43 protein-coding genes are annotated in these 44,134 nt (G+C 68.5%); 16 read left to right on the forward strand and 27 right to left on the reverse strand.

Features of this window, described 5'->3' with window-relative positions; translation table 11 throughout:
• A partial coding sequence (locus ABD301_RS30905; RefSeq protein WP_344313806.1) for a GntR family transcriptional regulator occupies positions 1 to 364 on the reverse strand: 364 nt, incomplete at its 3' end.
• 46 nt (positions 365 to 410) lie between these two features.
• On the opposite strand from ABD301_RS30905, the gene ABD301_RS30910 reads away from it, so the two are divergent.
• The gene (locus ABD301_RS30910) at positions 411 to 872 is read left to right on the forward strand and encodes a carboxymuconolactone decarboxylase family protein (protein WP_344313807.1); all 462 of its coding nucleotides are present in this window, start codon (positions 411 to 413) and stop codon (positions 870 to 872) included.
• Positions 869 to 1,603 (forward strand): isocitrate lyase/PEP mutase family protein, encoded by a 735-nt coding sequence (locus ABD301_RS30915; RefSeq protein WP_344313808.1) that lies wholly within the window; start codon positions 869 to 871, stop codon positions 1,601 to 1,603. The genes ABD301_RS30910 and ABD301_RS30915 overlap by 4 nt, the downstream gene beginning before the upstream one ends.
• A 93-nt stretch (positions 1,604 to 1,696) precedes the next feature.
• Here the strand turns inward: ABD301_RS30915 and ABD301_RS30920 are convergent, their stop codons facing one another.
• From ABD301_RS30920 to ispF, 4 genes are all read right to left on the reverse strand, one after another.
• The gene (locus ABD301_RS30920) at positions 1,697 to 1,891 is read right to left on the reverse strand and encodes a hypothetical protein (protein WP_163567004.1); all 195 of its coding nucleotides are present in this window, start codon (positions 1,889 to 1,891) and stop codon (positions 1,697 to 1,699) included.
• Between the two features lie 485 nt (positions 1,892 to 2,376).
• Positions 2,377 to 3,384: a tetratricopeptide repeat protein gene (locus ABD301_RS30925; RefSeq protein ID WP_344313810.1), complete on the reverse strand. Its 1,008-nt coding sequence runs from the start codon at positions 3,382 to 3,384 to the stop codon at positions 2,377 to 2,379.
• A gap of 55 nt (positions 3,385 to 3,439) precedes the next feature.
• On the reverse strand, positions 3,440 to 4,777 hold the full coding sequence (locus ABD301_RS30930; protein ID WP_344313811.1) for an ATP-binding protein: 1,338 nt from the start codon (positions 4,775 to 4,777) through the stop codon (positions 3,440 to 3,442).
• 183 nt (positions 4,778 to 4,960) lie between these two features.
• Positions 4,961 to 5,440, reverse strand: coding sequence for a 2-C-methyl-D-erythritol 2,4-cyclodiphosphate synthase (ispF, locus tag ABD301_RS30935; protein ID WP_344313812.1), 480 nt, complete (start codon positions 5,438 to 5,440; stop codon positions 4,961 to 4,963).
• A gap of 34 nt (positions 5,441 to 5,474) precedes the next feature.
• Between ispF and ABD301_RS30940 the strand changes: the two genes are divergently transcribed.
• Positions 5,475 to 6,167: an IspD/TarI family cytidylyltransferase gene (locus ABD301_RS30940; RefSeq protein ID WP_344313813.1), complete on the forward strand. Its 693-nt coding sequence runs from the start codon at positions 5,475 to 5,477 to the stop codon at positions 6,165 to 6,167.
• Here the strand turns inward: ABD301_RS30940 and ABD301_RS30945 are convergent.
• Both ABD301_RS30945 and ABD301_RS30950 read right to left on the reverse strand, forming a co-directional pair.
• Complete coding sequence (locus ABD301_RS30945) at positions 6,158 to 6,667, reverse strand: hypothetical protein (protein WP_344313814.1); 510 nt, start codon at positions 6,665 to 6,667, stop codon at positions 6,158 to 6,160. The two genes, ABD301_RS30940 and ABD301_RS30945, sit on opposite strands and share 10 nt — an antisense overlap.
• 92 nt (positions 6,668 to 6,759) lie before the next feature.
• On the reverse strand, positions 6,760 to 7,242 hold the full coding sequence (locus tag ABD301_RS30950; RefSeq protein WP_344313815.1) for a CarD family transcriptional regulator: 483 nt from the start codon (positions 7,240 to 7,242) through the stop codon (positions 6,760 to 6,762).
• 257 nt (positions 7,243 to 7,499) lie between these two features.
• Here ABD301_RS30950 and ABD301_RS30955 point away from each other — a divergent pair, with 257 nt between their 5' ends.
• On the forward strand, positions 7,500 to 8,294 hold the full coding sequence (locus ABD301_RS30955) for a TlpA family protein disulfide reductase (RefSeq protein ID WP_344313817.1): 795 nt from the start codon (positions 7,500 to 7,502) through the stop codon (positions 8,292 to 8,294).
• Positions 8,295 to 8,316: 22 nt separating this feature from the next.
• Here ABD301_RS30955 and ABD301_RS30960 read toward each other — a convergent pair whose 3' ends face one another.
• A complete protein-coding gene (locus ABD301_RS30960; protein WP_344313818.1) occupies positions 8,317 to 9,102 on the reverse strand; it encodes a GntR family transcriptional regulator in 786 nt (261 codons plus the stop codon).
• Between the two features lie 194 nt (positions 9,103 to 9,296).
• Between ABD301_RS30960 and ABD301_RS30965 the strand changes: the two genes are divergently transcribed.
• The 3 genes from ABD301_RS30965 to disA all read left to right on the forward strand — a co-directional run bounded on the left by ABD301_RS30965 (position 9,297) and on the right by disA (position 13,593).
• Positions 9,297 to 10,070 carry a copper chaperone PCu(A)C domain-containing protein gene (locus ABD301_RS30965; protein WP_344313820.1) on the forward strand — a complete coding sequence of 258 codons (774 nt, stop codon included), beginning with the start codon at positions 9,297 to 9,299 and terminating at the stop codon, positions 10,068 to 10,070.
• 617 nt (positions 10,071 to 10,687) lie between these two features.
• Positions 10,688 to 12,079 carry a DNA repair protein RadA gene (radA, locus tag ABD301_RS30970; protein WP_344313822.1) on the forward strand — a complete coding sequence of 464 codons (1,392 nt, stop codon included), beginning with the start codon at positions 10,688 to 10,690 and terminating at the stop codon, positions 12,077 to 12,079.
• A 437-nt stretch (positions 12,080 to 12,516) separates the two neighbouring features.
• Complete coding sequence (gene disA / locus ABD301_RS30975; RefSeq protein ID WP_344313824.1) at positions 12,517 to 13,593, forward strand: DNA integrity scanning diadenylate cyclase DisA; 1,077 nt, start codon at positions 12,517 to 12,519, stop codon at positions 13,591 to 13,593.
• 161 nt (positions 13,594 to 13,754) lie between these two features.
• Here disA and ABD301_RS30980 read toward each other — a convergent pair whose 3' ends face one another.
• Entirely contained in the window at positions 13,755 to 14,444 is a 690-nt protein-coding gene (locus tag ABD301_RS30980; RefSeq protein ID WP_344313826.1) for a hypothetical protein, read from the reverse strand.
• Positions 14,445 to 14,513: 69 nt separating this feature from the next.
• Here ABD301_RS30980 and ABD301_RS30985 point away from each other — a divergent pair, with 69 nt between their 5' ends.
• The 4 genes from ABD301_RS30985 to ABD301_RS31000 all read left to right on the forward strand — a co-directional run bounded on the left by ABD301_RS30985 (position 14,514) and on the right by ABD301_RS31000 (position 18,810).
• Complete coding sequence (locus ABD301_RS30985; RefSeq protein ID WP_344313827.1) at positions 14,514 to 15,422, forward strand: HhH-GPD family protein; 909 nt, start codon at positions 14,514 to 14,516, stop codon at positions 15,420 to 15,422.
• Entirely contained in the window at positions 15,419 to 16,672 is a 1,254-nt protein-coding gene (locus ABD301_RS30990; protein ID WP_344313828.1) for a polysaccharide deacetylase family protein, read from the forward strand. Before ABD301_RS30985 ends, ABD301_RS30990 begins: the two co-directional genes overlap by 4 nt.
• A 173-nt stretch (positions 16,673 to 16,845) precedes the next feature.
• Positions 16,846 to 17,682, forward strand: a complete 837-nt coding sequence (locus ABD301_RS30995; protein WP_163566992.1) for a polysaccharide deacetylase family protein — start codon at positions 16,846 to 16,848, stop codon at positions 17,680 to 17,682.
• A gap of 105 nt (positions 17,683 to 17,787) precedes the next feature.
• Positions 17,788 to 18,810, forward strand: coding sequence for a polysaccharide deacetylase family protein (locus tag ABD301_RS31000; protein ID WP_344313829.1), 1,023 nt, complete (start codon positions 17,788 to 17,790; stop codon positions 18,808 to 18,810).
• Between the two features lie 123 nt (positions 18,811 to 18,933).
• On the opposite strand, the gene ABD301_RS31005 is transcribed toward ABD301_RS31000, so the two are convergent.
• The 4 genes from ABD301_RS31005 to lysS all read right to left on the reverse strand — a co-directional run bounded on the left by ABD301_RS31005 (position 18,934) and on the right by lysS (position 24,725).
• Entirely contained in the window at positions 18,934 to 21,468 is a 2,535-nt protein-coding gene (locus tag ABD301_RS31005; protein WP_344313830.1) for an ATP-dependent Clp protease ATP-binding subunit, read from the reverse strand.
• A gap of 347 nt (positions 21,469 to 21,815) precedes the next feature.
• Positions 21,816 to 22,160 (reverse strand): histone-like nucleoid-structuring protein Lsr2, encoded by a 345-nt coding sequence (locus ABD301_RS31010; RefSeq protein ID WP_344313923.1) that lies wholly within the window; start codon positions 22,158 to 22,160, stop codon positions 21,816 to 21,818.
• A gap of 304 nt (positions 22,161 to 22,464) precedes the next feature.
• The gene (locus ABD301_RS31015; protein ID WP_344313831.1) at positions 22,465 to 23,028 is read right to left on the reverse strand and encodes a hypothetical protein; all 564 of its coding nucleotides are present in this window, start codon (positions 23,026 to 23,028) and stop codon (positions 22,465 to 22,467) included.
• A gap of 197 nt (positions 23,029 to 23,225) precedes the next feature.
• Positions 23,226 to 24,725, reverse strand: a complete 1,500-nt coding sequence (gene lysS / locus ABD301_RS31020; protein WP_344313832.1) for a lysine--tRNA ligase — start codon at positions 24,723 to 24,725, stop codon at positions 23,226 to 23,228.
• Between the two features lie 69 nt (positions 24,726 to 24,794).
• On the opposite strand from lysS, the gene ABD301_RS31025 reads away from it, so the two are divergent.
• On the forward strand, positions 24,795 to 25,568 hold the full coding sequence (locus ABD301_RS31025; protein ID WP_344313834.1) for a class I SAM-dependent methyltransferase: 774 nt from the start codon (positions 24,795 to 24,797) through the stop codon (positions 25,566 to 25,568).
• Positions 25,569 to 25,676: 108 nt separating this feature from the next.
• Here the strand turns inward: ABD301_RS31025 and ABD301_RS31030 are convergent, their stop codons facing one another.
• From ABD301_RS31030 to ABD301_RS31050, 5 genes are all read right to left on the reverse strand, one after another.
• Positions 25,677 to 26,441, reverse strand: a complete 765-nt coding sequence (locus ABD301_RS31030; RefSeq protein ID WP_163566988.1) for a type III pantothenate kinase — start codon at positions 26,439 to 26,441, stop codon at positions 25,677 to 25,679.
• The gene (panC, locus tag ABD301_RS31035) at positions 26,442 to 27,314 is read right to left on the reverse strand and encodes a pantoate--beta-alanine ligase (protein ID WP_344313835.1); all 873 of its coding nucleotides are present in this window, start codon (positions 27,312 to 27,314) and stop codon (positions 26,442 to 26,444) included.
• Positions 27,311 to 28,207 carry a Rossmann-like and DUF2520 domain-containing protein gene (locus tag ABD301_RS31040; RefSeq protein ID WP_344313836.1) on the reverse strand — a complete coding sequence of 299 codons (897 nt, stop codon included), beginning with the start codon at positions 28,205 to 28,207 and terminating at the stop codon, positions 27,311 to 27,313. Before ABD301_RS31040 ends, panC begins: the two co-directional genes overlap by 4 nt.
• 281 nt (positions 28,208 to 28,488) lie before the next feature.
• Entirely contained in the window at positions 28,489 to 29,913 is a 1,425-nt protein-coding gene (locus ABD301_RS31045; RefSeq protein ID WP_344313837.1) for a sensor histidine kinase, read from the reverse strand.
• Complete coding sequence (locus ABD301_RS31050; protein WP_344313924.1) at positions 29,910 to 30,602, reverse strand: response regulator; 693 nt, start codon at positions 30,600 to 30,602, stop codon at positions 29,910 to 29,912. The genes ABD301_RS31045 and ABD301_RS31050 overlap by 4 nt, the downstream gene beginning before the upstream one ends.
• A gap of 92 nt (positions 30,603 to 30,694) precedes the next feature.
• On the opposite strand from ABD301_RS31050, the gene ABD301_RS31055 reads away from it, so the two are divergent.
• Genes ABD301_RS31055 through ABD301_RS31065 form a run of 3 tightly spaced genes read left to right on the forward strand, consistent with a single transcriptional unit; the run spans position 30,695 to position 33,727 of the window.
• On the forward strand, positions 30,695 to 31,894 hold the full coding sequence (locus tag ABD301_RS31055; protein WP_344313838.1) for a LolA family protein: 1,200 nt from the start codon (positions 30,695 to 30,697) through the stop codon (positions 31,892 to 31,894).
• Positions 31,891 to 32,880, forward strand: coding sequence for an ABC transporter ATP-binding protein (locus tag ABD301_RS31060; protein WP_344313839.1), 990 nt, complete (start codon positions 31,891 to 31,893; stop codon positions 32,878 to 32,880). Before ABD301_RS31055 ends, ABD301_RS31060 begins: the two co-directional genes overlap by 4 nt.
• Entirely contained in the window at positions 32,867 to 33,727 is an 861-nt protein-coding gene (locus ABD301_RS31065; protein ID WP_344313840.1) for an ABC transporter permease, read from the forward strand. The genes ABD301_RS31060 and ABD301_RS31065 overlap by 14 nt, the downstream gene beginning before the upstream one ends.
• A 342-nt stretch (positions 33,728 to 34,069) precedes the next feature.
• Here the strand turns inward: ABD301_RS31065 and ABD301_RS31070 are convergent, their stop codons facing one another.
• From ABD301_RS31070 to hutH, 4 genes are read right to left on the reverse strand one after another with little or no spacing between them, the layout of a single operon-like run.
• Complete coding sequence (locus tag ABD301_RS31070; protein ID WP_344313841.1) at positions 34,070 to 35,974, reverse strand: hypothetical protein; 1,905 nt, start codon at positions 35,972 to 35,974, stop codon at positions 34,070 to 34,072.
• A 50-nt stretch (positions 35,975 to 36,024) separates the two neighbouring features.
• Positions 36,025 to 37,215 (reverse strand): imidazolonepropionase, encoded by a 1,191-nt coding sequence (gene hutI / locus ABD301_RS31075; RefSeq protein ID WP_344313842.1) that lies wholly within the window; start codon positions 37,213 to 37,215, stop codon positions 36,025 to 36,027.
• Positions 37,212 to 38,852, reverse strand: a complete 1,641-nt coding sequence (gene hutU, locus ABD301_RS31080; protein ID WP_344313844.1) for a urocanate hydratase — start codon at positions 38,850 to 38,852, stop codon at positions 37,212 to 37,214. The genes hutI and hutU overlap by 4 nt, the downstream gene beginning before the upstream one ends.
• Positions 38,853 to 38,862: 10 nt before the next feature.
• On the reverse strand, positions 38,863 to 40,407 hold the full coding sequence (gene hutH / locus ABD301_RS31085; RefSeq protein WP_425552000.1) for a histidine ammonia-lyase: 1,545 nt from the start codon (positions 40,405 to 40,407) through the stop codon (positions 38,863 to 38,865).
• Positions 40,408 to 40,524: 117 nt separating this feature from the next.
• Between hutH and ABD301_RS31090 the strand changes: the two genes are divergently transcribed.
• Positions 40,525 to 41,292: an IclR family transcriptional regulator gene (locus ABD301_RS31090; protein ID WP_344313847.1), complete on the forward strand. Its 768-nt coding sequence runs from the start codon at positions 40,525 to 40,527 to the stop codon at positions 41,290 to 41,292.
• Between the two features lie 139 nt (positions 41,293 to 41,431).
• On the opposite strand, the gene lysA is transcribed toward ABD301_RS31090, so the two are convergent.
• The 5 genes from lysA to ABD301_RS31115 all read right to left on the reverse strand — a co-directional run.
• Positions 41,432 to 42,772 carry a diaminopimelate decarboxylase gene (gene lysA, locus ABD301_RS31095; protein ID WP_344313848.1) on the reverse strand — a complete coding sequence of 447 codons (1,341 nt, stop codon included), beginning with the start codon at positions 42,770 to 42,772 and terminating at the stop codon, positions 41,432 to 41,434.
• The gene (locus tag ABD301_RS31100; protein ID WP_163566984.1) at positions 42,769 to 43,098 is read right to left on the reverse strand and encodes an Lrp/AsnC ligand binding domain-containing protein; all 330 of its coding nucleotides are present in this window, start codon (positions 43,096 to 43,098) and stop codon (positions 42,769 to 42,771) included. The genes lysA and ABD301_RS31100 overlap by 4 nt, the downstream gene beginning before the upstream one ends.
• Positions 43,099 to 43,314: 216 nt before the next feature.
• Entirely contained in the window at positions 43,315 to 43,509 is a 195-nt protein-coding gene (locus ABD301_RS31105; protein ID WP_163566983.1) for a helix-turn-helix transcriptional regulator, read from the reverse strand.
• The gene (locus tag ABD301_RS31110) at positions 43,506 to 43,886 is read right to left on the reverse strand and encodes a hypothetical protein (RefSeq protein WP_163566982.1); all 381 of its coding nucleotides are present in this window, start codon (positions 43,884 to 43,886) and stop codon (positions 43,506 to 43,508) included. The genes ABD301_RS31105 and ABD301_RS31110 overlap by 4 nt, the downstream gene beginning before the upstream one ends.
• Positions 43,887 to 43,896: 10 nt before the next feature.
• A partial coding sequence (locus tag ABD301_RS31115; RefSeq protein ID WP_344313849.1) for a hypothetical protein occupies positions 43,897 to 44,134 on the reverse strand: 238 nt, incomplete at its 5' end.

Raw genomic sequence — 44,134 nt, forward strand, 5'->3', positions numbered from 1 at the left:
GCGGGAAGGCGCTCACGTCCGAAGTCCACGGCCGCAGGTCGAAGACCGGCCCGGTGGCCCGCACCGGATCAACCGGCGCCGGCTCGGCGGAACCAGCTCGTACGGCCGCCGCTACCCGGGTCCCCGCACGGGGATGGGTAACCAGATAACCCTCGGCCATGAGCTGCGCGTACGCCTCGACCACGGTGCCCCGACCGACCCCCACATCGGCAGCCAGCAGCCGAGAGGACGGCAACGACGTACCGGCCGCCAGCTGACCCGTACTGATGGCCTTGCGCAACGCGCGCTCCAGCGCCGCTCGGCGGCCGCCGGACAGGTCGACATCCAGGTGCAACGTGGGTGATCTGGTCCATCTTTCTGCCATAAAGCTGGATCGTACGACCGGACCAGCCGGTGCGTAGAGTCGAGGCATGAGTGAATACGTGATTCCCACCTCGCGACTGAACGCGCGCGAGGAGGCACCGCACGCGTACAAGGCCATGCTCGGCTTCGCCCAGGCGGCCGGTGAGGGACTCGACCCGACCATCGGCGACCTGCTCCGGATCCGGGCCTCCCAGCTGAACGGCTGTGCTTATTGCGTCGATATGCACACCCGGGACGCGGTCGAACACGGCGACACCCAGCGCCGCGTCAACAACGTGCCGACCTGGGCCGAGTCACCGCTGTTCACCGCCAAGGAACGAGCTGCGCTGCGGCTGACCGAGGCGATCACCCTGCTCACCGAGGGGCATGTGCCGGACGAGGTCTGGCAGGAGGCCGAGAAGCACTTCGACCCGGCCGAGCTGTCCCGGCTGGTGCTCAGCATCGCCGCGATCAACGCGCTCAACCGGATCGGCGTCTCGACCCGGATGGTCCCAGCGGTGGCCGTATGAGTGCCCAGGCCCTGCGGGCGCTACACCAGCCCGGCCAGCCGCTCGTGTTGCCCAACGCCTGGGACGCCGAGTCAGCCCGCTTGGTGGCCGACGCCGGCTTCCCGGTGGTCGCCACGTCCAGCACCGCGGTCGCCGCGAGCCTCGGCTACCCGGACGGCAACCAGACCCCGCCAGACGAGGTTTTCGCCGCGCTGGCACGAATAACCCGACGGGTGGACGTGCCGGTGACCGCTGACCTGGAAGGCGGCTACGGCCTGTCCGCGACCGAACTGGTCGACCGGATGGCGACCGCCGGCGTGGTCGGACTGAATTTCGAGGACACCAACTACGACGGCGAACCGGGCCTGACTGACATCAGCCGCCAAGCGGACCGGATCGCCGCTATCAAAGCCGCCGGCCCCGACGTCGTGCTGAACGCCCGTATCGACGTTTTCCTGCCCAGAATCGGAATTCCCGAACAGGACCAAGTTGCCGAGTCTCTTCGCCGAGCCCGCGCCTATGTCGCTGCTGGCGCCGACTGTGTCTACCCCATCTTCATGGCCGAACCGGCCGCGATTTCCGCCTATGTAAAGGAAATCAGCGCACCGCTAAACGTCCTGCTCCGCCCGGGCGCGCCTTCGGTTGCCGAACTTGCCACCCTCGGGGTTGGGCGCATCAGCTTGGGTGGCGGGTTGATGTCCGTCGTACGGGACACTATTTCCGCGGAGCTCAAGAGGCTTGCTGGCTCTTGAAAAACGCACCCCGCAGGCCATGCCGTCGCTGGACTCGTACCAATGCGTGCGCGGGCTGGCAGAACTCCGCCAGCCCGCATCGCTATGTGGTGCTCAGATGAGGTCGGTGCCGATTTCGTGCTTGGAGAGCGCGTGGAAGGCGGCGTCGGAGCCACCGACCTGCGCGGACAGGTGACGGAACGCTCCACGCTCGCCGTGGACATCAACCATGCGACCCCAGGCCGACTGGGCGCGACGCTTGGAACGGGTATGGGACAGGGTAACGGCCTCGCCGCTAGCCAGGTTCACGACTAACTCCTCTTTGAGTGTTTCTCGTCCTTTGTTTCGTCTTCTACGGTACCGGTTCAGAAGCAGATTGCTTAATGGATTCAGACGTGATCGTCCGCACGTTACGGCCGTCACAAAGCCCCCCGGAAAGTGTTGCTGGACAAGACATTCCGCGTTAACCAAGGGTTTCCCACCGGGCCGTCCGGCCCCTGGACCTTGCCCAACCGCGCAACCCCGGTGCGGCGCGAAATTGTCGTAGGTGTCTGTTTTTCTTTCCCCCTCCCTTTGAACGGGCGGGGGGTGGGTCGAGAGGTGGACCTTGATTTTTAGTTGAACGTTGGTCCTCGAACCCGCCCCCCACCCGTCACTGGGTGGGGGCAAATCTGCCGGAGGGGTACGACAGTTTCGCGCCGCACCCGACGCGACCGCCACCGAAATCGCGTCGCTCGGCAAGCACGTAGGGGGTTCATGCGGACAACAACGCGGCTACCGAGCGCCAGGGGCGATCAGAACTTGCGGCGTAGGGCGATCAGCGTGATGCGGAACCAGACCATGCCCGCGCACGCCGCGGCCGCCCCCACCTCCAGCAGCCCGACGGCACCGCTAACGGAGTAGCTGACGGTCAGCAGCGCCCCGAGGAAGATCAGGCCGGTGGCGCCGGCCAGCCACCGGTGCCGACGGGCCAGCAGCGGCAGGGCCCGCCGGAGGCGGCGGGGCATGCGTACGAGGAACGCGCCCACCACGACCGCGACCAGCACGTTCACCACCCCAGCGAACAGCCGGGACGGCACCCCGCCGGCCTCCACGAGTTGCGTCGAGAACAACGCGCAAAGCAACTCCATCGAGCCGAGCACCCCCACGCACCACGCGAGGACACCGACAATGTTCTTGGCGGCGACCGTCTCGTCTGGAGCCGCCGCGGCCGCATCCAACAGGCCGCCGAGCGCCCGCAGCACTCGCCGGCGACGAAAGTCCAGGATCGCGAGGTCGTGCCGGGCCGCCACGTGGTTGGGCTTGAGCCGCAGCGTCTCCTCGTACGCCAGCCGCGCGGTCTCCCGGTCGCCGCGGTCGGACGCGATGTCACCGACCCGGAAATGCGCGTCCGGGTCGAGCGGGTTCAGCTGGACGGCCCGCCCGGCCATCTCCTGCGCGAGCCCGGACTGGCCGGCCGTGTGCAACACGATCGCGTAGCAGCGCAGCACGATGGATGAGTACGGGTCGAGGCTGACCGCCCGAGCCGCCGCCTCCACCGCGGGCTCGTGCCGGCCGAGCCCGGACAGCGCGAGCGCTCGCAGCCGGTAGGCCCGCTCCGCGAACGGGCCGGCCGCCACCGCCGAGTCGGCGGCCGCGAGGGCCTCGGCGAAGCGGCGGTCCATCAACTGCAGATGCGCGAGCATCATCAGCGCTTCCGCGTCCGCCGGCTCACCGGCCAGCAGCCGGCGCAGTTCCGCCTCGGCGTCCGCGATCCGGCCAAGCTCGACCAGCGCCTGCGCGCGGCGCAACCCTGTGTCCATCAGCCGCGATTCGACCCGTACCCAGGCGCGCCCCCAGCGCCGCTGGCTCGGCGCATCAGACCATGCGCCGTTTTTTCATATACGCCAGCAAATCGTCGTACTCACCGTCGGAGTTCGCGAAGGTGGCCACGTTCCGGGCGGCCGCGAACCACGGGCCGGTGCTGGGTTTGATCTGCCGCAAAGCGGTCTTGAAGTCGTCCATGGTGACCGGCCGGATCGTGCCCGTACGCACCGAGTCAGCCAGCGCGAGCTCAGCGGCGGACTCGCAGCTGTGTGCGATGTCCGCGCCGGAGAAGTCCTCGGTCGCCTTCACCAGCTTCTCGATGTCGATGCCGGCAACCGGCCGGCCAGCGAGGTGGTAGCGCAGGATCGACGCCCGGGCGACCGCGTCCGGTGGCAGCACGAGCAGCATCCGGTCGAACCGGCCGGGCCGGCGCAGCGCGGTGTCCACGTCCCACGGGTGGTTGGTGGCGGCCAGTACGAAGACGCCCTCGTTCTTGCCGGCCACCGAGTCCATCTCGACCAGCAGGGTGTTGACCAGCGTCCGGAGCCAGCTGTTGTTGCGCAGATGTGACCGCTTCTGGCCAAGCGCGTCCAGCTCGTCGAAGAACAGCACGCAGGGCGCGTTTCGGCGGGCCACGTCGAAGAGTTCCTTGACGGCCCGCTCACTGTTCCCGACGTACATGTCCAGCACCTCGGCGATGCCGACCGGGTAGAACTTCGCGCCCATCTCGCCGGCCACCGCGCGGGCGATGAACGTCTTCCCACAGCCGGGCGGGCCATAGAGCACCAAACCACCGGACAGGCTCTTGCGGAATGTCTTGGCCAGCTCGGGGTGGCGCATCGGCCCGAGGAAGGCGATCTCCAGCCGCTGCTTCACCTCTTCCATGCCGCCCACATCGGCCAGCCTTACGCCGGCGACCTGCACCTCTTCGTCCAGCGCGACCGGCTCGCCGTCGTTCACGAAGGCGGGCTGGACGATGTCGCTGACCTCCTGCTCAGCCGCCGACCAGTCGAATTCGGTGCCACCAGGAGGGCGCCCGTCTCCCGGCCGCTGGGCATCGGGTCGCTGAGCGTCCGACGGCTGGGCATCCGGTTGCTGAGCTGCCGACGCGTCTGGCGGCGTGGTGGACTCGGGCTCCGGCGGCCGCACCGGCTCAGGCGTGACCGGGGTCGGCTGGGTCGTACCCGACAGCGCCACGCTCACCCGCCCCAGCAGCGCGATCGCCTCGGCGTTGCCGGGTTCCCGCTGCAGCACCTGCGAACACTCGGCCAGCGCCGCGGCCGGTTCGCGGTCAGCCAGCAGGCCGGCCAGGTGCAGGCGCAACGGCACGTCGTCCGGCGCCGCGGCGACGGCGGCGCGAAGACTGGTCAGCAGTGGATCGTCGGTCATCAATTCCTCCGAACATCCACCCTATCCGCCCGCCGCACTCTCCCACCGTCGCTTCACCCGTCCCGCTGCTTTGTCCGCAACGCCGCCGCGCGGAAGGGGCGGGAAACTGTCGGCCACCCGGAGGAGCCTCGAATTCGGGGGCGGCATTTTTCCGTCGACCGCCATGGGCGTACGCGGGCCGGCTCAGCGGGGGAAAATGAGGGCGGTTGCGATCGCCGCCAGGCCTTCGCCGCGGCCGAGAAAGCCGAGCGTATCGGTGGTGGTGCCGCTCAGGGTCACCGGGCCGCCGGCGGCCGCGGACATCGCCCGCTGGGCCTCGGCCCGGCGCGGTCCGATGCGGGGGGCGTTGCCAATCACCTGTACAGCGATGTTGCCGACCTCGAAGCCGGCCTCCCGTACCAGCCGGGCCGCCTCGGTAAGCAGCACGAACCCGCTGGCGCCGTGCCACTCCGGCCGGCCGGTGCCGAAGATGGCGCCGAGGTCGCCCACCCCGGCCGCGGACAGCAACGCGTCGCAGCTCGCGTGCGCGACCACGTCGCCGTCCGAGTGGCCGGCGAGGCCAGGCACGTCCTCCCAGAGCAGGCCTGCGACCCAACACGGCCGGGTGACGTCGAAGGTGTGTACGTCGGTGCCGACACCTACTCGCGAAATCGGTGCGCTCATGCCGCCGATCAAAGCACGCGCTACCGTACGCCCGGTGAAGGCAGGGGTGCTGGTGTTGGCCGGCGGCAGCGGTACGCGGCTCGGCGCGGCGACCAACAAGGTCTACCTGCCGCTGGCCGGCCGCAGCGTGATCGCGCATTCGCTGCTGAGGTTCGCGGCGACCCCCGGTGTCGAGCGGCTCGTCCTGGTGGCGCGGCCGTCCGACCACGAGCTGGTACGGGCCGTTCTCGACGAACTTCCGCCCGATCGGGTAGAAGTGGTGGCCGGTGGCAGCAACCGGCACCTCAGCGAGTTGGCTGGTCTGCGGCATCTCGCGGCAGCGATCACCGCCGGCGACCTGGACGTGGTGGCCATTCACGACGGCGCCCGGCCACTGGTCACGCGGGAGTTGATCAGCAAGGTGCTGGCGACGGCGGCCGAACAGGGCGGCGCGATTCCCGGCATCCCGGTCACCGACCTGGTGGCGAAGGACGACTTGCACACCGACCTCACCGAAGCCGGCGGCACGCTCGTACGGGTGCAGACCCCGCAGGCCTTCCGCGCCGCTGAGCTGCTCGATGCGTACGAACGCTCGGCCGCCGAGGATTTCGCCGGCACCGACACCAGCGCCTGCGTGGAGAAATTCACTGATCTGACGGTCGTCTGCGTGCCCGGCGACCCAGGGAATCTCAAGGTGACCTACGCAGCCGATCTGCCGCTCGCCGAGGAACTACTTTCTCAACGGTAAGGCGCCTTACCCGGCACCCGTACCACCGAAATGCCGAGCCGCTCGGCATAAAAAGGCAGTGCGTTCAAAGGAAAATTCGCCGGTACGGTCGGCAGGACTGCTTCCAGTGCCGCCCGGGTGGCCGCCTGCGGACATCGCATCCGCAGCACAGTCTCGCGGTCGAGGGTCCCGACGATCCGTTGCCGCTGGTCAACGATCTTCACCGTTTCGGGCATCTCCACGACCGGCACGCTCCAACCGAGCGGCCCGGCTGGCAACCCGGCCAACACCGCGTCCGCGACCTCCGGGGTGACCCGGTCGACCTCGTAGAGCAGCACGGTCGAAATGTCCGCCGGCAGCGACTCGACGACGGCCGTCCACGCCCGCACCGCCGGCGCACTCATCGAAAAGGGGACAATAGTCACAGCGTGATCGCTCGCGGTTTTTGGCTCGTACGAGCCGTCGGCGACCGCCAGCACGACGTGGTCGACCGGCCCGGGATGCCGCAGGAACCGCGTCACATTGTCGCCGATTGGAGCGCGAAAACGCCCAGAAGACAAGGAAAAGGTGGCAGCCATCCCGACGGCTGCCACCTTTTGAGACGTTACGGAGTTCAGGACTCGAGAACCTCGTCCAGCAGCACCCCGGCCTTGTCCTTGTCAGTGCCCTCGGCCAGCGCCAGTTCGCCGACCAGGATTTCCCGCGCCTTGGACAACATGCGCTTTTCGCCAGCGGAGAGCCCGCGTTCCTTGTCCCGGCGCCACAAATCCCGAACAACCTCGGCGACCTTGTTCACGTCGCCACTGGCGAGCTTTTCTAGATTGGCCTTGTATCGGCGAGACCAGTTGGTTGGCTCCTCGGTGTGCGGGGCCCGGAGCACCTGGAAAACGTGCTCGAGTCCCTCTTCGCCAACCACCTCACGAACGCCGACATACTCGGCGTTGTCGGCGGGGACGCGGACGGTTAGATCTCCTTGAGCAACTTTTAGTACGAGGTATTGACGCTCTTCGCCTTTGATGACGCGAGTTTCAATGGCCTCGATGAGAGCTGCCCCGTGGTGCGGGTAGACGACGGTCTCACCAACAGTGAAAGTCATTGGCCTAAGAACCCCTTTCGCTTCACTAAGGATACCACGCCCGCGGTCAGGGACGAGCGTCAAGGTGACGGCATCACCGCAGGTCAGAGGCCATAAGTTGGGTGCCGTAGGGGTTGACAAACCGAGTTGGAGGCTACTCAGCAGGAAAAAACACCGCCCGGCGGACCAGGATCGGTCGGTCCACCCTATGGCGTTGTGGACGCGCTCGGCGCACAGTTAACGGGTCACCCCACCTCACCCCGCCGGGAGTCGTACCGATGGATTCTGCGCGGCCGGACGACGAATCCGGCCCGGCCGCCGGCAAAGACCGGTCCGGCCGCGACAAGCACCGTCAGGACCACTCCAGCGACCGGCACGACGAGCTGCCGGACCTGCCGCCGGAATGGGCCGACCTGGTCATCCCGGACGACGCCAGCGCGCTCGCCGACGAGGCCGCCGAAGTACGGGCGGAGCTGCGTTCGCAGCGGCGCCGGCGGCGCTGGGAGCGGCTGCTGCGTACCAGGCGTTGGGAAAGGTACGGCCTGTCTGGTCCGCTGCTTGTCCTGGTGCTGGTCGTCGTCGCATCCTTCGCCAGCCTGCTGATCACCGTGCTGCCGAGCCCGCCGAAGGTCCCCAAAGCCGTGGCGCTGACCCATCCAGCGGTCGCCAACGGCCGGCCCGGCGGGCTGCTGCCGGACGTGGTGCTGGCCCGTGGCGACGGCCGGCCGCTGGCGATCCGCAGCCTGCGCCCGGCGGTCGTGCTGCTGATCGCCGACGGCTGCGGCTGCCAGTCGCTGATCAGCGCGTACGTCGACGCCACCGCCGACGCCCGACTGGAGCTGCTGGTCGTCGGCGGGCATCGTCGGCCGGCCGTACCGCAGCTCGCGATGAGCAGGATCATCGGACTGACCGATCCCGCGTCCTCGCTCACCAAGGGACTGGTCGCGCAGTCCGGGCCGGGTCAACCGACCTCGGTGCTGGTCGGCGCCAACGGCGTGATCTCCAAAGTGGTCAGCAACGCGACCGATCCCAGCGTTCTCCGCGACCAGATCAACGCCCTGATCCCGGCTTAGGCGCTCTGCGGAAAAGCCGAATTCAGAAACCGGCGACCGGCGCCTCGCCGCCGCTCCAGACAGTGATTTTGGTACGGTCACCGCGGAAAAGGTCGCGGGCATATTCCAGCGCGAGCCCGGACTGGGCGTAGGCGGTGCGCTCGATCATCATCAGCGGCTGGCCAACGGCGATCTCCAGCGCGGCCGCCTCGACCTCGGTGGCGATCACCGGCGAGAGCGCCTCGAACGCCCGCGCCGGCTCCTGCCCGTACACCGAAGTCAGCAGCGCGTAGAGCGAGCCGGTCAACGGTCGCGAAAGCAGGTCCGGGCAAAGCGCGGCCGGGAAGTACGAGCACTCCAAGGCAAGTGGGCGCAGGTTGGCCAACCGGACCCGGATGATCTCGTACACGCCGGCGCCCTCGTCGATGTTCAACGCCGACGCGACCACCCCGGTGGCCGGCCGCCGCTCGGCCTTCAGCACCCGCGCACCGGGCTCCAGGTTGCTCCGCCGCAGTTGCTCGGTGAAGCCAGTCAGCCCGGTCAGGTCGCACTCCACCTTGGGCTGAGCCACGAAAGTGCCGCCATTGCGACCGCCGGTCCGTACCAGCAGCTCGCGCCGTTCCAGCGCGGCCAACGCCTGCCGCAGAGTCATCCGGCTCACCTGCAGCGAGGCCGCCAACTGCCGCTCCGGCGGCAGTCGATCACCAGGAGTGAGATGCCCGGCGACGATCTCGCCACCCAGCCACTGCTCGATCTGGACGTGCATCGGCACGCTGGAGTCGGGTCGGGGATGAAACTGGTCCCCCACAACGAAACTCTCCGTGGTCACGGTCCGTAATGGTACCGGTTCGACCGGGCCGGCGGGGCCGGTTCGGCCCGGCTCGCTAATCACACCAGCCCCACCCAGCCGAGGACGGTGCTGGCAGCGGCATTACGCTGGGGCCGATTTAGCTGGTAGGTCGGGATCTGGGCACGTAAAGCAGGAGGACAGTCGCAGTGACCGTAGGTTCTGGGTCAAAGTCGATGCCGGTAACCGTACGCGCTGGTTTGCTGGCCGCGGCCGGCCTGCTCGCGCTGGCCGGTTGCAGCTCCGGCAAGGTCGCGCAGACCGCCGACCAGCAGAGCGCCATCGACGGCGTGAACGTCAACGTCGGGCAGATAGCCATCCGCGACGCCGCGATCGTGTTCCCGATGAGTGGCGACGCCACCACGTATCAGGCCGCTGGTGCGGCCCCGCTGGCCGCGGTGCTGGTCAACTCCAGCGGCACCGACGACACCCTGGTCTCGGCCAGCTCGCCGTACGCGAAAAAGGTGACGCTGGCTCCCGCCGAGGATGGCGCCACTCCGCCGGCGACCGGCTGCGTCGCGTCCGCGTCGGTGCTGCCGAGCGCCTCCGCCACCCCCAGCGAGAACGGGCACGCCACCCCGAAGCCAACCGGCAGCCCGAAGCGGCCCGCCGGCACCCCCGGTGCGCACCCGTCCGGGTCCGCCGCCGCATCGAGCTCGGCAGCACCTTCCGGCTCGGCAGCGCCGAGTGACTCAGCCTCGCCGTCGGAGCCGACTGGACCGTCCGCGATCGGCCTTGCGGTGCCGTCGTCGAGCACGGTCCAACTGGTGTCCGGTTGCCAGCAGTTGGTGCTGTCCGACCTGTCGCAACCGGTCACTCCGGCGATGCTGGTGCCGGTCACGCTGACCTTCCAGAACGCCGGCGTGGTGACTCTGCAGCTGCCCTTCGCGAGCCCGGCGACCGCACTGCCCCGTACGCCCGTGTCCGGGTTCGCTCCCGACAACGGCTGATTCCTCTCTTTTCCTGGTTAAAGGCAGTGTGTGGTGCGGAAGTGAGCGCCTTGGTTAAGGGCGTTTACTGCGGAGGTGAGCGTCCTGGTTAAGGGCGTTTGCTGCGAGGGTGCGGCGTCTCGTCTACCAGGCACGAGAAAACCCCACCCCGACACCAAAAGACGGTGTCGGGGTGGGGTTTTCTCGTGCTTACTGCCGATTCGCCCTGTGTTTCTGGCGCCTTCGGCGCGGGGCGCCGTCGACTACGGCTACGAGAGTCCGCCTTTGTAGGCCCGCAAAGACCGCGGGCCTACAAAGGCGGACGCTCCTGCCGGAGGGGCGACTATCGGCCTGGCGGCCGATGCGCCGGACGGGGCTGGGTCCGTCTAAGTGTGCCGACTCTGGTTTAGAGGTGACGGTCTCGCACGGGGTGAGAACACGGGGCTGGGTCTCGCACGGGGTGAGGACACGGGGCTGGGTCTCGCACGGGGTGAGGACGCCGGGGCTGGGTTTCGTCGAAGTTGGCCGACTTTGGTTTAGAAGTGACGATGCGCACGGGGGTAGAACGTGGGGCTGGGTTCCGTGCTGGTGGGCGCGGCGGGGGTGGGAGCGTCGTACCTGGTGGCTACGGTCGGGTTATGGCTAGAGAGCGCACGGCGTATCACTGCGATCAGTGCGGGTTCGTGGTGCCCAAGTGGGTGGGGCGGTGTCCGGACTGCAAGGCGTGGGGGTCGGTCGTCGAGGCCGGGCCCACCGCGACTCGGAAGGTGCCGGCTGGGCCAGTCTCGGCGCCGGCGTTGCCGATCGCGCAGGTCGAGGTGGAGGCGGCCCGGGCGCGGCCGACCGGGGTGGCGGAGCTGGATCGGGTGCTCGGGTCCGGGCTGGTGCCGGGCGCGGTGATCCTGTTGGCCGGCGAGCCCGGGGTGGGCAAGTCGACGCTGCTGCTGGAGGTGGCGCAGTCGTACGCGTCGTCCGGCACTGGCCGAGCGCTGGTGGTGACCGGTGAGGAGTCGACCGCGCAGGTGCGGCTGCGGGCGGAGCGCACGGGCGCGCTGTCCGAAAACCTCTACCTGGCGGCCGAGACCGAACTGACCGCGGTGCTGGGCCACCTCGACGACGTTAAGCCGGGGCTGTTGATCCTGGACTCGGTGCAGACGTTCGCGGCGCCCGGCATCGAGTCGGCCGCCGGCGGGGTGACCCAGGTGCGGGCGGTGGCGAGCGCATTGACCGCGGTGGCCAAGGCCCGCGGGATGGCGGTCGTGCTGGTCGGGCACGTCACCAAGGACGGCAGCATCGCCGGGCCGCGGGTGCTGGAACACATCGTGGACGTGGTGCTGCAGTTCACCGGTGAACAGCATTCGCCGCTGCGGTTGGTGCGGGCGGTGAAGAACAGGTTCGGCGCGGCTGACGAGGTGGGTTGCTTCGAGATGCACGAGGGCGGCATCCGTGGGCTGGCCGATCCGTCCGGGCTTTTCCTGAACCGGCACAGCGAGCCGGTGATCGGCACCTGCGTGACGGTCACCATGGAGGGCCGCCGTCCGCTGCTGGCCGAGGTGCAGTCGTTGGTCGCCGCCTCGACGCTGCCGTCGCCGCGGCGGGCCGTGAGCGGCTTGGACCACGCGAGGGTGGCGATGACGCTGGCCGTCGTCGAGCGGCACGCCGAGTGCGTACTGGGCAACAAAGACGTCTTCGCCGCCACCGTCGGCGGTCACCGCATCACCGAGCCGGCCGCGGACCTCGCCGTCGCGATGGCGGTGATGTCTTCCGCCTTCACCCGGCTGCTCCCGCCGGATCTGGTGGCGGTGGGCGAAGTAGGCCTGTCCGGCGAGCTCCGCCGAGTCAGCGGCGTCGGCCGCCGCCTCGCCGAGGCCTACCGCCTGGGCTTCCGGCACGCCCTCGTACCAGCCGGCTCCGAAGACCTCCCCCCGAAAATGAAGGTCTACCCGGTCGCCGACCTCCCCGCCGCCATCGCCGCCGTCCGCCACATGAACATCCAGGACGGCCGCCCCCCATCCGCCCCCCGCCCCTAGAAACACCAACCCTGCCGCCCCACCACGCCCCCACGTCACACACCAAACGCGAGCCCCCGCCAGCCAACAACGCAGCCCAGCCCAGCAAAACTCGGCCCCGGCCGAGCTGCCGTCAGGCAGCGGCCGCGCGAGGCACTCGCGCCACGGCACCGTACTCGCGCCATGACACCGCAGCCCAGGCACGGCACGGCACGGCCGAGGCGCCGAAGGCGCCCGCGGGCCCCACGGCGGTGGGCCGCCCCGGTCTTGGGGGCGTCCCGGCGACGTGGGTGCACCGGCCCGTCCCAGCGGCCGCCAGGCCGCTGGATATGCGGCGGTAGGCCCGCCCGGTCTTGGGGCGGGTCTGGCGACGCATATGCGTTGGGACGCGCGGCAGGCACTGCCGCAACGAACTCAGTACACTGCTGTTGTCAACGCCGACGCTTCGGGGAGGACGTGTGCCGCCGGACCGCGAGGACCGTCTTCGGTCCACTTTGGGTCTTGTCGCGCCAGGCACCGCCCTTAGGGACGGGTTGGAACGCATTCTGCGCGGAAACACTGGTGCTTTGATCGTGCTGGGGTACGACAAAGTGGTGGAAACGCTTTGTACGGGCGGGTTTCCGATGGATGTGGAGTTCGCCGCGACGAGGCTTCGTGAGTTGGCCAAAATGGACGGCGGCGTGGTGCTGTCCACTGATGGCGCTCGGATCGTCCGGGCGGCTGTGCATTTGGTGCCAGATCCGAGCATTCCGACGGAGGAGTCCGGGACTCGGCATCGGACCGCGGAGCGGGTCGCTCGGCAGACGGGTTTCCCGGTGTTGTCGGTGAGCCAGTCGATGCGGATCATCAGTTTGTACGTGGCCGGGATGCGTTATGTGCTGGACGAGTCGTCGGCGATCCTGTCGCGGGCGAACCAGGCGCTGGCCACTTTGGAGCGATACAAGCTCCGGCTGGACGAGGTTGCCGGCACCCTTTCCGCGCTGGAGATCGAAGACCTGGTGACCGTCCGGGACGCCATGGCGGTCGTGCAGCGGCTGGAGATGGTGCGCCGGATCGCCGACGAGATCTCCGGATACGTGATCGAGCTCGGCATCGATGGGCGGCTGCTGTCTCTGCAGCTGGACGAGCTGATGGCCGGTGTCGACGAGGACCGCACGTTGATCGTCCGGGACTACGTGCCGACCGGGCGGCGGGCCCGCTCGCCGGAGGACGTGTTGGCCGACCTTGACGAGCTGTCCAGCCTGGATTTGCTGGACCTCACGCTGGTGGCCCGATGTTGTGGCTTCCCGCCCACTCAGGACGCGCTGGAGGCGGCGGTCAGCCCGCGGGGCTACCGGCTGCTCGCCAAGGTGCCCCGGCTGCCGGGCACCGTGATCGACCGGCTGGTCGAACATTTCGGTGGCCTGCAACGACTTCTGGGCGCCACCGTGGACCACCTGCAGGCCGTCGACGGGGTCGGCGATGCCCGCGCCCGGAGCGTACGGGAAGGCCTTTCCCGGCTCGCCGAGTCATCCATCCTCGAGCGGTATGTCTAGTGTCCTGCGCCCGAGGTTCATTACTTTCTCCGGCGCCCAGACAGCGATCTGAAAGCATCGGAGAATCGCCCACATACGCACCGGTATGAGGGCGATCCTCCGGCGCACTCAGATCACCGCCTGGATCACCGGATAAAGCAACGAACCTCAGACGCAGGACACTAGGACTTCTTCGCCGCGATGGTGAAGGGGGCCGGCTGGCTCAGGATCGTCGACCACAGGGTGACCAGCTGATACTGCCCCGGGCCGACCCGGGTGCGCTGGCCGGCGCAGTTCCGGGATGAGCTCAGGCCGGACCAGGTCAGGGTGAAGGCGTACGCCTTGCCGGGTTGCAGCAGAGCCGGCTGGGTGCCGCGGTCGGGCTGGCAGTCCGACGAGGACCACAGCCACGATCCGCCGCCCATCACCCGGAATTCGCGCTGTGTCGCGCCGAGGTCGCCCTGGCAGGCGGTGGTGCCGTGGTTGATGACGGTCAGTTTCAGTCGCGGGCTGCTGCCTACCGTCCACTTGGTCGCGTCCAGCGCGGCCGTCACCTGCACCACCGCGGCCGTACAAGCGCCCGGCGCCGACGGGTTGGCCGTCGCGGCCGCGCCGACGGCCGGCGCGCTGGGGCTGGGCGAGGCGGGCGGCAAGCTGGGTGACGGCGTCGGAGCGACTGTTGGGCTGGGCTTGGCGACAGCACTGGGCGAGGCCTTCGGGTGGACCGTGTCGGCCGCCTGCTGGGCTTTGGGAGAGCCGCCACCGAAGGCGCATGTGGTGAGCGTCACCAAAAGCACCAGGATGACGGCAGCGACCAGCCCCCGTCGCCGCCAGTAGACGACGGGTGGGAGCGGCCCGACCGTCAGTTTCATGGTGATTCGCACGGTAACGCGCCGTGGCGCGGCAAAGCGGGAGGACGCGCCGTGCGACCATGTCACGCGATGAACACGCCCTCTGCTCCGGAAGGCGATCGGCTCCCGATCGACGCGTTGCTGGAGTGGTACGACACCAACGCCCGCGACCTGCCCTGGCGCGCTCCTGACGCGTCCCCCTGGGCGGTCCTGGTCAGCGAGTTCATGCTGCAGCAGACCCCGGTCAACCGGGTGTTGCCGGTGTACGAGTCGTGGCTGCGACGCTGGCCGGCGCCGGCCGCGCTGGCCGCCGAACCGGCCGGCGAGGCGATCCGGGAGTGGGGCCGGCTCGGCTACCCGCGCCGGGCGCTGCGGCTGCACGCCTGCGCCGGCACGCTCGTGGAGCTGCATGGCGGCGAGGTCCCCGATGACGTGGACGCGCTGCTGGCGTTGCCCGGCGTCGGCACGTACACCGCGCGGGCGATCGCCGCCTTCGCCTATCGCCAGCGAGTGCCGGTCATCGACACCAACGTCCGCCGGGTGCTGACCCGAGTTTTCGACGGAGTGGCTGATTCGAGCGCTAATGTCACGAATTTAGATCTCGATCGTGCAAAATCTTTGCTGCCGCTACAACCGGAGAGGGCTGCTCGGACGTCTATCTCGTTGATGGAACTCGGAGCCCTGAACTGTGTAGCCCGTACGCCCCGGTGCAGCGATTGCCCGCTGGCGACGCAATGCCGCTGGTTGCTGGCCGGATTCCCAGACAACGCCGGACCGGTCCGCCGGCCGCAGGCGTTCGCCGGGACCGACCGGCAGGTCCGTGGCCTTTTGATGGCTGTCCTGCGCGAATCACCGGCCCCGGTGCCGGCCGGCGATCTCGACGTGGTCTGGCCGAAGGCGGCGCAACGTGCGCGGGCCTTGGACGGGCTGGTCGCCGACGGCCTGGTCGATCCGCTGCCGGACGGCCGCTTCGCGCTGCCAGGCGTGGTGACCCGGTGACCCGCGGTCAGGCACCGGCCGGCGACCCGATGCCGGCCGACGGCGAATCGCTGAACGACTACCTGTTCGACGCGCCGCCGAACGGCCGCCCAACCACCGCCCTGCCGCAGGTCGACGCGGTGCCGACCCCGCGCGGACGGCACGAGCAACTGGCGCCGAACGGTGCGCCGGCGCGCCCGGATCCGCTGCTACAAACCCCGTTGAACGCCGGTGACGAGGCCTTCGCCGCGTACGACCAGAACCCGCTCAACCAGAACCCGCCGCACCAGCGGCCCCTAAACCAGGGCCCGCTCGGTCAGAGCCCGCTCCGGCAGGGCCCACCGGCGCCGCCGAAAGGCCCACCGATCCAGGGTCCGCCGGATCGCCGGCCGCCGCGCCGGCGTGGTCGCCGGGGCTGGCTGATCGCGACCGTGCTGGGCGCGGTGGCGGCCGTCGCGGCGGTGCTTTTCGCGGTCGTGCCGGCGAACGGCACGGGCGGCGACACTCCGCCGCCGCCCAGCGGCGGCAAGGTCGTCGCGCCGATCACCCAGCCGGCTGGCGGCGAGGATCCGGGCATCTGGCCACCGCCGCGGTCCAGCAACGTGTCGGCCACCGGCCCGCTCCCGGTGGTGCCACTCGCACCCCCGCCGGACGGGCCGCTGAAGCTGGACCAGTCCGGCCCGTACGCGCCGCTGGTCACCCGGATCCCGACCGACAAGAAGATCGTGTTCATCACGATGGACGACGGCACCACGCAGGCGCCGGTCGCGCAGGACCTGTTCCGGGAGAGCAAGCTCCCGGTCACGATGTTCCTGATCAGCCACACCGCCGCCAGCAACCCGAAATACTTCAAAGGTCTGGTGCAGAAGGGCGCCCGGGTCGAGGACCATACCGTCACCCACCCGATGAACTTGAACAAGCGCTCGGCGCTCTATCAGAAGAACCAGATCTGTGGCGCGAGCAAGCAGTTGAAGGGCATCTTCGGCATCCAGCCGACGCTGTTCCGGCCGCCGTACGGGCTCTACAACGAGACCACCCTGAAGATCGCCCACGACTGCGGCATCCACGCCGTGGTGATGTGGGAGGGCTCGATGATTGGCGGCGGACTGTTCATCAACCAGCACGAGGTCGGGCCGCGCAACCCGCTCAAGCCCGGGATGATCCTGCTGATGCACTTCACTCCGCACTTCAACGAGGACTACCGGGTGCTGCTGGCCGCGATAGCCAAATCCGGCTACTCGGTCGGCCGGCTCACCGACTACCTGCAGTAGGCCAGGTGTCGGTTGGGTCACAATTGCCCGACCAGCCAACTCAGCGGGTCGGTCGACCGTCTTTGCTGTGAAGGGCCTGTGCGTTGTTCGCAACGCCCCGTTGCTTGCGTCCGGCGCAGGCAACGGGCGTTGCGGACCACCATCCATCGCAGGGAACGCCCGGAAAGGGATCCGTGTACCGTCACCGCGCCGTCGCCGCCGCACTCGTGTCCATCTGCCTGCTGGCCGCCGGTTGCGGCGCCACCAAGCCCAGCGGCGGGGGTACGCCCAGCGGCAGCGCTGCCGGCCAGCCCACCGTGCAGCCGAGTCCCACGCCCAGCCGGGCCGATCCCGGCTCCACCGCCGACGGGCTCCCGGCCGTACCAGCCTTCGACCCGGCCCCGCCGGCGCAGCCGACCAAGCTGACCGCGCCGCCCGGCGAGGTGCCGGCGCTGCACGAGATCACCACCACCCAGAAGGTCGCGTTCATCACGATGGACGACGGGGCCGTACGAACCCCGAAGGCCGCCGCGATGCTGCGCAAGGCCGGCGTGCCGGTGACGCTCTTCCTGATGGGCAACGACGTCGATCCCGATCCGGCCTATTTCCGCGGCCTGCAGGACGCCGGCGCCCGGATCGAGGACCACACCCAGACCCACCCGGAGATGCCGAAGCTTTCGGCGGCCCGACAGAAGCAGGAAATCTGTCCCATCGCGGACAAGTATCAGAAACTTTTCGGCAAGCGCCCGACGCTTTTCCGGCCGCCGTACGGCGACTACAACTCGACCACCCAGAAAATGGTGGCCGCCTGCGGGCTGAGCTATCTGGTGCTGTGGCGGGAAACCACCGACAACGGCAAGGTCTTCTACCAGCGACCGGACCAAAAGGTGCATGCCGGCGACATCATTCTGATGCACTTCCGGGTCGCCTTCGTACGTGACTTCGCCGCGGTGTTGTGGGCAATCAAGAAAGCCGGCCTGACGCCAGCCGTTCTACAGGACTACCTGCCAGTCCCCGCAAAGACTCCGTGAGCGCTGCGTATCATCGCGAGAAACGAAACTCCATACCGGAATGGCAGTGAATGTTTTGGTGACTATTCTTTTACCGCCCGGTGCCGACAAACAATGCGGCCGGAAATGACGCAACCGCCGGCCGCCTCGCCGCGACGGAAAATGCGGCCGGGCTGGTGGGTCGCCATCGCGGCCGCTCTCGCAGCGGTCGTCCTGGTGGTCGCGGTGCCGCTCACCTCACACCTGCGGCATCCCGGCGAGGCCGCGCAGACCCCGTCGGCCGAGCCGCCCCCAGCGGTCACGTATCCGGCTCTCGCGCCGCTGCCGACGATCCCGTTGGCGGCCCCGCCGCCGGCCGCGATCCGGCTCAACGACAGCGGGCCTGAGGTGCCGGTGGTCACCCGGATCCCGACCGACAAGAAGATCGTTTTCATCACGATGGACGACGGCACCTTCCCGAACCCGGCCGCGCCGCGGCTGTTCGCGGCCACCAAGCTGCCGGCCACGCTGTTCCTGATCAGCAAGACCGCCGCCAAGACCCCGCTCTACTTCAAGAGTCTGGTGGCCGACGGCGCGCGGGTCGAGGGCCACACCGTGAACCACCCGTACGGCGGCCTCAAGGGCCGGTCGGAGAAGGTGCAGCATTCGGAGCTGTGCAACTCCGCGGTGCAGCTGAAGCAGATCTTCGGCAGCACCCCGAAATGGTTCCGGCCACCGTACGGGACGTACGACCAGACCACCCTGCGGACCGCGAAGCAGTGCGGCTACCAGGTGTCGGTGATGTGGGAGGCGTCGGTCATCGACGGCGTGCTCTGCATCGCGCAGCATCAGTTCGGGGCGGGCAACCCGTTGCAGCCCGGGATGATCCTGCTGATGCACTTCACCCAGAACTTCGAGCACGACTACCGAACGTTGCTGGCGGCGATCCAGCAGTCCGGCTACTCGGTCGGCCGGCTCAGCGACTACCTGGACCAGACCCGAGCCCCCAAGACCGGCCCGCACCCGTCCCTGGTGGTGCCCAAGCCGGTGACCCCGATATCCGGCCCGCTCTGCCCGGACGTCGCCGCCGCACAGGCGTCCCAGTCCGCCGCGGCCGCCGCGGCCGCCGCCCAAGCGCATGCCTCCCCGACGACGACCGCCAAGGACTAGCACTTCTTCGCGAACCCGACATTCTCGTCGTGCGGCCGACGACAACGTCGAGTCCGCTGGGGTTGCTCGTACGCAGAAAGGCCGGGCCCTCGCGGACCCGGCCTTTCTGCTGTCAAGCGCGGATTACTCGGTGCCGGTCGCCTTGGCGACGCTGACGGCTGGTTTGTCCTTGGCCGCAACCAGTTCCTTCTCGGCCGGCTTGTCGCCGGTCGCGAAGGTGAGCTTGGCCTTGTCCGGGACCTCCGGGTCGCCCTCGACATCGATGGTGATGTTCTGTCCGGGCTGGACCTCGCCGAACAGGATCTTCTCGCTCAGCGTGTCCTCGATCTCGCGCTGGATGGTGCGACGCAGCGGCCGGGCACCCAACACCGGGTCGAAACCCTTCTTGGCCAGAAAGGTCCTGGCGTTCTGGGTCAGCGTGAGCCCCATGTCCTTGTTCTTCAGCTGAGTCGAGACCCTCGCGATCATGATGTCCACGATCTGGATGATCTCTTCCTGGCTCAGCTGGTGGAACACCACGATGTCGTCGATCCGGTTCAGGAACTCAGGCCGGAAGTGCTGCTTGAGCTCGTCCTGGACCTTCTGCTTCATCCGCTCGTAGTTGCTGGCCTGGTCGTTGCCCGACTGGAAGCCGAGGCTGACGGCCTTGGAAACGTCCCGCGTCCCGAGGTTGGTGGTCATGATCAACACCGTGTTCTTGAAGTCCACGATGCGACCCTGACCGTCGGTCAGCCGGCCGTCCTCCAGCACCTGCAGCAGCGTGTTGAAGACATCCGAGTGGGCCTTCTCGACCTCGTCGAACAACACCACGCTGAACGGCTTGCGGCGGACCTTCTCGGTCAGCTGGCCACCCTCGTCATACCCGACATACCCGGGAGGCGCACCGACCAGGCGGGAGACCGTGTACCGGTCGTGGAACTCGGACATGTCCAGCTGGATGAGCGCGTCGTCGTCGCCGAACAGGAACTCCGCGAGCGCCTTGGACAGCTCGGTCTTACCGACACCGGACGGGCCGGCGAAGATGAACGAACCACCGGGACGCTTGGGGTCCTTCAGGCCGGCGCGCGTACGCCGGATGGCCTGACTGACGGACTTGATCGCCTCCTGCTGGCCGACGACCCGGCGGTGCAGCTCGTCTTCCATGCGCAGCAGCCGGGAAGTCTCCTCCTCGGTCAGCTTGAAGACCGGGATGCCCGTCCAGTTCGCCAGTACCTCGGCGATCTGCTCGTCGTCGACCTCGCTGACCACGTCGAGGTCGCCGGACTTCCATTCCTTCTCCCGCTGGGACTTCTGGTTCAGCAGGGTCTTCTCGTTGTCCCGCAGACTCGCGGCCTTCTCGAAGTCCTGCGAGTCGATCGCGGACTCCTTCTGCCGGCGTACGTCCGCGATCTTCTCGTCGAACTCACGCAGGTCCGGTGGCGCGGTCATCCGGCGGATCCGCATCCGGGCGCCGGCCTCGTCGATCAGGTCGATCGCCTTGTCCGGCAGGAAGCGGTCCGAGATATACCGGTCGGCGAGGCTCGCGGCGGCGACCAACGCGGCGTCGGTGATCGACACCCGGTGGTGCGCCTCGTACCGGTCGCGCAGGCCCTTCAGGATCTCGATGGTGTGCGCCAGCGACGGCTCGGCCACCTGGATCGGCTGGAACCGGCGCTCCAGCGCGGCGTCCTTCTCCAAATACTTGCGGTATTCGTCGAGGGTGGTCGCGCCGATGGTCTGCAGCTCACCGCGGGCCAGCATCGGCTTGAGGATGCTGGCGGCGTCGATCGCGCCCTCGGCGGCACCCGCACCCACCAGGGTATGGATCTCGTCGATGAACAGGATGATGTCGCCGCGGGTACGGATCTCCTTGAGCACCTTTTTCAGGCGCTCTTCGAAGTCGCCGCGGTAGCGGGAACCGGCGACCAGCGCGCCGAGGTCCAGCGAGTAGAGCTGCTTGTCCTTCAGCGTCTCGGGCACGTCACCCTTGACGATGGACTGGGCCAGCCCCTCCACCACCGCGGTCTTGCCGACACCCGGCTCGCCGATCAGCACCGGGTTGTTCTTCGTACGGCGGGAGAGCACCTGCATCAGGCGCTCGATCTCCTTCTGCCGGCCGATCACCGGGTCGAGCTTGCCCTCGCGGGCGGCCTGGGTGTAGTTGCGGCCGAACTGGTCCAGCACCAGCGAGGTCGACGGAGTGCCCTCGGACGACGGGCCGCCACTGGACTCCTTGCCGCCCTGGTAGCCGGACAGCAGCTGGATGACCTGCTGCCGCACCCGGTTCAGGTCGGCGCCGAGCTTGACCAGCACCTGCGCGGCGACGCCCTCGCCCTCGCGGATCAGGCCGAGCAGGATGTGCTCGGTCCCGATGTAGTTGTGGCCGAGCTGCAAAGCCTCGCGAAGGCTCAGCTCCAGCACCTTCTTCGCCCGCGGGGTGAAGGGGATGTGCCCGGACGGGGCCTGCTGACCCTGCCCGATGATCTCCTCCACCTGCTGGCGTACACCTTCCAGCGAGATGCCGAGGGACTCCAGCGCTTTCGCGGCGACGCCCTCGCCCTCGTGGATGAGCCCGAGCAGGATGTGTTCGGTCCCGATGTAGTTGTGGTTGAGCATCCTGGCTTCTTCCTGCGCCAGGACGACAACGCGACGTGCGCGGTCGGTAAATCTCTCGAACATCCCTCGTGCTCCTCACATGCCAGCCGGCACCTTGCACCGCATAGCGCCTGTCGTGCCCATCGGCACTGCGTGCCCGTCTGGCCACCCCTCGGCAGTGCGTCACTGCCGCGCCGGGAGGTGCGCCTGTCGGCACCGTGTGGCCGCCGAACCCCTGTGTGGGGCCCGTCTTGAACACTCTAGTCGGGGGTTGGATACCAAACTCGTCAGAACAGTCATTTGCGACCGGCAACCAGCCGATCAGACAGGCAATCGCGAGCCCGTCACCGGGAACAACGTCGTTCTGGGCCGTTCCCATCCTGACTGCTGTACGCCGTCAGCGAAACCGGCCGGACAGACCACAAGTGCGGTCAGGACTGCGAGTGATACTGCTCGATGATCTCGGCCGGAATCCGGCCGCGGTCGCTGACCGCGAGGCCCTTCTTCCTGGCCCAGGCCCGGATGGCCTGGTTCTGCTCGCGGTCCGCGGTCACCGTCGGAACAGTCGGCGCCGGGCGTACGGCTGGGCGGGTCGGCGCCTTGCCGGCCTTACGGGCCACGCTGACATACGTCGCGAGCTGGTCACGCAGCTTCGCCGCGTTCTTGTTGGACAGGTCGATCTCGTACGCCACCCCGTCGAGCGCGAAGCGGATGGTCTCGTCGGCCTTCCCGCCGTCGACATCGTCGATGAGGATAATTTCGGTACGCTGCGCCACCGCGTTGATTTCCTTCCCCGCAGGAATGTCCGGCAATGACTGCTTCTTGAGGACATTCTCATCCTTGGAACACCTGCCTGGCAGGGCCGCCGGCCTCAACCGCCGGTCGAGTCAGGTCTCACGCCGGGTGAGCGACGCATCCAGGCCCAGCGGGTCCGCGTCATGGCGCGCGTCCCGACTCGGTAGCACCGCCCGCCGACGGAGCTTACCCCTGCCTGCGTTTACCACCTGCAGCGACGGGCCGGGCACGGTCAGCGGCCCCACCCGGATCGGGCGAGGGCCGCAGAATCTATACAGAATCCGTTTACAGACCGTTGGAACGGTTGATCAGGTCCTGAGCGGTGCCCTGCGCCTGGTCGTACCGGTCCGGGAAGGCGGACCGCTGCACGCTCTGGGCGACCCGGCCGGCCGACCAGCCGGGGTTGTTGGCCGCGTTCGGGATGGCCTGGTCGAGATACTTGTTGGCGGCGTGCGCCACGTCCAGGCAGTTGTTGCGGTCCTCCGGGCACCAGAACCGTGGGATCTGTTGGAAGACGCCAATCGAGTCGCCGGTGCCACAGTTCAGGTTGTTGGCATGCGACTCCACCCACGCGGTTTCGAAGACGGACAGTCGTACGCGACCGTCGACGCCCCGCTGGTTGCTCACGTCCCGCAGGATCCGCAGCACGTTGTCGTCCGCGTTGCCCGGGATGGACCCGCAGTTCTTCGGTGTCACCACGGACGCCGGCACGTGGGTGCCGGGCGCCAGCAGATCACTGGAGTTACTCGCAGTGCCACCGTAAGCCGCCGGTGCCGCCAGCAGCGCGGCGCCAACCGCCGCCGCTGCCAACGACATCCTGACGCCCCGCCGGATCGCTGTCCTGCTCATCGGAAGTTCCTCTCGGTGCTGGGGGGTTGTGACCTGGAACACCGCGGCTGTGTCGGTCGGGAACTTCCTACCTCGTGCTAATAGGTGTTGTAAATGACTTTCGCCAAAAATCGCCCAAGCCGCATTAAATGGGTAGTGGGTATCGACACCCGGTAAAACCGGGCGTACGGGTGATAGGGCGACAGCGGGTAGCGGGACTACTCAGGTCGTACGAACGGGAAAAGGATCGTTTCCCGGATTCCTCGGCCAGTGAAGACCTGAAGCATCCGATCGACGCCCATTCCCATCCCGCCGGTCGGCGGCATGCCGTATTCGAGGGCCCGAATGAAGTCCTCGTCCAGCTGCATGGCCTCGGGGTCGCCGCCAGCCGCGGCCAGCGACTGTTCCAGCAGGCGCTGCCGCTGGATGACCGGGTCGACCAGCTCGGAATAGCCGGTGCCGACCTCCATACCACCGATGTAGAGGTCCCATTTCTCGGTGACTCCCGGCTTGCTGCGATGCGACCGGGTCAACGGCGAAGTGTCCAACGGATAGTCCCGGACGAACACCGGGTCCTGCAGTTGGTCGTCGCAGAGCGCCTCCAGCAGCTCCTCCACCAGCTTGCCGTGGGTGGCGTGCGGCGGGATCTGGACGTCGAACTTCTCCGCGTACGCCCGAAGGGTGTCCACCGAGGTCTCCGGCGTCACCTCGTCCTGCACCGCGGTGGACACCAGCTCGTACAGCGACAACGACGGCCACACGCCGCCCAGATCCAGCTCGGTGCCGTCCAGCCGGGTGACCGTGGTGGAGCCGAAGACGGCCTGCGCGGTCTCCTGGTAGAGCTCGCGGGTGAGGGTGCCGACCGTGTTGTAGTCGCCGTACGCCTCGTAGACCTCAAGCATGGTGAACTCGGGCGAATGGGTGGAGTCGGCGCCCTCGTTGCGCAGCACCCGGCCGAGCTCGAACACCTTGTCGATGCCGCCGACCGTGCAGCGCTTGAGGAACAGCTCCAACGCGATGCGGATGTAGACATCCACGTCGAAAGCGTTGTAGTGGGTGGTGAACGGCCGCGCGGTGGCGCCGCCGTGAACCGCCTGCAGTAACGGGGTCTCCACCTCTATGAAGCCGCGGCGGTGCAGCGAGTCCCGCAGGCCGTGCACCGCGGTGGACCGGATGTGGGCCATCGAGCGGGCGTCCGGCCGTACGATCAGGTCCACATACCGCTGGCGGACGCGGGAGTCCTCGCTCATCGGCTTGTGCGCCACTGGCAGCGGCCGGAGCGCCTTCGCGGTGATCGCCCAGCTGTCCGCCAGCACGCTCAGCTCGCCGCGCCGAGACGTGATCACCTCGCCCTGGACGCCGACGTGGTCGCCGATGTCGACCAGCGACTTCCAGTCCGCGAGGGCCTGCTCCCCGACCTTGGCCAGCGAGATCATCACCTGCAGCTCGGTGCCGTCACCGGCCCGCAGGGTGGCGAAGCAGAGCTTGCCGCCGTTCCGGAAGAAAATCACCCGGCCAGCCACCCCGACGGTGTCGCCGGTCGCGGTGTCGGTCGCCAGGTCGGCGTACTTTCGCCGCAGCTCACCCAGGGTGGTGGTGAGCGGGAAACCGACCGGATATGGCTCGACGCCTTCGGCCAGCATCCGCTCCCGCTTGTCCCGGCGCACCCGCAGCTGCTCTGGCAGGTCGTCGGCTTCGGAAATGGGCTGCTCAGTCACGTACTCGAGGGTAGCCATCGGCCGTCTCGAGCCATCCCACCGGCCTCCGATGACCTCTAGGGTGTGGAGATGGACCGTCAGGGATGGGATCGTCGTCGGCTGTCCTTCGGCGCTGTTGCGCAGCTCTACCAGCGGACCCGGCCCGACTATCCGGCCGAGGCGGTCAAGTGGATGCTCGCGACCGTGCCCGCCGGCGGGACCGTGCTGGACCTGGGCGCTGGTACGGGCAAGCTGACCCGAGTGCTGGCCGGCCTCGGCTTCGAGGTGGTCGCGGTGGAACCCAGCACCCCGATGCGGGAGGCGCTCGCGGCCGCGCTGCCCGGGACCCGGGTGCTGGAAGGGTCCGCGGAGAGCATCCCGCTGGACGACGGCGCGGTGGACGCGGTGGTCGTTGGGCAGGCTTACCACTGGTTCGACCCGGACATCGCCAACCCGGAGATGGCCCGGGTGCTGCGGCCGGGCGGGGCGCTCGGGCTGATCTGGAACCTGCTGGACGAGCGGACCAGCTGGATCGCGCAGCTGGGCAGCGAGCTGGACGCGTACGACCGTACGAGCAACGGCTTCAACGGCAACGGTTTCAACGGCGCTGGCAGTGAGCGGGACCTGGGGCCGTGGTTCAACGTTCCCGAACACGAGCGCTTCCATCACCAGCAGCGGCTGACCATCACCGACCTGCTCGACCTGCTTCGGTCCCGATCGACGGTGGCCACCCTGGACACCCCACAGCGGGACGCGCTGCTGGGCCGCGTACAGACCCTGGTGCTGCGCAACGCGCCCGTCGACGCGCAACAACAACTCGACCTGCCGTACATCGCCTCCACGTACCGCTCCACCCGCACCTGACGGAGAGTTGCGCTCGGCTGGCGTCGAGTGCGGGACTTTAACCCACACTCGACGTCGAGCGCGGAACAAAGTCCCACACTCGACGAAAATCCATGCGACTTCAGGAGGCTACGGAGAGTTGCGGTCGTAGACGAGGCGGAGGCCGATCAGGGTGAGAGCCGGCTCGTGGTGGGTGATGGTGGCGCTCTCGGAGACGACCAGCGGGGCGAGGCCGCCAGTGGCGACGACGGTCGGGATCGGGGTGCCGAGTTCGGCGGCGATCCGGGTGACGATGCCGTCGACCTGGCCGGCGAAGCCGTAGAGCATTCCCGACTGGAGCGCCTCGACGGTGTTCTTGCCAATCACCCCGCGGGGTGCGACCAGTGGCACTTTCAGCAGTTGGGCAGCGCGAGAGGCCAGCGCGTCCAGGGAAATCTCGATACCAGGCGCCAAAGCGCCGCCGAGGAACTCTCCTTTTCGTCCTACCACGTCGAAATTCGTGGACGTACCGAAGTCCACCACGATCGCCGGGCCGCCGAAGAGGGTGTAGGCGGCGAGGGTGTTGACCACCCGGTCGGTGCCCACCTCGCGCGGATTGTCGACGTTGAGCGCGACACCGGTGCGTACGCCCGGCTCCACCACCAGCGTCGGAATGTCCTGGTAGTAGCGGCGAAGCATGACATTGAGCTCGCGATGCAGGGCCGGCACGGTTGAGCAGGCACTGATTCCGGTGATGTCGACGCTGTCCGCCGCGAGCAGGCCGCGAAAGGTCAGTGCCAGCTCGTCGGCGGTGAGGCGCGCGTCCGTACGCATCCGCCACGAGTGCACCAGTTTCGCGCCGTCGAAGGTGGCCAGCACGATCTGGGTGTTGCCGACGTCGATGCAGAGCAGCACTTAGCGCCCCAGCTTCAACGCGGTGTTGTCGATCAGCCGGGTGGCGCCAACCTTGGCGGCTATCAGCAATCGCGCCGGCCCTTTCGCTGGCGGCGGGCCGAGCGATGGATCGGTCAACTCGCAGTAGTCAACGTCCACAGTGGACTCGGCGGCCAACACCGCGGTTGCGGCCGCCAGCACTGCGACCGGGCCCTGACCGGACGCCGCCACGCCAGCCCGCAAGGCCGCTGACAGCGCTAAACCGGAACGGCGTTCGCGGGGCGACAGGTACGCGTTTCGGCTGGACAGAGCCAAACCGTCCGGCTCGCGTACGATAGGCACCCCGACGACTTCAATGTCCATGCTCAGGTCAGTGACCAGCTGGCGGACCATCATCAGCTGTTGATAGTCCTTTTCCCCGAAAAACGTGACATCGGGAGCGGTCAGATGCAACAGCTTGGAGACGACTGTCAGGACACCGCCGAAAAATCCGGGACGAAAGGCGCCTTCCAGGATTTCCCCACGCGGACCCGGCTGCACCCGGACCTGCGGCGGACCGGCCGGATACATCACCGCGGCGGTCGGCGCGAAAACCAGATCAACCTGTTCCCGCACGCAGATTTCCAGGTCGGCTTTCAGCGTACGCGGATAGCGGTCGAGGTCTTCGGTGGGCGCGAACTGCAGTGGATTGACGAAAATCGTGGCGATCACCGAGGCTGCCCTGGCCCGCGCCTGGCGCAGCAAAGCGGCATGGCCGGCGTGCAGGGCACCCATCGTCATCACCACCGCCACCGGACCCGGCAGCCGGTCGCGGGCAGCCGCGAGGGCGTCCCGATCGCGTACGACCGGAGGCGTCAGCAACCGTTCCGCCGGCGCACCGATCTGCCCGGTCACGCGCGGGCACCGTTGGACCGGGCGGCCAGCACATCCAGCAGCCGCTCCGCGTCCTCGGGCGCGAGCCGGCCGGACGCGATCGCCCGGTCGGCCGTCCGGCGGGCCATCGCCACATAGCCGGCGAGCGTCTCCGGCGCGTGCGCGGCCAGCGTGTCCAGATGCGTGCGCACGGTGTCGGCGTCACCGCGGGAAACCGGCCCGGTCAGCCCCGCGTCGCCCAGCCGCAGCCCGTTGTCCAGCGCCGCGCCCAGCAACGGGCCGAGCAGCCGCTCAGGCTGCCCAACGCCGGCTCGGCGGAGCAGGTCGGCGGCCTCGGTGACCAGCGTGACCAGGTGGTTCGCGCCGGTCGCCAGCGCCGCGTGGTAGAGCGGCCGGAACTCGTCCGCGATCGGGATCGGCTCGCCGCCGATCTCCAGCACCAGCGCCTCGGCGACCGGCAGCACCGGCTCCGGAGCGGTCACCCCGAAAGCCACTCCGTCGATCTTGTCCACGTCTTCGGGTCGCCCGACGAACGTCATCGCCGGATGCAGCGCCATCGGCAGTGCCCCGGCCCACGCGGCCGGCGCCAACACACCAAGCCCATGCGCCCCGGACGTGTGCGCGACCAGCCGGCCCGGCTGCCACCCACCAGTCTCGGCCAGCCCGGACACCAGCCGCGGGAGCACGTCGTCAGGGACCGTCAGCAGCGCGAGATCCACGTCGGCGACCACTTCCGGGACCGGCAACAGCGGTACGCCCGGCAGGAACTGTTCGGCTCGCCGCTGGGACGCGTCCGAGACTCCGGAGGCCGCGACCACGTGGTGGCCCACTCGCATCAGCGCCGCGCCCAACGCCACTCCGACGCGGCCGGCTCCGACGATGCCGATCCTCAAATGGCCCGGCGGTTCAGTCATGGCGTGATCCAGTCCGTTCGTTCCGGGTACCGGTCAGGCCGCCAGTATGCGCGGGCCGTCGCCGATCGCAACACCCACTCGTACGTGCGGCGTGTCACAACCCGATCGCGAACTCGACCTCTCTTCCGGGAGCGTCGAAGGTCAGACCTTTGCGGCGAAGGCGGTGACCAGGTCTCGGGTGGGAGCGGGCCGCTCCATGAAGGGCAGGTGACCGGCCTTCTCGACGGCCGCGACAGCGAGCCTCGTCCACCCGCCCGCACCCTGACCGCTGCGACCACCCGCTAGCGGCGGCTTCGGGTCGTACGTTTGCGGGGCGGCTCGGCCTCGGTCGTACGGAACGGGATGCGTACGGTCGCGAGCAGCCCCGGCGTCCCGTCGGTCAGCGACACCGTGCCGCCATGCCCGCGTACGAGGTCGGCCACGATCGCCAGACCCAGGCCCACTCCACCGTCATCGCGAGCGCGCGCGTCGTCGAGACGGGTGAAGCGTTCGAAAACGCGTTCGCGGTCGGCGGCCGGGATGCCGGGGCCGTCGTCGGCGATCCGGACGATCACCGAGCCGTCCTCGGCGACAACCGACAACCCGACGCGCGTACGGGCATGCCTCACGGCGTTGTCCAGCAGGTTTCCGATCACCCGGGCCAGCCGGTCGCGGTCGCCAACCACCAGCGGCAGGTCGCCGGGAGCCGGCGCGACCACGACCGGCACTTGGCCGCCGTCGTACCGCTTCGCCACCCCGCGGGCCACCTCGCCGAGGTCCACCTCGTCCTGCCGGGCCGGCGCGGCCATGCCGGCGTCCATCCGGGCGAGCAGCAACAGGTCGTCCACCAGCCGGGACAACCGGTCGATCTCGGCCAACACGTCTTCGGTGCTGAGCTCCGGCGACCGACGGGCGGCGATTTCCAACTGGGTGCGCAGGCTCGCCAGCGGGCTGCGCAGCTCGTGGGCCGCGTCCGCAACGAAAGCGCGCTGCCGGTCCTGAGCGACCTCCAACCGCGACAGCATGTCGTTGAGCGTGACCGCAAGCCGTTGGACCTCGTCGTGCGCGTCCGGGACCGGCAGTCGCCGGGTGACCCCTTTGCCGGTGATTTCGGCGGCGCCCCGGCGCAGCGACTCCACCGGGCGCAGGGTCGCGCCGACCACCAGCCAGCTCAGCATCGCGAGCACCGCCAGCAGCACCGGGAAACCGACGCCCACGGCCGTACGCACCACCTTGCCGCCGTCCAGCACCTCGCGGATGTTCGCCGCCACGATCACGTAGTCGACGCCACCGCCCGCGTCCACCTTGCTGACGAACACCCGAAGCGGCCCCTCCCGCCCCGGCTCCTCGCCCGCGATGACCATGAGTTTCCCCTGGTTGGCAGCGGCAGTCAGCTGCCCCAGCGGCATCATCGGCACCACCTGGTCGGCGGCGGCGGACGCGGACAGCACTCCGCCGCGGGCGTTGACGACCTGCACCAGCTGCGCCGGCCCGGCGGTTGGTACGGGGTTGGGCAGCTGCTTGGTCTTGACCAGCGTCACGACGTCCTGGCTGGTCTGCATGACGCTGGAGTCCACGCTGGTGAAAAGCGCCGCCGACACGGTGATCACCAGCAGCGACCCGCCGGCGCCGAGACCGACCGCGAGCACCGCGGTGGCCAGTAGCGTCAGCCGGGCTCGAAGGCTGAGCCGCCAGATCCACCGGTACGCCCGGTGGCCGCCGATCATCGGTCCTTCGTACGGGCCAGGTCGTCGACCACTCGGTAACCGGCACCGCGGACCGTACTCAACGTCTGCCGGCCGAACGGCACGTCGATCTTGCGGCGCAGATAGCCGACGTAGACCTCCACGACGTTCGGGTCGGTATCCGCGGCCGCGTCCCACACGTGGTCGAGCAGCTCGGTCTTGGAAACGACCTCGCTCGGTCGGCGCATCAAATACTCCAACAGCGCGAACTCGCGGGCGGTCAGGTCGATCGACTGCTCGCCTCGAGTGGTCTGCCGAGTGGCCGGATCCAGCGTCAGGTCCCCGACGCTCAGCCGCACCGGACGCGGTCTCACGCCCCGGCGCAGCAGCGCGCGTAGCCGAGCCAGCAGCACCACGTACGAGAAGGGTTTGACCAGGTAGTCGTCGGCGCCGACATCCAACCCGTCGGCCTGGTCGTACTCGCCGTCCTTGGCCGAGAGCATCAGCACCGGCACCCAGTTCCGGTCCGTCCGCAGCGCCTGGACGATCCGGTAACCGGACAGCCCAGGCAGCATGATGTCCAGGATCACCAGGTCGTACGAGCCGGCCCTGGCCATCGCGAGGCCGGTCGTGCCGTCGTGCGCGAGGTCCACCACGAAGCCGTCGTCGACCAGCCCGGCCGCCAACGCGCGGGCGAACCGCACCTCGTCATCGACCAGCAACAACCGCATCGCCATCCCCCAAACTCGGAACTCTCAGTCTGCTCACAGCATGCCCTGTGGAGGATGTGAAACAGCTGAGTGAACGCCAAGGAGGTATGGGCATGTCAGCAGAAGATCAGGAAACCGGTTCAGAAAATCCCCCCGGTCGCCGCAAGCACGTGCTGCGGTGGGCCGTACCGGCCGGCATCGTGGCGCTCGCGCTCGCGGTCCCGTCCGCCGGTGCCATGTTGCAGGCGGCACCCGAGCCGAGCCTGCCGGCGATGAGCGCACAGCAGTTGCTCGCCGCCATCCAGACCGCGAAGGTCAACGGACTTTCTGGCACTGTCGTACAAACCGCCGACCTGGGGTTGCCGAGCCTGCCGGGTCTGACCGGCACCGGCGCGCCGAGCACCGGCAGCTCGTCGCTGTTGTCGATGGTGTCCGGCAGCCACACGCTGCGGGTTTGGTACGCCAGCCCGGACAAGGGCCGGGTCGCGCTGCTCGGCCAGCTGGGCGAGTCGGACATCGTCTACAACAACCACGACCTGTGGACGTGGTCCAGCAGCGACCACACCGCCACCCACCGGGTGGTTCAGGCACCTGCGCGGAAGTCCGGCACGCCGTCGGCGGGCAACGAGAGCGGGCTCGCGAGCGGTACGCCGCAGGAGCTCGCCGCGCAGTTGCTGAAGGCGGTCGGCCCGACCACCACGGTCAGCACCACCGGCAACACCACGGTCGCCGGTCGCAAGGTTTATGAGCTGCTGCTGCAGCCAAAGGACACCCGGTCGCTGGTCGGCCAGGTGCGGCTCGCGGTGGACGGCGAGACCAAGCTGCCGTTGCAGGTGGAGGTCTTCGCATCCGGTGCTGGTACGCCGGCGATCAAGGTCGGCTTCACTCAGGTCAGTTTCAGCACGCCGACCGCGGACAACTTCAAGTTCGCTCCGCCGCCCGGGGTGAAGGTCACCGAGGACAAGGCGTCGGCGCCGGACCCGAAGAAGCTCGCCCAGACGCATAAGCCGCAGCTTGATGGGGTGCGGCCGAACGTGGTCGGTCAGGGCTGGACTTCGGTGCTGGTCGCCAAGCTGCCGGCGAACGCGCTTAGTCCCAATAGCAGCGCACAGCCGGACGCGAAGAAGCCCGGTGGCGGCGCCAGCATCAACCCGATGGAACTGCTGTCGTCCCTGCCGCGCGTCTCGGGCACCTGGGGCAGCGGCCGGTTGTTCTCGTCGGCGCTGGTCAGTGCGCTGATCACCGATGACGGCAGGGTGCTGGTCGGATCAGTGCAGCCGAGTCTGCTGTACGCGGCCGCCGGACAGAAGTGACGGCTGCTACCACCTCGTCCACCGAGCCGCGCCAGGCCAGCCAGCCTGGCGCCGGCTCGGCGGCCATCCAGACTCGTGGGCTGACCAAGCGCTTTCGCGGCGGGCAGGTGGCCGTCGACCATCTCGACCTGGACGTGCCGGTGGGCAGCGTTTTCGGCTTCCTGGGCCCAAACGGCTCTGGCAAGACCACCACGATCCGGATGCTGCTCGGCCTGATCAGCCCGACCGCCGGCAGCCACAGCCTGCTGGGCCTCGGGATGCCACAGCGGGCCAGCGCGGTGCTGCCGCGAGTCGGCGCGCTGGTGGAGGGCCCGGCTTTTCATCCGCACCTGAGCGGGACCGACAACCTGCGCCGGATGGACGCCGCCGATCGACCCGCCGATCCGCGTACGAGCAAGGCCAGGATCGGCTCGGCGTTGGAACGGGTGGGGCTAACCGCCGCCGCTCGCAAGCGTTATCGCGCGTACTCGCTCGGCATGCGGCAACGGCTCGGGATCGCCGCCGCCCTGCTGCAGCCGCGCGAACTGCTCGTACTGGACGAGCCGACGAACGGCCTGGATCCGCAGGGAACCAGGGAAATCCGGCACCTGATCACCGATCTGGCCGCCGACGGCACCACCGTGATGCTGTCCACTCACCTGCTGTCCGAAGTGGAGCAGGTCTGCTCGCACGTCGGTGTGATGCACGTCGGCAAGCTGGTCGCCAACGGCACGCTGGCCAGCCTGCGCTCATCGCTGGCGCCACGAATTGTGGTGCGTACGAGCGAAACCACCGACGCCGCGGACACGCTGCGCCGGCTGGGGCTCGCTGACATCAAGTCCGGCGACGGCGAAGTTTCGGCTCTGCCTGGGGAAAGCGCGCCGGAGCAAGTGCTCAGGACGCTGGTTTACGACGGCGTACCCGTCACTGGTTTCGAGGTGGCCCGCGCCGACCTCGAGGAGGTTTTCGTCGCGCTTACCGGGGAGGGTTTCGATGTCAGCGGCTGACGCGGTCCTGGACCGTCCACAGTGGAGCGTACGGCCGGTGAGCACCCGCCTGCTGCGCTCGGAACTGTCGCTGGTGTTCGGCCGGCGACGCAACCAGGTGATCCTCGCGGTGCTCGCGGCCGTACCGGTGCTGATCGCGGTCGCCGTCAAGATCAACAGCTCCGACAACGGTCGCGGTCCGGTCTTTTTCAACAGTATCGCCGAAAATGGCCTCTTCGTGTCCTTGGCCGCGCTCTTCGCGATCACCCCACTCTTTCTGCCGCTCGCGGTGGCGGTGGTGTCCGGCGACGCGATCGCCGGCGAATCCAACCAGGGCACACTGCGGTATTTGTTGACCGTACCGGTCAGCCGGATGCGTTTACTGGCAACGAAATACGCCGCCTCAGTGCTCTATTGCTTCGCCGCCACCCTGATTGTCGGGGTAGTCGGCGCGGCGATCGGACTGATCCTTTTCCCGAGCGGATCGGTGTTGCTGCTGTCCGGCAGCTCAACATCACTGCCGGCCGCGCTGCTGCGAATCCTGCTGATCTGCCTGTATCTAGGCCTCAGCATGGCCGCACTCGCGGCGATTGGCCTCTTCATCTCCACCCTCACCGACTATCCGGTCGCGGCCATGGCCGCCACCGCCGGCCTCGCGGTCGCCAGCGAGGTCCTCGACGCGATCCCCCAACTGGCCGCCATCGCCCCCTGGCTGCCGACCCACTGGTGGTTCTCGTTCGGCGACTTCCTGCGCGACCCGATCACCATGCAGGACTCGTCAACCGGAGTGGTGTCCGCGCTCGTCTACATCGCCATCTTCACGTCCCTGGCCTGGGCCCGCTTCGCCGGCAAAGACGTGTCCAGCTAGCTGGCTGCGCCGAGTTCAGCTCTACCCGGGGTGCGGGTCCTCAGCCCGGAGGCTCCTCGCAAGGGGCGGCTCCTTAGCTGGGGTGCGGCGCGAAACTGTCGTACCCCTCCGGCAAATTTGCCCCCACCCAGTGACGGGTGGGGGGCGGGTTCGAGGACCAATGTTCAACCAAAAATTAAAGTCCACCTCTCAACCCACCCCCCGCCCGTTCAAAGGGAGGGGGAAAGAAAAACAGACACCTACGACAATTTCGCGCCGCACCTGGGTAGATCGCTCCAACAAAGTCGAGATTCTTCTCGCCACAGACCGCCGTCGATGGCCGGACTCGCCGAAAAGCGGGAATTAGTACGCGGAGCTGTCGCCGCGGGAGTGCCGGCCAGAGCCCGATGCGGGCGGCTGAGAGTGCCGGCCCAGCACGTCGGTGCGGGACGAGGTGCTGCTGCTGTGGCCACCACCGTACGCAGCGGATCGGCGGCCGCCGGAGTAGCCGGTGTCGTTGTCGGCGGCGCGGCGGCGCGAGCGCGGGGTTTCTGCGGGCTCGTAGTCATAGCGGTTCTCCACGGCGAAGCCAGACGAGATCTCGTTGTCTGTCCGGGCGGCCGGAAGCAGCGGGCGCAGGGTGACCGGCTCGGGCGCTGGCTCGGCTGGGGGCTCCCAGCCGGAAGGGCGCCAGTCGGTGGCCGAGCCCGCGGTGCCGAAGCCGAGGGAGGAAGCGTTCGCGGCCGGCGGCATGGCGCCGAACAGCGGGTCGTCGTTGTCGGCGGGGCGGTCGATCTCGGCGCGGTCCACCGAGTACGAGTCCCACTGCGGCATCGCGCCGCCGTTGATCGAAGCCTGGTCCATCGATGCGGCCGGTTCCTGCCGCCGGCCGTTGGACCCGGTGCCGCCGGACCCAGTGCCGGCCGAACCGTATGTCCGGCCCGTCTGCGGCCGTTCGCGCGACTCCAGCCACTCGTCCAGCTGGCCCACCAGCTCCGGATCGCGGCCACCGACCCGGGCCGCGCCGCCGGTACGTTCGGACCGCCGCGGCGCCTCGGGCACGTCGTCCAGCATTGGCATCATCTCGGTGCGGTCGGCGGCCGGTACGCGGGACCGGCCACCAGTCACCGGCACCGAGCCACTGCGCCCGCCGCTGACCGGCCGGGCAGACCCACTCCGGCCACCACTGACCGGCGCATCCGCCCTGCCGACACCGTCTGCCCGGCCACCATTGACCGGGACCGAACCGCTGCGATCGCCACCCATCGGCACCTCAGCCCGGCCGCCGTTGACCGGCACCGAACCACTGCGACCACCACTCACCGGACGGGCCGAGCCACTGACCGACCCCGTACGACCGCCACTGAGCGGCACTTCGGCACGACCGCCGTTCACCGGCACCGAACCACTGCGACCGCCACTCACCGGCCGAGCGGACCCACTGACCGAAGCACCACGGCCGTTCACCGGCACCTCAGCCCGGCCGCCATTGACCGGCACCGAACCGCTGACCGAACCACTGCGACCACCGCTCACCGGCGCCGAGCCGCTGACCGAACCGCTGCGACCACCGCTGACCGGCCGGGTGTGCTCCTCGTACTCAGCGCGCGCCGGCACCCGCTCGGAAACGGTCCGCTGCGAGCACTCGAAATCCCGGCGCTCGGCGGCATCGCGGGTGACCTGGGCCGACCCGCGAGGAGCGGCCGGCACGTCGGCGCGGCCACGGGAGCCCACCGGAGTACGCGGGCCGCCACGGCCCCCGCGACCCGCGCGGTCGGGATCGCGCTCGGACTCACCCGGCCCGTTGGAGACCGGGGCGCTGGGCAGCGGCACGGTGGCGCGGCCGGGCGTACGCAGGTCCAGAACAGTGCCTTCGCCGCTGGCCACCGGCCGGTTGCTCTGTTGTCCGCTGCGCTGCCTTCGGGACCGTTCCAGCTCGGCCCTCACGGTGTCCAGCTCGGCTCGCAGCGATCGCTCGACATCGCGGCGCACTCCGTCGACCTCGTCCCGGACCTGATCCACCTCACGCTGCAGCGAGTCGGTGATCTCCTCAGCGAGGTCGGCCGGCTCCGGCCGGAGCACCACGGCCAGTCCGATCAACACCACCGCGACCAGCGCGAGCACCGCCGCGATCCGCAGCGGGCTGCTGCCCTGCCCGAAGGCGAGCAGCAACGCGGCTATCGGAGCGAAGGCGACGCCGATCCACAAAAGCCAGCCGGAACGCGCGCGCAACGCACCCATGAAGCCAGATGGGGAACGAGCGGGCATACACCACAGGCTAGCGCCGTCGCGACCCGAATTTCGTCCCGGGTCACTGATCACACACCGCGAGCAAGCTCCCGCTCAGTCGAAACTTTTGCGCCATCCCGTATAACTGTGCGTATTAATGGCACCCCTGGGCGATATGCGAGATGTTCGTAGCGCGGCGTGTCGAGCACGATCGCGTCGCCGCGAAAGCCGGGTGCCAGTCGTCCCACGTCTGATCGGCGCAGCGCCTCGGCGCCGCCGGAAGTCGCCGCAGCGACCGCCTCCGCGCAGGTCAGTCCCATCTCCCTGACCGCCAGAGCGATGCAGAACGGCATGCTCGAGGTGTACGAGGTGCCCGGGTTGCAGTCGGTGGCGAGGGCGATCCGGACGCCCGCGGAGAGCAACCGCCGGCCGTCCGGAAAGGGAGAGCGCGTGGAGAACTCGACCCCGGGTAGCAGAGTCGCCACCGTGCCCGAATGCGCCAACGCGTCGACATCATCGTCCGACAGGTAAGTGCAGTGGTCCGCGCTCGCCGCGTCCAGCTCGACAGCCAACTGAACGCCCGGCCCTGGCCGCAGCTGGTTGGCGTGCACACGCAGCTCCAGACCCGCGTGCTTGGCGGCCATAAGGACCTTGCGGGCGGCGCCCACGTCGAAGGCGCCCTCCTCGCAAAATACGTCCGCCCAGCGCGCGTACGGCGCACAAGCAGTCAGCATCTCGCCGGTGACGAGCTGAACGTACTCGCCGGGATCGGAGCCCGCCGGAACCACGTGTGCGCCGAGGAACGTCGTCTCGGTGGTGAACTCACTGGCGATCCGCAGCGATCGCACCTCATCGGCCACGTTCAGCCCGTAGCCACTCTTGATCTCGACCGTCGTCGTTCCCTGCCGAAACATCTCGGCAGTCAGGCGGGCGACGTTGGCGCGCAGCTCGTCGTCGGTGGCCGCGCGGGTGGCGGCCACCGTCGTACGAATGCCGCCCGCCGCGTACCGCTCACCGGCCATCCGGGCGGAGAACTCGTCGGTACGGTCGCCGGCGAAGACGAGGTGCGCATGGCTGTCCACGAAGCCCGGCAGCACGCAAGCGCCGTCGGCGTCGATCGCGTCGTCCGCCGCCGGCGCGGCGCCGCTGTCCCCCACCCACGTGACGACGCCGTCGTCGATCACCACGGCAGCGTTCGTACGGGTGCCCAGCAGCCCGTCGCCCAGCGCCGGCTCGCCGGTGACCAGCTGCCCGATGCCGCGGATGACCGTCGAGGTCACTGGGCGTCCATCGGAATCGGTACGCGCTGCGCGTCGGCGACCTCGCGGGCCAGCGGGTAACCGGCGTCGACGTGCCGGATCACGCCCATGCCCGGGTCGTTGGTGAGGACACGTTCCAGCTTCTGCGCGGCCAGCGCGGTGCCGTCCGCGACGCTGACCTGGCCGGCGTGAATGGACCGGCCGATGCCGACCCCACCGCCGTGGTGGATGGACACCCATGAAGCCCCGGAAGCGGTGTTGACCAGCGCGTTCAGCAGCGGCCAGTCGGCGATCGCGTCGGACCCGTCGGCCATACTCTCGGTTTCCCGGTACGGCGAGGCCACGCTGCCACAGTCGAGGTGGTCACGGCCAATCACCACCGGTGCGGAAATCTCACCGCTCGCGACCATTTCGTTGAACCGCAGGCCGGCCAGGTGCCGCTCGCCGTAACCGAGCCAGCAAATCCGCGCCGGCAGACCTTGGAACGCGACTTTCTCTTGTGCCAGCTTGATCCAGCGGCTCAGTGACTCGTTTTCCGGGAAAAGCTCAAGAATCGCGCGGTCGGTGGCCGCGATGTCCTTCGGATCGCCGGAAAGTGCGGCCCACCGGAACGGGCCCTTGCCCTGGCAGAACAGCGGACGGATGTACGCCGGCACGAAACCCGGATAGTCGAAGGCGCGCTCGTACCCACCTTCTCGTGCCTCACCACGCAAAGAGTTGCCGTAGTCGAAAACTTCCGCGCCAGCGTCCTGGAAACCGACCATCGCCTCCACGTGCTTGGCCATCGAAGCCCGCGCGCGATCGGTGAACTCCTCCGGCTTCTTGGCCGCGTAGTCGGGCGCGTCGCCCGGGTCGATGCCTTCCGGAATGTACGACAGCGGGTCATGCGCGGAAGTCTGGTCGGTGACGATGTCGACCTCCAGACCGCGCCGGAGCAGCTCCGGTACGAGCGTCGCCGCGTTGCCGAGCAAGCCGACCGACAGCGGCTGCTTGTCCCGCTTTGCCTTGGTGGCCTTGGCAATCGCATCGTCCACATCGGACGCGATGAGGTCGAGATAGCAGTGGTCCACGCGCCGCTGCAGCCGGGTTTTGTCCACATCGATGCAGATAACAGCGCCACCGTTCATGGTGACCGCGAGCGGCTGCGCGCCGCCCATCCCACCACAGCCGGCGGTCAGCGTGAGAGTGCCGGCGAGCGTGCCGTTGAACCGTTTCTCAGCGATCGCCGCGAAAGTCTCGTACGTGCCCTGCAGGATGCCCTGGGTGCCGATATAAATCCACGAACCCGCGGTCATCTGCCCGTACATGGTCAGCCCGAGGTGCTCCAACCGGCGGAACTCCGGCCAGTTGGCCCAGTCCGGTACGAGGTTGGAGTTGGCGATCAGGACTCGCGGCGCCCATTCGTGCGTACGCATGACGCCAACCGGCCGTCCACTTTGGACCAGCATCGTCTCGTCTTCGCGAAGATCGGTGAGGGTGCGTACAAGCGCGTGGTAACTCGGCCAGTCGCGTGCGGCTTTGCCCGTACCTCCGTAGACAACCAGATCGTCAGGGCGCTCGGCGACCTCCGGGTCGAGGTTGTTCTGCAGCATCCGTAGCGGCGCCTCGGTCTGCCACGACCGGGCCGTCAGGGTGGTGCCACGGGGTGAGCGGATCATCGGAGCTCCTTTATTCCAGCGGGCCGGTGACGGATTCGGCGGCGGACAGCAGCGAGCCGTCCTGCACCGCGGCGACGGTTTTGTCGATGTCGGGGGAAAGCCAGCGATCCGGGCCTGGCCCGTCCACTGTGGACCTGAGCGCCTGAACCACCGCTTTCGTTGCTGGGGCTGGCGTCAGTGGCGCGCGAAGGTCGAGAGCGCGGGCCGCGGTGAGGATCTCAATCGCCAGTACGCGTCGAAGTCCGTCGATCCCGCGGCGGAGTTTGCGGCCGGCCGCCCAGCCCATCGACACGTGGTCTTCCTGCATCGCCGAGGTCGGGATGGAGTCCACACTGGCCGGGTTGGCCAGTCGCTTCAGCTCGGAAACCACCCCGGCCTGAGTGTAATGCGCGATCATATGGCCGGAGTCGACGCCGACCTCGTGGGCCAAAAATGGCGGCAGTCCATTCGAACGGGCTTTGTCCAGCATCCGGTCCGTACGCCGCTCGGACATGCTCGCCACATCGGCCAGCGGAATGGCCAGGAAATCCAGCGCATACGCGACTGGTGCGCCGTGGAAGTTGCCATTCGATTCGACCCGGCCGTCCGGAAGTACGGCCGGATTGTCCACAATGGACCGCAGTTCGCGACCAGCGACCGTGTTGACGTAGTCAAGCGTGTCGCGGGCCGCGCCGGCCACCTGCGGAGCGCACCGCAACGAGTAGGCGTCCTGCACTCGCGTGCAGTCCGGGCCGCGGTGGCTTTCCATGATCGCCGAGCCGGCGAGCAGCGCGCGCATGTTCGCGGCGGCCGCGGCCTGGCCCGGATGCGGCCGCAACTCCTGCAGGTCCGCGGCGAAAACCCGGTCGGTGCCCAGCAGCGCCTCGACGCTCATGGCGGCCGCGATGTCGGCGAGTTTCAGCAACTCACGCAGGTCGTCAGCGGCCATCACGAGCATCCCGAGCATGCCGTCGGTGCCGTTGATGAGTGCGAGGCCCTCCTTGGCGGCCAACTCGACCGGCACCAGATCGGCAGCTTCCAACGCGTCCGCGGCCGGCATTTGCTGGCCGTCCCGATCGCGTACCGCGCCCTCGCCCATCAGCGCCAACGCGACATGCGACAACGGCGCCAGGTCACCCGAGCAACCCAGGCTGCCGTATTCGCCGATGATCGGCGTGATGCCCGCGTTGAGCAGTGCGGCCAACAGCTGCGCGGTCTCCGGGCGTACGCCCGTGCGCCCGGAAGCCAAGGTCCGCAGTCGCAACAACATCAACGCGCGTACGACCTCGCGCTCCACCTCGGCACCGGAACTCGCCGCGTGCGAGCGGATCAGTGACCGCTGCAGGGCCGAACGCCGCTCGGCCGGAATGTACGTCGTCGCCAACGCCCCGAAACCGGTCGAGACACCGTAATGCGGGGTGCCCTCGTCGCTGGCCAGGTCGTCGATGACCTCGCGAGAGGAACGCATCGCCTTCAGCGCCTGCTCAGTCAGCGCCACCGGCACCTCCCGCCGCGCCACCGCCAGCACGTCGGCCGGCGCCAGCGGCTCGATCCCCACCTGCACATGGTCCGTCATGGGAACCATTCCACCCGCTCAACGCACTTTCCGCCGCCCCTGAGCGGATGATGGTGTCTCGTATCCGAGACTATACCGGTTGGCGGGGTCTGTTGCGGGTGGTAATAGATTGGCGCTGTGCAGGACCAGATCCCGGCCGTACGGCGTGCGCTGGAGGTGCTGCGCCTGCTGGCGGCCCGGCCGGGGCCGTTGCCGGCCAGCGCGATCGCCCGCGAGCTGGGGTTGCCGCGGTCCAGCGCATATCACCTGCTTTCGGTGCTCGCTGACCAGGGATTTGTCATTCATTTGCCGGAAGAACGCCGGTACGCGCTGGGGGTGACGGCCTTCGAGATCGGCTCGGCCTACCTGCGTACGACCCCGCTGGAGCGGCTCGGCCGGCCGCTGCTGACTCGACTGGTCGCGGACATCGGCTTCACCGCCCACCTGGGCGTGCTGCACGGCCGGGAGACGCTCTACGTCATCGAGACCCGTCCACCGCGAGCGGAACCGCTGGTCACGGACGTGGGCGTACGGCTGCCGGCACAGCTGACCGCCTCCGGTCGAGCGATGTTGGCGGCGCTGCCGGCCAACCAGCTGCGGGCGCTGTTTCCTACTGCCGACACACTCGTCGACCGGACCGGCGTTGGCCCGCGAACGTTGACCGCGCTGCGCCGAATCCTTACCTCTGAACGAAAAACCGGCTACGCCGAGGAGGACGGTGAGGTGACCACCGGCTATGCCTCAGTCGCTGTCGCGGTTCTGGACCACACCGGCCGCCCAGCGGCGGCTGTCGCGACAACTTTCCGTTCCACCGCGGTAGATTCCGCCGGACGGGCCGACATCGCCCGTTTCGTCCGCAAAACCGCCGCCACCTTCACCCGCCGCCTCGGCGGTCAGCCACGTTGAACCCTCGCGCCAGATCCCGCGGTGTGACACCTCTGCGGCCGCCACACCTACCGAGTGCGGGACAAAACCCCACACTCGACGCCGAGAGTGGGACAATTCCCCTCTCGACGAATGACGGACAACGAATGGCGTCGTGCCTCTACTCGCCTACGTCTCGGACGAGCAGGTCGTTGATGGTTTCTCGGCGGATCAGGACTCGGGCGTCGCCGCCGCGGACGGCGATCAGGGGTGGGCGGCCGACCAGGTTGTAATTGGAGGCGAGCGGGAAGTGGTACGCGCCGGCCGCTGGCACCGCGACCAGGTCGCCGGGGCGTACGTCGGCCGGCAGCGGCACGTTTTCGGCGAGGATGTCGCCGGCCTCGCAGTGTCGGCCAACGACGGTCATCGGCTCCTGGGCCGCGTCCGCCTTCCGTCCTAATAGGACAACGCTGTAGTGCGCGCCATAAAGCGCCGGCCGCGGATTGTCGCTCATGCCACCGTCGATGGCCACCATCCGGCGGCCGCTGGCGGCCCGTTTCACTGCCACCACGTGATAAATCGCGACCCCGGCGCGGGCCACGATGGCGCGGCCGGGTTCCACCGTCAGCCGAGGCACCGGCAACCGGTTCTGCTGGCATTCGAAACGCAGCACCGCGCGGATGCGGGTGGCGAAGTCGTCCAACGCGAAACTGTCGTCGCCGTCCACGTACGCGACCGCGTGCCCGCCGCCGATGTTCAGTTCCGGCACGGTGATTCGGTGTTCGTCGTGGATGCCCGCCAAAAACGCGACCAGCTGGCGGATTTCCTGTTCGTACGCACCGAAACGACTCACTTGCGAACCAATGTGCGCGTGTACGCCGGACAAGGTCAAGGGCTTCTGGCCAAGCACTCGGCGGACCGCCTCGGCGGCATCGCCGGTGGCCAGCGAAAGTCCGAACTTCTGGTGTTCGGTGCCGGTGGTCAGCGCCGCGTGGGTGTGCGCGTCGACGCCCGGCACGATGCGCAACAGCACCCGCTGCGGTTCCGGTGCCTCGGCAGCGATCCGGGCGATCTCGCCGAGCGAGTCGATCACGATCCGGCCTACTCCGTAGTCCCGAGCGAAAGCCAGATCCGCCGGAGTTTTCGCATTACCGTGCAGGATCACTCGCGCAGCCGGGAATCCGACGGCCCGCGCGACGGCCATTTCGCCGGCCGAGCAGACATCCAGCGAGAGGCCCTCCTCGCCGATCATCCGGGCCACCGCCCGAGTCAGCAGCGCCTTCCCCGCGTACGCGACCTCTTCACCGGCGAAGGCCCGCCGGTATTCCTGGCAGCGCTCCCGCAGGTCGACCTCGTCCAGCACGTACGCGGGCGTACCGAACCGGCCGGCGATGCTGGCGAGGCTGACACCGCCGATCTGGATGTCGCCGCCAACCCGGCGGGTGGTGCGCGGCCAGATGATCGGGGCCAGCTTGTCCGGCAGCGACGAGCGCAACGACGGAATGAGTTCCCTGAGGGTCATGACCGAGCCTTTCCACCAATAATGCCGATCAGACGGCGGCCGCCGAGACCGTGGACTGGTCGCAGGATGAGGTTGATGGTGGTTTCGGCGGCCGATTTCTCCGCGCGCAACCGGGCCAGGAAAGCGCCCAGCGCCGGCCGATCCGTGCAGCTGAGCCGAAACTCGATGTCCACGTCACCGGCCACGTGCCAGGCCTGCTGGACCGACGGCTCCCGGCAGAGGAAGTCGTCGAAGTCCTCCCAGCGAAACCGCGGGTCCAGCCGTACGCCGATGATCGCGTCCACAGTGGACGACTGGACGACCGGCGCCGGGTACGGGGCGCTCATCGCCCGATCCAGTAGAGACCGCCGGCCAGCAGCGCCACCATCAGCACGATGACCAGCCAGGCGAACTGCTCGGAGGTCAGTCGCGGCGTCCGGTTCGAGGTATGGGCCATACCCGCAATGCTGCGTCCGAAGTCTGCCTTGTCCTAGATGTCCTAACGGATTCCAAACGCCGGATGCCCACTTTTGACGCCGGCTTGACGGTCGCTGTGCCAGCCGTCACGCTTCCGGGTCGAAAACGTCCTCAATGGTGAGCTGGAAGACCCGGGCAATGGCAAAAGCGAGCGGCAGGCTCGGGTCATAGCGGCCGTTCTCGATCGTGTTCACCGTCTGCCGGGAAACCGCCAGCCTCTCGGCCAGGTCCGCCTGCGACCAGCCGTGTTCGGCGCGCAACACGCGCAGCTTGTTTTTCAACGGTTCAGCCACATTTTGCGGGCGATCACGCCGACCAGCCACAGTGCCATGAAACTCAGGAAGAGAACCCAGGCCGGCAGGTCGGTCAGTACGACGTAAGTCCCGACGCCGAGAATCGTCACGATGGCACTGAAAGCCATCGCCTCCAGCTGAATGCGCCGCTCCAGTTCGTCGGCCTGGCGGAGCCAGCGGACGTACGCGATCGCCACCCCGGCGACCGGCACCGCCGGAAGGATGGCGATCACGTACCGAAGCGGCGAGTGTGCGTCGTCAGGCGCGATCAACCGTACGAGCACCAGCAGCGCCGGGTAGACGACCACCATCAAGATCAGCACCTGGACCGTGTAGACCACCGACCTGCGCTGCGGCTTTCTCATCCGCCCATCCTCACGCAGCGGCCGGCGCCGCCTCCAAGGTGGTCCGCTCCTGCGCGGTCCAACGCCGGCGGACAACCACCAGCAACGCGATCGACAGCGCTGCCCAACCGGCGAACAGCAGGTCCGGGAGGGGGCTGCTGGCCGGCAAAATGCCCTGCAGACTGAAAACACTGGCGTCCACCGCGAAATGCGCCACGATCGCGACCGGCAGGAAGAGCTGGGACTTTCGGTACGCGAGCACCGCCAAA

The sequence above is a fragment of the Fodinicola feengrottensis genome, from assembly GCF_039530045.1.
GTDB lineage: Bacteria > Actinomycetota > Actinomycetes > Mycobacteriales > HKI-0501 > Fodinicola > Fodinicola feengrottensis.

Coding starts and splice junctions, on each gene's coding strand:
- ABD301_RS31055 (WP_344313838.1), top strand. CDS start 30,695: ATGTCAGCAGAAGATCAGGAAACCGGTTCAGAAAATCCCCCCGGTCGC.
- ABD301_RS30915 (WP_344313808.1), top strand. CDS start 869: ATGAGTGCCCAGGCCCTGCGGGCGCTACACCAGCCCGGCCAGCCGCTC.
- ABD301_RS31045 (WP_344313837.1), bottom strand. CDS start 29,913: ATGATCGGCGGCCACCGGGCGTACCGGTGGATCTGGCGGCTCAGCCTT.
- ABD301_RS31025 (WP_344313834.1), top strand. CDS start 24,795: ATGGACCGTCAGGGATGGGATCGTCGTCGGCTGTCCTTCGGCGCTGTT.
- ABD301_RS30930 (WP_344313811.1), bottom strand. CDS start 4,777: ATGACCGACGATCCACTGCTGACCAGTCTTCGCGCCGCCGTCGCCGCG.
- ABD301_RS31050 (WP_344313924.1), bottom strand. CDS start 30,602: ATGCGGTTGTTGCTGGTCGATGACGAGGTGCGGTTCGCCCGCGCGTTG.
- ispF (WP_344313812.1), bottom strand. CDS start 5,440: ATGAGCGCACCGATTTCGCGAGTAGGTGTCGGCACCGACGTACACACC.
- ABD301_RS31000 (WP_344313829.1), top strand. CDS start 17,788: ATGACGCAACCGCCGGCCGCCTCGCCGCGACGGAAAATGCGGCCGGGC.
- ABD301_RS30925 (WP_344313810.1), bottom strand. CDS start 3,384: ATGGACACAGGGTTGCGCCGCGCGCAGGCGCTGGTCGAGCTTGGCCGG.
- ABD301_RS30980 (WP_344313826.1), bottom strand. CDS start 14,444: ATGAAACTGACGGTCGGGCCGCTCCCACCCGTCGTCTACTGGCGGCGA.
- hutU (WP_344313844.1), bottom strand. CDS start 38,852: ATGATCCGCTCACCCCGTGGCACCACCCTGACGGCCCGGTCGTGGCAG.
- radA (WP_344313822.1), top strand. CDS start 10,688: ATGGCTAGAGAGCGCACGGCGTATCACTGCGATCAGTGCGGGTTCGTG.
- ABD301_RS30965 (WP_344313820.1), top strand. CDS start 9,297: ATGCCGGTAACCGTACGCGCTGGTTTGCTGGCCGCGGCCGGCCTGCTC.
- ABD301_RS30910 (WP_344313807.1), top strand. CDS start 411: ATGAGTGAATACGTGATTCCCACCTCGCGACTGAACGCGCGCGAGGAG.
- ABD301_RS31015 (WP_344313831.1), bottom strand. CDS start 23,028: ATGAGCAGGACAGCGATCCGGCGGGGCGTCAGGATGTCGTTGGCAGCG.
- ABD301_RS31070 (WP_344313841.1), bottom strand. CDS start 35,974: ATGCCCGCTCGTTCCCCATCTGGCTTCATGGGTGCGTTGCGCGCGCGT.
- lysA (WP_344313848.1), bottom strand. CDS start 42,772: ATGACCCTCAGGGAACTCATTCCGTCGTTGCGCTCGTCGCTGCCGGAC.
- hutH (WP_425552000.1), bottom strand. CDS start 40,407: ATGACGGACCATGTGCAGGTGGGGATCGAGCCGCTGGCGCCGGCCGAC.
- ABD301_RS31100 (WP_163566984.1), bottom strand. CDS start 43,098: ATGAGCGCCCCGTACCCGGCGCCGGTCGTCCAGTCGTCCACTGTGGAC.
- ABD301_RS31065 (WP_344313840.1), top strand. CDS start 32,867: ATGTCAGCGGCTGACGCGGTCCTGGACCGTCCACAGTGGAGCGTACGG.
- ABD301_RS30955 (WP_344313817.1), top strand. CDS start 7,500: ATGGATTCTGCGCGGCCGGACGACGAATCCGGCCCGGCCGCCGGCAAA.
- ABD301_RS30950 (WP_344313815.1), bottom strand. CDS start 7,242: ATGACTTTCACTGTTGGTGAGACCGTCGTCTACCCGCACCACGGGGCA.
- ABD301_RS31040 (WP_344313836.1), bottom strand. CDS start 28,207: ATGACTGAACCGCCGGGCCATTTGAGGATCGGCATCGTCGGAGCCGGC.
- ABD301_RS31005 (WP_344313830.1), bottom strand. CDS start 21,468: ATGTTCGAGAGATTTACCGACCGCGCACGTCGCGTTGTCGTCCTGGCG.
- ABD301_RS30985 (WP_344313827.1), top strand. CDS start 14,514: ATGAACACGCCCTCTGCTCCGGAAGGCGATCGGCTCCCGATCGACGCG.
- ABD301_RS31110 (WP_163566982.1), bottom strand. CDS start 43,886: ATGAGAAAGCCGCAGCGCAGGTCGGTGGTCTACACGGTCCAGGTGCTG.